The organism is Gracilibacillus alcaliphilus (assembly GCF_016909015.1).
Classification (GTDB): domain Bacteria; phylum Bacillota; class Bacilli; order Bacillales; family Amphibacillaceae; genus Gracilibacillus; species Gracilibacillus alcaliphilus.
The window spans coordinates 115,343-173,013 of sequence record NZ_JAFBFA010000001.1 but is presented as its reverse complement, the minus strand read 5'-3'; the positions used below and the strand labels follow the sequence as shown (position 1 = coordinate 173,013).

General features: G+C 39.1%; 63 protein-coding genes and 2 pseudogenes. 22 read left to right on the top strand and 43 right to left on the bottom strand.

The annotated features are described in order from the left end of the window. Positions 1-12: 12 nt before the first annotated feature. The 8 genes from resB to JOD18_RS00900 all read right to left on the bottom strand — a co-directional run bounded on the left by resB (position 13) and on the right by JOD18_RS00900 (position 7,403). Complete coding sequence (gene resB, locus JOD18_RS00935) at positions 13-1,632, bottom strand: cytochrome c biogenesis protein ResB (protein ID WP_204667000.1); 1,620 nt, start codon at positions 1,630-1,632, stop codon at positions 13-15. A gap of 10 nt (positions 1,633-1,642) precedes the next feature. Further along, on the bottom strand, positions 1,643-2,227 hold the full coding sequence (gene resA, locus JOD18_RS00930) for a thiol-disulfide oxidoreductase ResA (protein ID WP_204666999.1): 585 nt from the start codon (positions 2,225-2,227) through the stop codon (positions 1,643-1,645). A 67-nt stretch (positions 2,228-2,294) separates the two neighbouring features. Then, complete coding sequence (locus JOD18_RS00925; RefSeq protein WP_204666998.1) at positions 2,295-3,011, bottom strand: pseudouridine synthase; 717 nt, start codon at positions 3,009-3,011, stop codon at positions 2,295-2,297. A gap of 72 nt (positions 3,012-3,083) precedes the next feature. After that, the gene (locus JOD18_RS00920) at positions 3,084-3,566 is read right to left on the bottom strand and encodes a spore maturation protein (protein ID WP_204667189.1); all 483 of its coding nucleotides are present in this window, start codon (positions 3,564-3,566) and stop codon (positions 3,084-3,086) included. Between the two features lie 67 nt (positions 3,567-3,633). Beyond that, the gene (locus JOD18_RS00915) at positions 3,634-4,209 is read right to left on the bottom strand and encodes a nucleoside recognition domain-containing protein (protein WP_204666997.1); all 576 of its coding nucleotides are present in this window, start codon (positions 4,207-4,209) and stop codon (positions 3,634-3,636) included. Next, positions 4,202-5,341: a D-alanyl-D-alanine carboxypeptidase family protein gene (locus JOD18_RS00910; RefSeq protein ID WP_239587838.1), complete on the bottom strand. Its 1,140-nt coding sequence runs from the start codon at positions 5,339-5,341 to the stop codon at positions 4,202-4,204. Before JOD18_RS00910 ends, JOD18_RS00915 begins: the two co-directional genes overlap by 8 nt. 722 nt (positions 5,342-6,063) lie before the next feature. Then, positions 6,064-6,645, bottom strand: coding sequence for an SMC-Scp complex subunit ScpB (scpB, locus tag JOD18_RS00905; protein ID WP_204666996.1), 582 nt, complete (start codon positions 6,643-6,645; stop codon positions 6,064-6,066). Positions 6,646-6,671: 26 nt separating this feature from the next. After that, the gene (locus tag JOD18_RS00900; protein WP_204666995.1) at positions 6,672-7,403 is read right to left on the bottom strand and encodes a segregation/condensation protein A; all 732 of its coding nucleotides are present in this window, start codon (positions 7,401-7,403) and stop codon (positions 6,672-6,674) included. A 208-nt stretch (positions 7,404-7,611) separates the two neighbouring features. Between JOD18_RS00900 and JOD18_RS00895 the strand changes: the two genes are divergently transcribed. Then, positions 7,612-7,695: a YjcZ family sporulation protein gene (locus JOD18_RS00895; RefSeq protein ID WP_204667185.1), complete on the top strand. Its 84-nt coding sequence runs from the start codon at positions 7,612-7,614 to the stop codon at positions 7,693-7,695. Positions 7,696-7,764: 69 nt separating this feature from the next. Here the strand turns inward: JOD18_RS00895 and JOD18_RS00890 are convergent, their stop codons facing one another. The 6 genes from JOD18_RS00890 to JOD18_RS00865 all read right to left on the bottom strand — a co-directional run bounded on the left by JOD18_RS00890 (position 7,765) and on the right by JOD18_RS00865 (position 13,299). Beyond that, on the bottom strand, positions 7,765-8,130 hold the full coding sequence (locus JOD18_RS00890) for a GNAT family N-acetyltransferase (protein ID WP_204666994.1): 366 nt from the start codon (positions 8,128-8,130) through the stop codon (positions 7,765-7,767). Between the two features lie 432 nt (positions 8,131-8,562). Beyond that, the gene (locus tag JOD18_RS00885; RefSeq protein ID WP_204666993.1) at positions 8,563-8,997 is read right to left on the bottom strand and encodes a peptidylprolyl isomerase; all 435 of its coding nucleotides are present in this window, start codon (positions 8,995-8,997) and stop codon (positions 8,563-8,565) included. 13 nt (positions 8,998-9,010) lie between these two features. Further along, a complete protein-coding gene (gene lysA, locus JOD18_RS00880) occupies positions 9,011-10,309 on the bottom strand; it encodes a diaminopimelate decarboxylase (RefSeq protein ID WP_420827773.1) in 1,299 nt (432 codons plus the stop codon). Positions 10,310-10,791: 482 nt separating this feature from the next. Further along, positions 10,792-12,243: a spore germination protein gene (locus JOD18_RS00875; RefSeq protein ID WP_204666991.1), complete on the bottom strand. Its 1,452-nt coding sequence runs from the start codon at positions 12,241-12,243 to the stop codon at positions 10,792-10,794. Positions 12,244-12,257: 14 nt separating this feature from the next. Beyond that, complete coding sequence (locus JOD18_RS00870) at positions 12,258-12,692, bottom strand: stage V sporulation protein AB (protein WP_204667183.1); 435 nt, start codon at positions 12,690-12,692, stop codon at positions 12,258-12,260. Further along, on the bottom strand, positions 12,682-13,299 hold the full coding sequence (locus JOD18_RS00865) for a stage V sporulation protein AA (protein WP_204666990.1): 618 nt from the start codon (positions 13,297-13,299) through the stop codon (positions 12,682-12,684). The genes JOD18_RS00870 and JOD18_RS00865 overlap by 11 nt, the downstream gene beginning before the upstream one ends. A gap of 215 nt (positions 13,300-13,514) precedes the next feature. Here JOD18_RS00865 and JOD18_RS00860 point away from each other — a divergent pair, with 215 nt between their 5' ends. From JOD18_RS00860 to JOD18_RS25100, 4 genes and pseudogenes are all read left to right on the top strand, one after another. After that, a complete protein-coding gene (locus JOD18_RS00860; protein WP_204666989.1) occupies positions 13,515-14,042 on the top strand; it encodes a spore germination protein in 528 nt (175 codons plus the stop codon). Beyond that, entirely contained in the window at positions 14,039-14,431 is a 393-nt protein-coding gene (locus JOD18_RS00855) for a Ger(x)C family spore germination C-terminal domain-containing protein (protein ID WP_204666988.1), read from the top strand. The genes JOD18_RS00860 and JOD18_RS00855 overlap by 4 nt, the downstream gene beginning before the upstream one ends. Positions 14,432-14,448: 17 nt before the next feature. Continuing rightward, positions 14,449-15,594: pseudogene (locus JOD18_RS00850) on the top strand (GerAB/ArcD/ProY family transporter). A 6-nt stretch (positions 15,595-15,600) separates the two neighbouring features. Then, positions 15,601-15,804 carry a YczF family membrane protein gene (locus tag JOD18_RS25100; RefSeq protein ID WP_476702394.1) on the top strand — a complete coding sequence of 68 codons (204 nt, stop codon included), beginning with the start codon at positions 15,601-15,603 and terminating at the stop codon, positions 15,802-15,804. Positions 15,805-16,021: 217 nt separating this feature from the next. Here JOD18_RS25100 and JOD18_RS00845 read toward each other — a convergent pair whose 3' ends face one another. From JOD18_RS00845 to JOD18_RS00830, 4 genes are all read right to left on the bottom strand, one after another. Further along, positions 16,022-17,227 (bottom strand): MFS transporter, encoded by a 1,206-nt coding sequence (locus tag JOD18_RS00845; protein WP_204666987.1) that lies wholly within the window; start codon positions 17,225-17,227, stop codon positions 16,022-16,024. A 783-nt stretch (positions 17,228-18,010) separates the two neighbouring features. Next, the gene (locus JOD18_RS00840; RefSeq protein WP_204666986.1) at positions 18,011-18,742 is read right to left on the bottom strand and encodes an ABC transporter permease; all 732 of its coding nucleotides are present in this window, start codon (positions 18,740-18,742) and stop codon (positions 18,011-18,013) included. Next, a complete protein-coding gene (locus JOD18_RS00835) occupies positions 18,739-19,671 on the bottom strand; it encodes an ABC transporter ATP-binding protein (protein WP_204666985.1) in 933 nt (310 codons plus the stop codon). Before JOD18_RS00835 ends, JOD18_RS00840 begins: the two co-directional genes overlap by 4 nt. Further along, complete coding sequence (locus JOD18_RS00830; protein WP_204666984.1) at positions 19,668-20,405, bottom strand: MerR family transcriptional regulator; 738 nt, start codon at positions 20,403-20,405, stop codon at positions 19,668-19,670. The genes JOD18_RS00835 and JOD18_RS00830 overlap by 4 nt, the downstream gene beginning before the upstream one ends. Positions 20,406-20,909: 504 nt before the next feature. On the opposite strand from JOD18_RS00830, the gene JOD18_RS00825 reads away from it, so the two are divergent. The 5 genes from JOD18_RS00825 to JOD18_RS00805 all read left to right on the top strand — a co-directional run bounded on the left by JOD18_RS00825 (position 20,910) and on the right by JOD18_RS00805 (position 24,671). Then, positions 20,910-21,419 carry a DUF2243 domain-containing protein gene (locus tag JOD18_RS00825; protein WP_204666983.1) on the top strand — a complete coding sequence of 170 codons (510 nt, stop codon included), beginning with the start codon at positions 20,910-20,912 and terminating at the stop codon, positions 21,417-21,419. Beyond that, positions 21,412-22,212, top strand: coding sequence for a cytochrome c oxidase assembly protein (locus JOD18_RS00820; RefSeq protein ID WP_204666982.1), 801 nt, complete (start codon positions 21,412-21,414; stop codon positions 22,210-22,212). The genes JOD18_RS00825 and JOD18_RS00820 overlap by 8 nt, the downstream gene beginning before the upstream one ends. Positions 22,213-22,423: 211 nt before the next feature. After that, positions 22,424-23,887 (top strand): MocR-like pyridoxine biosynthesis transcription factor PdxR, encoded by a 1,464-nt coding sequence (gene pdxR / locus JOD18_RS00815; protein ID WP_204666981.1) that lies wholly within the window; start codon positions 22,424-22,426, stop codon positions 23,885-23,887. Positions 23,888-24,065: 178 nt separating this feature from the next. Next, the gene (locus JOD18_RS00810) at positions 24,066-24,215 is read left to right on the top strand and encodes a hypothetical protein (RefSeq protein ID WP_204666980.1); all 150 of its coding nucleotides are present in this window, start codon (positions 24,066-24,068) and stop codon (positions 24,213-24,215) included. A gap of 225 nt (positions 24,216-24,440) precedes the next feature. Beyond that, a complete protein-coding gene (locus JOD18_RS00805) occupies positions 24,441-24,671 on the top strand; it encodes a hypothetical protein (RefSeq protein WP_204666979.1) in 231 nt (76 codons plus the stop codon). 231 nt (positions 24,672-24,902) lie between these two features. Here JOD18_RS00805 and JOD18_RS00800 read toward each other — a convergent pair whose 3' ends face one another. Further along, a complete protein-coding gene (locus tag JOD18_RS00800) occupies positions 24,903-25,178 on the bottom strand; it encodes a hypothetical protein (protein WP_204666978.1) in 276 nt (91 codons plus the stop codon). 62 nt (positions 25,179-25,240) lie between these two features. Further along, positions 25,241-26,092, bottom strand: a complete 852-nt coding sequence (locus JOD18_RS00795) for an MBL fold metallo-hydrolase (protein ID WP_204666977.1) — start codon at positions 26,090-26,092, stop codon at positions 25,241-25,243. A gap of 263 nt (positions 26,093-26,355) precedes the next feature. Between JOD18_RS00795 and JOD18_RS00790 the strand changes: the two genes are divergently transcribed. Then, positions 26,356-26,982, top strand: a complete 627-nt coding sequence (locus JOD18_RS00790; protein WP_204666976.1) for a spore coat protein — start codon at positions 26,356-26,358, stop codon at positions 26,980-26,982. Positions 26,983-27,106: 124 nt separating this feature from the next. After that, entirely contained in the window at positions 27,107-29,164 is a 2,058-nt protein-coding gene (locus JOD18_RS00785) for a catalase (protein ID WP_204667181.1), read from the top strand. 285 nt (positions 29,165-29,449) lie between these two features. On the opposite strand, the gene JOD18_RS00780 is transcribed toward JOD18_RS00785, so the two are convergent. Next, positions 29,450-31,513 (bottom strand): catalase, encoded by a 2,064-nt coding sequence (locus tag JOD18_RS00780; RefSeq protein WP_204666975.1) that lies wholly within the window; start codon positions 31,511-31,513, stop codon positions 29,450-29,452. Between the two features lie 229 nt (positions 31,514-31,742). Here JOD18_RS00780 and JOD18_RS00775 point away from each other — a divergent pair, with 229 nt between their 5' ends. Both JOD18_RS00775 and JOD18_RS00770 read left to right on the top strand, forming a co-directional pair. Next, the gene (locus JOD18_RS00775; RefSeq protein ID WP_204666974.1) at positions 31,743-31,928 is read left to right on the top strand and encodes a hypothetical protein; all 186 of its coding nucleotides are present in this window, start codon (positions 31,743-31,745) and stop codon (positions 31,926-31,928) included. After that, entirely contained in the window at positions 31,925-33,319 is a 1,395-nt protein-coding gene (locus tag JOD18_RS00770) for an amidase (RefSeq protein WP_204666973.1), read from the top strand. Before JOD18_RS00775 ends, JOD18_RS00770 begins: the two co-directional genes overlap by 4 nt. A gap of 281 nt (positions 33,320-33,600) precedes the next feature. Here JOD18_RS00770 and sigF read toward each other — a convergent pair whose 3' ends face one another. The 14 genes from sigF to JOD18_RS00700 all read right to left on the bottom strand — a co-directional run bounded on the left by sigF (position 33,601) and on the right by JOD18_RS00700 (position 44,730). After that, complete coding sequence (gene sigF / locus JOD18_RS00765; protein WP_204666972.1) at positions 33,601-34,347, bottom strand: RNA polymerase sporulation sigma factor SigF; 747 nt, start codon at positions 34,345-34,347, stop codon at positions 33,601-33,603. 13 nt (positions 34,348-34,360) lie between these two features. Next, the gene (gene spoIIAB, locus JOD18_RS00760) at positions 34,361-34,801 is read right to left on the bottom strand and encodes an anti-sigma F factor (protein ID WP_204666971.1); all 441 of its coding nucleotides are present in this window, start codon (positions 34,799-34,801) and stop codon (positions 34,361-34,363) included. Continuing rightward, on the bottom strand, positions 34,798-35,151 hold the full coding sequence (gene spoIIAA / locus JOD18_RS00755) for an anti-sigma F factor antagonist (protein ID WP_204666970.1): 354 nt from the start codon (positions 35,149-35,151) through the stop codon (positions 34,798-34,800). Before spoIIAA ends, spoIIAB begins: the two co-directional genes overlap by 4 nt. Before the next feature lie 123 nt (positions 35,152-35,274). Next, on the bottom strand, positions 35,275-36,423 hold the full coding sequence (locus JOD18_RS00750) for a D-alanyl-D-alanine carboxypeptidase family protein (protein ID WP_420827776.1): 1,149 nt from the start codon (positions 36,421-36,423) through the stop codon (positions 35,275-35,277). 418 nt (positions 36,424-36,841) lie between these two features. Beyond that, complete coding sequence (locus JOD18_RS00745) at positions 36,842-38,143, bottom strand: pyrimidine-nucleoside phosphorylase (protein ID WP_204666969.1); 1,302 nt, start codon at positions 38,141-38,143, stop codon at positions 36,842-36,844. A 17-nt stretch (positions 38,144-38,160) separates the two neighbouring features. Next, on the bottom strand, positions 38,161-39,336 hold the full coding sequence (gene deoB, locus JOD18_RS00740; protein WP_204666968.1) for a phosphopentomutase: 1,176 nt from the start codon (positions 39,334-39,336) through the stop codon (positions 38,161-38,163). A 90-nt stretch (positions 39,337-39,426) separates the two neighbouring features. Then, on the bottom strand, positions 39,427-39,816 hold the full coding sequence (locus JOD18_RS00735; RefSeq protein WP_204666967.1) for a DUF5367 family protein: 390 nt from the start codon (positions 39,814-39,816) through the stop codon (positions 39,427-39,429). Next, positions 39,813-40,403 carry a TetR/AcrR family transcriptional regulator gene (locus tag JOD18_RS00730; RefSeq protein ID WP_204666966.1) on the bottom strand — a complete coding sequence of 197 codons (591 nt, stop codon included), beginning with the start codon at positions 40,401-40,403 and terminating at the stop codon, positions 39,813-39,815. The genes JOD18_RS00735 and JOD18_RS00730 overlap by 4 nt, the downstream gene beginning before the upstream one ends. 113 nt (positions 40,404-40,516) lie before the next feature. Further along, complete coding sequence (gene xerD / locus JOD18_RS00725; protein ID WP_204667177.1) at positions 40,517-41,404, bottom strand: site-specific tyrosine recombinase XerD; 888 nt, start codon at positions 41,402-41,404, stop codon at positions 40,517-40,519. A gap of 12 nt (positions 41,405-41,416) precedes the next feature. Further along, on the bottom strand, positions 41,417-41,638 hold the full coding sequence (locus tag JOD18_RS00720) for a DUF4227 family protein (protein ID WP_204666965.1): 222 nt from the start codon (positions 41,636-41,638) through the stop codon (positions 41,417-41,419). Positions 41,639-41,705: 67 nt separating this feature from the next. Next, positions 41,706-42,185: a ferric iron uptake transcriptional regulator gene (gene fur, locus JOD18_RS00715; RefSeq protein WP_204666964.1), complete on the bottom strand. Its 480-nt coding sequence runs from the start codon at positions 42,183-42,185 to the stop codon at positions 41,706-41,708. A gap of 105 nt (positions 42,186-42,290) precedes the next feature. After that, positions 42,291-42,944, bottom strand: a complete 654-nt coding sequence (gene spoIIM, locus JOD18_RS00710; RefSeq protein WP_338029469.1) for a stage II sporulation protein M — start codon at positions 42,942-42,944, stop codon at positions 42,291-42,293. 74 nt (positions 42,945-43,018) lie between these two features. Further along, positions 43,019-44,182: an endonuclease Q family protein gene (locus tag JOD18_RS00705; protein WP_204667175.1), complete on the bottom strand. Its 1,164-nt coding sequence runs from the start codon at positions 44,180-44,182 to the stop codon at positions 43,019-43,021. Positions 44,183-44,184: 2 nt separating this feature from the next. Next, positions 44,185-44,730, bottom strand: coding sequence for an NUDIX hydrolase (locus JOD18_RS00700; RefSeq protein WP_204666962.1), 546 nt, complete (start codon positions 44,728-44,730; stop codon positions 44,185-44,187). Positions 44,731-44,865: 135 nt separating this feature from the next. Here JOD18_RS00700 and JOD18_RS00695 point away from each other — a divergent pair, with 135 nt between their 5' ends. Continuing rightward, positions 44,866-45,780 (top strand): aldo/keto reductase, encoded by a 915-nt coding sequence (locus JOD18_RS00695; RefSeq protein WP_204666961.1) that lies wholly within the window; start codon positions 44,866-44,868, stop codon positions 45,778-45,780. Between the two features lie 41 nt (positions 45,781-45,821). Here the strand turns inward: JOD18_RS00695 and JOD18_RS00690 are convergent, their stop codons facing one another. Both JOD18_RS00690 and JOD18_RS00685 read right to left on the bottom strand, forming a co-directional pair. Continuing rightward, positions 45,822-46,151, bottom strand: a complete 330-nt coding sequence (locus tag JOD18_RS00690; protein ID WP_204666960.1) for an iron-sulfur cluster biosynthesis family protein — start codon at positions 46,149-46,151, stop codon at positions 45,822-45,824. 13 nt (positions 46,152-46,164) lie between these two features. Next, positions 46,165-46,950 carry an SDR family NAD(P)-dependent oxidoreductase gene (locus tag JOD18_RS00685; RefSeq protein ID WP_204666959.1) on the bottom strand — a complete coding sequence of 262 codons (786 nt, stop codon included), beginning with the start codon at positions 46,948-46,950 and terminating at the stop codon, positions 46,165-46,167. Positions 46,951-47,174: 224 nt separating this feature from the next. On the opposite strand from JOD18_RS00685, the gene JOD18_RS00680 reads away from it, so the two are divergent. Both JOD18_RS00680 and rnz read left to right on the top strand, forming a co-directional pair. Continuing rightward, positions 47,175-47,909 (top strand): glycerophosphodiester phosphodiesterase, encoded by a 735-nt coding sequence (locus JOD18_RS00680; protein WP_204666958.1) that lies wholly within the window; start codon positions 47,175-47,177, stop codon positions 47,907-47,909. A gap of 28 nt (positions 47,910-47,937) precedes the next feature. Next, positions 47,938-48,852 carry a ribonuclease Z gene (gene rnz / locus JOD18_RS00675; RefSeq protein WP_204666957.1) on the top strand — a complete coding sequence of 305 codons (915 nt, stop codon included), beginning with the start codon at positions 47,938-47,940 and terminating at the stop codon, positions 48,850-48,852. Positions 48,853-49,010: 158 nt separating this feature from the next. On the opposite strand, the gene JOD18_RS00670 is transcribed toward rnz, so the two are convergent. Both JOD18_RS00670 and JOD18_RS00665 read right to left on the bottom strand, forming a co-directional pair. Then, positions 49,011-50,141 carry a DNA polymerase IV gene (locus JOD18_RS00670; RefSeq protein ID WP_204666956.1) on the bottom strand — a complete coding sequence of 377 codons (1,131 nt, stop codon included), beginning with the start codon at positions 50,139-50,141 and terminating at the stop codon, positions 49,011-49,013. Further along, positions 50,138-51,256, bottom strand: a complete 1,119-nt coding sequence (locus tag JOD18_RS00665) for a M20/M25/M40 family metallo-hydrolase (RefSeq protein WP_204666955.1) — start codon at positions 51,254-51,256, stop codon at positions 50,138-50,140. The genes JOD18_RS00670 and JOD18_RS00665 overlap by 4 nt, the downstream gene beginning before the upstream one ends. 174 nt (positions 51,257-51,430) lie before the next feature. On the opposite strand from JOD18_RS00665, the gene prli42 reads away from it, so the two are divergent. Continuing rightward, positions 51,431-51,532 carry a stressosome-associated protein Prli42 gene (gene prli42 / locus JOD18_RS00660; RefSeq protein ID WP_204666954.1) on the top strand — a complete coding sequence of 34 codons (102 nt, stop codon included), beginning with the start codon at positions 51,431-51,433 and terminating at the stop codon, positions 51,530-51,532. Positions 51,533-51,982: 450 nt separating this feature from the next. Here the strand turns inward: prli42 and JOD18_RS00655 are convergent, their stop codons facing one another. Further along, the gene (locus JOD18_RS00655; RefSeq protein WP_204666953.1) at positions 51,983-52,414 is read right to left on the bottom strand and encodes a BrxA/BrxB family bacilliredoxin; all 432 of its coding nucleotides are present in this window, start codon (positions 52,412-52,414) and stop codon (positions 51,983-51,985) included. A gap of 316 nt (positions 52,415-52,730) precedes the next feature. On the opposite strand from JOD18_RS00655, the gene JOD18_RS00650 reads away from it, so the two are divergent. After that, complete coding sequence (locus tag JOD18_RS00650) at positions 52,731-53,399, top strand: YjbE family putative metal transport protein (protein ID WP_204666952.1); 669 nt, start codon at positions 52,731-52,733, stop codon at positions 53,397-53,399. Position 53,400: 1 nt separating this feature from the next. Here the strand turns inward: JOD18_RS00650 and JOD18_RS00645 are convergent, their stop codons facing one another. From JOD18_RS00645 to JOD18_RS00635, 3 genes are all read right to left on the bottom strand, one after another. After that, positions 53,401-54,018 (bottom strand): trimeric intracellular cation channel family protein, encoded by a 618-nt coding sequence (locus JOD18_RS00645; RefSeq protein WP_204666951.1) that lies wholly within the window; start codon positions 54,016-54,018, stop codon positions 53,401-53,403. An 81-nt stretch (positions 54,019-54,099) separates the two neighbouring features. Beyond that, positions 54,100-54,705, bottom strand: a complete 606-nt coding sequence (locus JOD18_RS00640; RefSeq protein WP_338029468.1) for a transporter — start codon at positions 54,703-54,705, stop codon at positions 54,100-54,102. A 149-nt stretch (positions 54,706-54,854) separates the two neighbouring features. Then, positions 54,855-56,075 (bottom strand): CNNM domain-containing protein, encoded by a 1,221-nt coding sequence (locus JOD18_RS00635; RefSeq protein WP_204666949.1) that lies wholly within the window; start codon positions 56,073-56,075, stop codon positions 54,855-54,857. A gap of 250 nt (positions 56,076-56,325) precedes the next feature. On the opposite strand from JOD18_RS00635, the pseudogene JOD18_RS00630 reads away from it, so the two are divergent. From JOD18_RS00630 to JOD18_RS00620, 3 genes and pseudogenes are all read left to right on the top strand, one after another. Then, a pseudogene (locus JOD18_RS00630) lies at positions 56,326-56,733 on the top strand (DeoR/GlpR family DNA-binding transcription regulator); the annotation flags it as partial. Beyond that, positions 56,696-57,040 (top strand): NIPSNAP family protein, encoded by a 345-nt coding sequence (locus JOD18_RS00625; protein ID WP_204666948.1) that lies wholly within the window; start codon positions 56,696-56,698, stop codon positions 57,038-57,040. The pseudogene JOD18_RS00630 and the gene JOD18_RS00625, both read left to right, overlap by 38 nt. A 210-nt stretch (positions 57,041-57,250) precedes the next feature. Then, on the top strand, positions 57,251-57,571 hold the full coding sequence (locus tag JOD18_RS00620) for a hypothetical protein (RefSeq protein WP_420827772.1): 321 nt from the start codon (positions 57,251-57,253) through the stop codon (positions 57,569-57,571). Positions 57,572-57,671: the final 100 nt, after the last annotated feature.

Here is a 57,671-nt window from a genome sequence, read left to right as displayed (position 1 = left end):
AATGAATCAATATCATTCATTTTTATTCTCTTGATCTACAATTTCTGTAAATGGTGTACCTTCCGTTATTTTCTCATATTCAGACTTCATTCCAAACCAGTTTTTGTTGGTGTGACAGGCAATATATATACGATCTGCAGTTGGGTGTATCCATACCCGGCGATGCTGCCAATACATTCCCTGAATAAGTCCTATCATAAAGATAAAAGCACCAAGTCCCAGGAATGGCAAGGTTAGATCCTTCCTAACGGTAAGACCACTTACGTTTCGAACATCAAAATCAGTTAAACTGAGTTTATATTGGTTTTCACCGGCTGCCAAATTTTGACCGATTGCCAGAAAGCTTACTTCAGCTTCTTCTGTATCAGGGCCATAGACAAAGAACACAAATCCTGGATTTCTTGGGTAATTGGTCGTTGTCCTCGGTCTCCCATCACTAAGTTCATAATCTGGAAAATAATCATTCAACTCAATGCGATAACCATTATCAAATTCATAAACACGTTCTGGATCAACTAAATCAACAGTAAATTCCAAAATTGCTTCTTCATCGGCATCTTCTGTTTCATGCAACTTAAAGGACATGCTCTGAAACTCATTGAGCTGATAACTATCCTGATAGATATGGAAATGATCAAACTTAATCGGCTGGTTGACAATAATTTCACCACGTTTTATTTCTTCTAACTCCGGCTCAGAGATTACTTCCTTATCAGAAGTATCTTGATAGATAGCCGCCTTCGTTTCATAGTGTCTTGGCACAATGGCACCATTATTCTCTAGTGCCGTTTCAAAAATCTCATCTTCCTCCCTGTCCCCATACACTTCAAAAATAAATTGCTGATTCTCTATGTAATATTCTTGATTTGTACCAGGAATAACTTCTGTTTCCCCTTCACGCACCCACATTGATTCATCGACATACATGGAAGGTATAAAACGCAGCAAAGTTGCAGCTAAGAAAATAATAAGTCCTAAGTGATTCACATATGGCCCCCATCTGGAGAACCTATTCTTCTCAGCCAAGTAGTGACCATCTTTCTCTGTTATTTTATAACGGCGCTGTTTCAGATGTTGCAGCAACTGCTGCTTGTCCTCCTCCGTGTAATCACTGTATTCCCCGTATAACTTCTGCCCTTTAAGGAACTTCGGATGTCGTTTAATCGCTTGATGTTTTAAAGCTCGATACAAAGGCACGCCTCGATCAATACTTACGATAAAAATAGAAATACCGATTAAAGCGATTAAGATCATATACCACAAGGAACCATATAGATTATGAAAACCCAGCTGATAATAAATTTGCCCAGGTATCCCATATTGATCTCGATAGTGCTCACTTGGATCAACAGTTTGGGGTATATACGTTTCTTGCGGGTAAATGGTCCCAATCGCTGAAGCAATTAAGGCAAGCGCAATTAAAGTCACCCCTACTTTAATCGATGAAAAGAAGTTCCATGTCTTATCAATGATGGAACGATTTCTCGTCTTAGATCGTATGGCTGTTCCATCATACCGCATGTTTAATAATGTCTTCTGTGTATCCTGATTCAACGGCTTTCCGCATTTTTCGCAAATTGTCGTTCCTTCTTTATTGTGATGGCCGCATGTATCACATATAATTGTGTTCATTCTATACCCCTCACGATCCCTCTGGTACTATTTGGTCCAAGTAGCCTTCCAAACGCTCTAATGATAATTCACCTAAAACACGTTCTTCTACCTTGCCATGCTCATCAATAAAATAAGTAGTAGGTAATGGCCGAATTCCGTATGCATCCAATACTTGACTGTTTTTATCATGCAAAATCGGGAAGGTTAATGCATGCTTATTTACAAAATTATTAATAACCAGTTCGGTTGCATCCACACTGACAGCAATTATCTCCACACCTTTTTCTTGATAAACAGGATATAATTGTTCCATATAAGGCATTTCACGCTCACAAGGCTCACAATAGGTAGCCCAGAAATTAAGCATAACCCCTTTTCCCTCATAATCAGACAGCTGTAAATCACCCAAGTCTTCTACTGTTGCAACTTGCTTTAAGGCAAAATCCGGGGCTTTATCTCCTACATCTACTGTGGCTCCGTCATCTGCTGTCAAGTTAGAGAAGACAGCAAAGGCTAGTGCGCCAAATAATACAACTAAAATCGCCGAACGAAAAATAATCCGGTTGCGTTTTTTATTCTTCTTGTTAGCTTTTGCCTGCTCTAGTTTACTCATAACAAGTCACTCCCTTACCACATTGTATCATTTCATGATGGAGATAATTGTGACAGTTCTTCAACAATTATTTGGCTAACTTTTTTAATTCCGCTACTTCCTGAGGCGTTAGTTCTCGGTAATCTCCAGGTGTCAGTCCTTCTGTCGTTAAAAAACCGAACCGTTCACGTCTTAACTTTTGAACAGGGGTGCCAATAGCTTCAAACATTCTGCGAATCTGGCGATTTTTTCCTTGATGAAGTACGATTTTAATCAAAGCCGTCTGTTTCTTTGGATCAATTGACATTATCTTTACGTGTTTTGCCTTTAGCAGATCTCCATCCGATCGAATCCCCTTCTTAAACAGCTGAAGCTTCTCCTTTGGAGGAATTCCCTTCGTCTTAACCACATATTCTTTATTGATTTGATGGCTCGGATGTAACAACAAGTTAGTGAATTCGCCATCATTTGTCATAATCAGTAAACCAGATGTATCATAGTCCAGTCTGCCTACTGGATACAATCGCTCACTATACCCTTCAAAAAAATCAGTAACCGTTTTACGTTTTTTATCATCAAAGGCACTGGTGATAACACCTCGAGGTTTATACAGGAGAAAATAACGCAGTTTTTCCTTTTCGATCGGGATTCCTTCTACTTTGACCTCATCCTTATCTGAAACTTTTATTCCTAACTCTGTTACTACTTCTCCATTAACTTCTACTCGTCCTTGTTCAATCAGCTTCTCTGCCTTGCGTCGAGAGGCTATTCCACTATGGGCGATCACTTTTTGCAGTCGTTCCATTATTATTCCACGCTTCCTTTATATAAAATTCTGATCACAAAACGAAAAGAGTAGCGCTGTCTGAAGGCGCTACTACGAAAATAACCAAGTAACAATGATTACCGACACTATTATACCAATAAAATCTGCAATCAGTCCAATTTTTAATGCGTTCCCCATTTTTTTAATACCGACTGCTCCAAAGTAGACCGTTAAAATATAGAGGGTTGTATCTGTACTGCCCTGCATAGTGGACGCCAGTCTGCCCAAAAAAGAATCTGGTCCATATACTTGAATGATATCAGCCGTCACTCCCAAGGCCGCCGTACCAGATATAGGCCGAAGTATTGCTAATGGTGCAAGCTCAGCGGGTATCCCTAGTAGGTCCAATAATGGCTGTAAAAGCTGTACTAATGCGTCCAATGCCCCTGAACTCCTCAATATTGCAATAGCAACCAGCATGCCTAATAAAAAAGGGAGCAAAGAGACAGCCATCTGCAATCCTTCTTTGCCCCCTTCTACAAATACTTCATAGGCTGGTACACGTTTAATTAGTGCAGTGATTAGTATAAGCATAATTAGGAGCGGAACCAGCCAAATGCTAATAATCGTAAGACTTTCAACCACTTATATCAACCCCTTCCTACTCTCGGCGCTTTCTCCACAGCCTGTCAATTATAATAGCAGCAACAGTTGTAATCACAGAAGCGATAATCGTGCTGGAAACAATTTCTGTTGGAGCTTGCGATCCATATTCCATTCGGATAGCGATTACCGTAGTAGGTACTAGTGTAATACTAGTAGTATTAATCACAAGAAAGGTAATCATCGATGAGCTAGCTGTATCTGATTTGCTCAACTTCTTCATCTCTTCCATCGCCTTGATTCCCATCGGCGTTGCTGCATTACCTAAACCGAATAAATTAGCAGAGATATTGGCCAGAATATATCCCATCGCCGGATGATCAGGCGGAATTTCAGGAAACAATCGTCTCACAACAGGCCTGGCCAATTTGGCGAAGCCTGACAACAAGCCTGCCTTTTCTGCAATACGTAATATTCCCAGCCAGAAGATGAGCACACTGGAAAGTCCAATGATCAAAGTCACAGCCTCCCCCGCACTAGCAAACAATTCCTGATTAACCTGATCCATCGTGCCATTAAACATGGCGTACACAATACCAATAATCGCCATCAGTGCCCAAATTATATTAATCATGGCGCTCACCAAACACCTTCTGCCAAAAGGTGGGCTCTTCCTGCTCGGATTTTTGATAAAAAGCCGTTGAGGCGATTGCCTGCTGATCTAGATAGAATACCCTCATTCCAAGCCGCTGAAAGGATTGCGGACTAGAACTAACAAGATTTTTATAAGAGATTTTATCCATTTCCGTTTCTGTCAGCGGATAATAAAGCGGTGTAGTGATGGTTGCTGATAGGAGTTGATCTGATTGTTTCAATGTGATTTCTTCCTTTTCTTGCAGCAGTTGAAGAGGATAATGATCAAATCCCCATTCAAATAATTGCATATGGTCTTGCCAATCATTCGGTGCATTTAATGTAACAGCAATTAAGGTTTGATTCTCTTTTTCTGCCGTTGAGATTAAGGTTCGGCCGGCAGCCTTTGTGTAGCCTGTCTTCCCGCCGGTACTTTGCCCATATAACTTGGTTAATAACTTATTCTTATTAATCCAGGCATAGTCTCTTGCTTTCGGTTGATAAGAAGATGTGGCAGAAATGGTTTGAAAAGTTTCATTTTCAACTGCATATTTCATTAATAATGCCATATCATAAGCTGTGGAATAATGGGTATCTGAATCAAGTCCGTGCGGGTTATCAAAATGGGTATTGGTCATGCCTAACCATGCTGCCTTTTCATTCATTAAATAGGTGAACCCCTGCTCACTGCCAGCTATATGTTCACTTATGGCGATCGCAGCGTCATTTCCTGATCTTAACATCAAGCCGTAAAGGAGCTCTTCTAAGGTAAACTTGTCCTTTTTCTCTAAGTAAATAGAGGACCCTTCTGCCTTGATAGCATGATCAGAAATGTTTACAGAATCGTTAAGATTGCCTTGTTCTATAGCAATAATTGCCGTCATCACCTTTGTAATACTGGCTATTAATGCCGGATCATCTGCTCCCTTTTGATAGAGTACCCTGCCTGAGGTTTGATCCATCAAAACGGCATGTTCTGCAGATACGGAAACCGTTGCCTTTACCGATAGGGGATCCAACAAAAAAAGAATCGTTAACAGCATGACGAGTTTACACTTAATTTTCACTTGTAAAAATGCTCTAAAGGGCTGAATTACCCATTTGCCCATCATTTGTAGCCGACAAGGTCTCATTATATCACTCCACTCACTTCACAAAGAGGTTTGTACCATTGTATGCAGAGCTGGACAAGATATGTCTACTCTGGCTGTAATGACTTTTTCATCTCTTTAGTGAGTTGGGCAGAAACATCAATTTTATACGAAAACGTTGATTTAGTGTTGCTCTTGGTTTATTTGCACAGATTTGTTGGGAACAAGCTCTCAAACAGAGGAGTGTATTTCTGGAGTGGCTGTCAATAGCCTTCTCTTTATTTTTAAAAATGGAGGCTTATCACTATAAACTCTATTTCATATCTTGAAAAACTGCATATCATCTATAGAAATAAGTATTTGTAGTTGCTTGAATCGACTTTTTGACAAAGAAAGCAGCAAATTGTTTTCACGTATGGCAGGTATCGTGAGCGTGGTAACCACTGCGGCTGACCGTTTCGCTTTTCGACTACAGGACGTACTAGTGCAGACGTGGCGATTGTCGTCGTGATGTTAGTCTGCCGAGGGCATGCTCTTCAGCTAACTTTTGCCAAGAAGATCACCTGACTAAAGTGGTTTTCTTTTTTAGTTAGCTGAGGCCGTCTCCATGGCAAGCGAAGGACTTGGCTGAAGCGAATCTTCACACCTTTATTCAGTCAAATAAGGACAAGGCAAAGGCAATAAGGGGGAACTGATTACGCAAATAATAAGGGTAATTTGTTTCTCACGATAGCACTTTTTGTTTTGTCCAAGCCTCATTGGTCCTACGATTCTATATCTTTTAATCGGTCAAAAAATAGATCAGCTTCTTGTTCTACATCCAGTTCATGAATATCCTCAGGTAAAGGAGGTAAGTCTTCCAGTGAACTTAAGCCGAAATAGGTTAAAAATTCTAAGGTAGTACCAAACAAAATCGGACGGCCGATGCCTTCTTTTCTGCCCACTTCTTCAATCAACGCACGCGAAATCAGTGTTTGAAGCGGGCGCTCACTCTTCACTCCTCTTATTTCTTCAATCTCTGTCCGAGTGATCGGCTGAAGGTATGCAATAATAGCAAGTGTTTCTAAGGCTGCTTGCGATAGCTTGGTATGCACTTTTGTCTCTTTAAACTTAGCATAATACTCACTATGTTCTGGCTTTGTTGTCAGGAACAACATATGTTGTGATTCCATTAACATAATTCCTCTTACAGCATGTTCATACTCAAACTTCATTTCTGTTAAGAGGTGATCGACTATATCTTTATCTAAATCAAGCACTTTTCGCAATTCACTCTTTCGAATTCCTTCATCACCAGCAGCAAATATCAAGCCTTCTATCACTGCCTTCATATCATTCATGTCCAATTCGATTACCTCCATGTCTTCTGGTTCTACTCTTGTTGATAAGGATAAATAATTAAATCATCTAAATTGTTTTCCTGTTTACAGCTGACTTTCTTCTGTTTCATTAATTCTAGAATCGCTATAAAGGTCACCACCACATAGGTTCGGGTCTTTGTAGGGAACAACTCAGTAAACAAAAGAGGCTGCTTCACTCGGATGACTGTTTCCATGATTTCATCCATCCGTTGTTCAATTGGTATCTCTTGTCTTTGTACAGATGTTTCCATTGGCTGCTGCCATTTGCGCCTTTCTAATATTTTTCCAATCGCTTCCAGCATATCATACATATTTGCTCCACCTTCAGGTAAAGCTGGCTGGTCAGTAGACTGGAAGCTAAGCGGAGGCCTTGTATGGACCTGACTCTGCTCTGCCTCACGTTCTTTTAAATGAATGGCTGCTTCCTTATATTTACGATACTCAATTAATCGTCTCATCAACTCTTCTCGAGGATCTTCTTCATATTCTTCTTCTAATTCCAGTGACGGAGCTGGTAATAATAATTTGCTTTTAATTTCTAATAAAGCTGCTGCCATGACTAAATATTCACTAGCAATATTCAGTTCCAATTCCTGCATCGTATGAATATAGGTTAAGTATTGAGCGGTAATCTCTGATACCGGAATATCATAAATATCAATTTCGTATTTATTAATGAGATGCAGCAATAAATCTAACGGCCCTTCAAAGCTGTCTAATTTGACTTGATAATGAATGGACATGACATACCTCCAAGTGTAAGTTTATCTTACTAGAAATGCTGCTGAAACCAGGCGCCGAAAAGTAACTATGTTTTTAAGATCGGCGCATAACCTGCTGCTAAACTTTTCGTTTCTTTTTTTAATCAGGGCATTCACCCATACAAGATTTAAGTCTTTGCATACCTTACATATGAACAAACAAAATTCAGATTATTTAGGAGGTTACCTTATGTCACACGCATATAGCGGCGGGTTCGCTCTTATTGTTGTATTATTTATTCTTTTGATTATTGTTGGAGCAGCTTGGTGTTAAGCTGTCACAACTGCACCGTTCTTTTGACAAACAAGAACCTTTGCCAAGGCAAAGGTTCTTGTTTGTTACTTATTCTTCAGCTTCTTCCTGACATTTCTCAAAAAATTTACCTGTCAAGTCGTTCCCCACCACTTGATAACGATCGGCATAAAGTTTTTTCACTTCTTGTACCATCTTTTTTCCGATACCTTGGCTTCGATGTGACGGTGTAACGGTTAGATGCTGAATAATAGCTCTTCCATTGCCTTGATCCAGACAAACACCGATAGCACCTAGGACATCATCAGCTTCTTTCCAAAGAAACAACTGCCAATTATCATTCACTTCATATTCATGGATTGTATCTTGCAGCCGTTTAACCTCTTTTTCCTCTGGCATAAAAGAAAGTAAACCCATTGCAATCTTTTCCGTTCGCTTTTTGAAACGAATTAACATATTGAATCCCTCATTATTTATAACACTACATTTATATTTATCAGTACCCATCGACCGTTTCCACCATAACATGTTTCAAAAAGATTAATACATCTTGTTAAGGTGTAACAGACAGCAGTCCCTGATAAGTTTGACTAAAACACAGCAGGAAACACCCAACAGATAGAAGTCTCCCTTTATGCTATGTTATTATCTTAAAAGTCGTTACTATTATAACCAATTGTTAGGGTGACAATACTATACCGAACCAATAGTAACTTCCCCACACTAAACCCACTAATAAGAGAATAATAAAAAGTAGTATATTTTTTTTACGCATGTAAAATAGCTTCCTTACATTTCATGGAATTATAGTTCTTCTCTTGCTAATAACCAATAATGGTATCTATCACCTAACAATAGTATATTGTTTTATAGTTGTCAATACCAATCTTATACTTCTGATACACGTACGGATTTCATGGCATCCCCTTGACGAATGCGTAATACTGTATCCATTCCTTCTAACACTTGACCAAACACAGTATGAACACCGTCTAAATGTGGTTGTGGCTCATGAACGATAAAGAATTGACTTCCGCCAGTATCTTTGCCGGCATGTGCCATCGATAGTGAACCGGCAACATGTTTATGCGGATTTCCTTCTGTTTCACATTTAATAGTATAGCCTGGGCCACCCATTCCGGTACCAGTTGGATCTCCTCCTTGTGCTACAAAACCAGGGATAACGCGATGGAATATAACTCCATCATAAAATTGATCATTGGCTAATTTTTCAAAATTAGCTACCGTATTTGGAGCTGCTTCCTCATATAATTCAATAACAATCTTTTCACCATTTTCAAATTCAATTACTGCTTGTTTCATTACCTATTTCCCCCTATTCATATGATAAATCATTAACAATCATATCTTCGTATGATTCTCGTTTAATCACCAGTTTATCTTGACCATCTTCAACAAAAACGACGGCGGCTTTTGGAAAACGATTGTAGTGATTGGACATGGAATAGCCATAAGCACCTGTAGAAAATACAACCAATACATCATCAGCTTGCACTTTGGGCAATTCTATATCCCATATTAACATGTCTCCTGATTCACAGCATTTTCCTGCAATAGAAACTAATTCTTGCTCTGCATTATCCATTTTATTAGCAATCACTGCCTCATATTTTGCCTGATAGAGCGCTGGCCTTAAATTATCTGTCATTCCTCCGTCAACTGCGACATACTTTCGTACATTAGGAATTTCTTTGACAGATCCTATTGAATACAAAGTTACCGCCGTATCACCAACAATCGAACGGCCTGGCTCAATCCAAATTTCAGGAAGTTCTAACTGATAGACATCTGCTTGCTCATTGACCTTCGTCACTAAAGCCTGCACATACTCTTCTAAAGGTAATGGGGCATCTTCTTTCGTATAATAAATACCAAATCCGCCTCCAAGATTAATCACCTCTGCTGTGAAATCAAAGCGCTGGTTCCACTCAGACAAGGTTTGGAATAATCGCTCAATTGCCATCCTAAAACCATCTGTTTCGAAAATTTGAGAACCAATGTGGCAGTGCAATCCTTTTAGATGAATGGCTTTGCTTTCCATTAACTTCCGCATGGCTTCCTCTGCTTGGCCATTGGTCAGGTCAAAACCGAACTTCGAATCTTCATTTCCTGTAAGAATGTAATCATGGGTATGGGCCTCAATACCTGGTGTCACCCTAATCAAGACATCCATTGTCTTCTGCTGATCAGCTAACACTTGCTCTAATAAGTCGATTTCATAGAAGTTGTCTACCACGATACATCCGATATTATGTGTTACTGCCATCTCAATTTCTTGATAGCTCTTATTATTGCCATGCATATGTATTTTTTCTACAGGAAATTCTGCCTGTAACGCGGTATATAATTCCCCTTGTGAGACTACATCAAGACTTAAATTCTCTTGTTTCGCCACTTGCACCATCGCAATGGAGGAAAATGCCTTGCTCGCATACGCCACTTGTGCCCGTACACCTGACTTTTCAAAGCTTTCAACAAAAGCCCGGGCATTTTTACGTATTTTGTTGACGTCATAAACAAATAACGGTGTACCATATTTATTGGCCAGTTCCATACTATCCAATCCAGCGATCATTAAATGCCCTTTATCGTTTACTTTATAATGTTGCTGCATATTCATACCCCTTCTCGTACTCTATACTGATATTGAAAATCCCTTACTTCTATCTTTGGTTCTATCCAAGAAAGGAAGACAAGGGATGATCTAATCCTGATTCTACACAAACTCCCAAAGCATAGAATAAATTTATCACAGGCTTCGACTCAGTTCAAGTTTTACTTACAGCGCGTGTTCAAAAAGTTCGATAAAAAGGACCAAGAAGTTTCAGGCGGTGCAGCCTTTGAGCAAATGGGCTTACACGTAGAAAAAGTGATTTTCTTTTTCAAGGAGACGATCTTGCACACAGAAAAAGCGATCTTCTTTTTCAAGGAACGGATCGTATGCTTTTAATACGTGAGTAGCGGACTTGCACAGGATGTGTTGACTTCTGCGTTACCCACACGAAGTGGGTGATCTTAGTAGAAGTACCCCTACCGCCAACTCTGACATTCGATGCGTCATTTTTATCGTGTTTTTTGAACACCTTCTTACTAAAGTTATGATTGTTTTTGGTTATTCGTCGGCTTAACTATACTTGGTCTAGTTTTAGATAAAGGCATGGCCAGACGGAACATAATCTGCCACAGAGCCTTGTCATTAAAAGGTATAAACGGCCACAAATAAGGTGTTTGTAATGATCTTGTCGAGGCAAGAAACAGTATAAATAAGGTGGTTCCAATCAGAAATCCTGCTGTATGGAAAGCGAATGTAAGTAATATCAATATAATTCGAGCGATTTTATTGGCAACACTCAGTTCATAGCTTGGCGTTGCAAAAGAGCCAATTGCGCTAATGGAAACATATAAAATTACTTCCGAACTAAACAATCCCACTTCAATAGCAATTTCACCAATCAGAACTGCTGCGATCAAACCCATTGCTGTAGATAATGCCGTTGGGGTATGGATGGCAGCCATTCGCAGAAATTCAATACCAATGTCAGCTAGTAGTATTTGTACAACAATCGGAACATTTCCCACCTCATTCGGCCCGATAAATTGTAATGTATCTGGGAGCAATTCCGGCTCCTGCACAACTAATAACCAAAGCGGCAGCAAAAACAAGGAAGCAAAGATTCCCATAAAGCGAATCCAGCGTACAAAAGTCCCTACAGACGGAGATTCACGATATTCTTCGGCATGCTGTACATGGTGAAAAAAGGTGGTCGGTACGATAATCATACTTGGTGATGTATCAACCATAATCAGGACATGCCCCTCAAACAGATGGGCAGCGGCCACATCTGGTCGTTCGGTATAGCGCACCATTGGGTAAGGATTCATCCCTTGACTAACCAAGTATTCTTCAATCGTCTTATCGGCCATCGATAAGCCATCGATTTTTATCTGACCAAGCTCATTTTTGATTAAGTCTACCAGTCCCACATCAGCAACATCTTGCAGGTAACAGATACACACATCTGTCTTTGATCGTTCACCAACTTGTATCATCTGGTTGCGGAGCCTCTCATCACGTATCCGTCTTCTTGTTAGAGCCGTATTTTCAATAATATTTTCGGTATAGCCATCTCTTGATCCACGAACCACTTTCTCTGTATCTGGTTCTTCCGGTGTACGCCCTGGGTAATGTCTAGTATCAACAACAAAACATTCCTCTTCCCCATCGGCAAATATAATTGCTAAACCAGATAATAATTGATCGACTGCTTCATCCATGGTTTTCACTGACTTTACTTGCTCATGAACGATGCGATTGTTCAATTCTTGAAAAATATCGCTTTTGGCATTCTCGTCATCATTAATTGAGACTAGTTTTTTGATAATTTCAGTAAGGGCATCACCGTCAACTAAACCTGTTACAAAATAGAGCTGTACTTTCTTTTTTAAAATAATTAATTCGCGGAAATCAACATCAAAGGATAAGCCTATCCCCAAGCGATTGGTTAAATATTCCTTGTTTTTGATAATCGAATGATCAATTTTCTGCATATACAACTTCCTTTTTAAATAATTTCGACAAAAATAAGCCACTGAAAAAGAGATCCGACGATTTTTCCAATTACAATCGCCATTAACAGCCAGAGCAGCTCCTTATCGATTCCGAGCCGCTTCAACAAGATAGGAAATACATTCAATACTTCGGTCAACGCAGCAGCCAGCATACCGATAAATACACCGTGAAGCAGTCCCCAAAAGCTAACCAATATCAACGGCAGCTGGATCGTTACATCGGTAAAGGTGAAATACGTTCCCAGTAACGCCCCGGCAATTACGCTAAATTGATAAGAAGGCAAACTTCGATAGGATTTACTCAACTGAATCAGTCTGGGAATAATACCTAAAACGGTCAAAAAGGCAACAAACCCGGAACCAACTACTAAGCCTGATCCAAGCCCAATAAATACTTGCAAAAAGACTGTGATCGCTTCAGCTGTCATCATGTTTATTTAACGCATTCTCATGCTGTATGACATATTGATCAAGATCCTGTTGATAGTTAAATACTTCAATTTCTAATGGGCTGGGCTCTTCATTAAAACGTTTCTTAAACAAATGATTAAAAAATAAGATCATCCCTAGTCCTAATCCTATCGAGTATGGAATTTGTAACCACAGAGGTTTATTTACGCGTTCACCAGTTAATAAATAATAGATCCCTTGCTGCACTTCCTGCATACTGACATCATAGTGAAAGTTCATAATTGCCATCGCTGACCCGACACACATCAACAGCCAAATTAAGAAAATGATTGGAACTGATACCTTTTTTGCTTGCTTTGGTATTTCAACGATAACCTGATTGGTGCCTAACAGTTCAATCGACAGCAATGGATATGCCTGTACCATAACTTCTAATAGCTGAAAACCGTCAATTACCGATATATTCTTATCAGCCTCCGTAATTTGGTAAATAGGGACAGCTCCTAACTCATCTAAATATTCAATATTCCCTGTGATAAAGGCTATATCTTTTAATGTAATATATTGATTTTGTTTGGCAGTTATTTTCTTTTTGAGGCGAATATACACCTTATCTTCAGACATCTCATATCACCTCACCATTCCATGATTGAGTTTAGTATGGTAAGAAAAAAGAGAATTCATGCATGTAAGATAAGCGCGCAGTCCATCATTAGGGTCGTCACTTATTGATCACCTAAATGCTTTAGTCACCCTCTTTATTTAGTTTATTCCCTTGCATAAAATACTAACTTTTTGAACAAATTACGGATATTCCCTACAATGAGGTGTTCTGTTTGATGTACAATCGTAAACTTCGTAAAAACAAGAATCATAGGAATTCCATTAAAGATTCCAAAATCGGTGCACAACAAAATATTGGCACCTCTATCGAAGAAAATATAAACACTATACACAAAAAAACCGGTAACAGCTCAGATATTATTAACCGAACCATATCGATCGGTCATGATGCTAAAATGAACCTTTTTATTATCTATGTCAGTGGTCTGGTGGATCATCTAACTATTAATCAATTTTTAGCAGAATTAATGGAGATAGACACACAAGAAAAACTTCATGCCAAAGACCCCTTTACATTCTTTTCTGAAGAGGTAGTAACGATCGGCAGTGTAAAAGCCGTTAAAGGCTGGGATTCATTATTTCAATCCTTGTTATCCGGTGACACCATCATTCTTGCTGAAGGAAAAAACACAGCATTAGTTTGCAGTACGAAAGGCGGAGAAAAACGTGCTGTTGAAGAACCTGCTTCCGAATTATCTGTATTGACTGGGAGAATAAAAAAGCAGCTCTCGCCTATCGAGTGATCCGCCAAAAGACAAAGGTATCCACACAAATGAAAGACGACAAGCCGATGATTTCGATTAACATCCGAGCAGAAGGAGATCTTCGTACCGTAGGGGTGGCTTTGGATGTAACCAATTCACATATATTGCTAGATATTGAGAAGGCACTGGAACAAAAAATTAAAGGAGAGGTCGAGGCGGCGGTTCAAGAAGCCCAGAAAAACAAATGCGATGTATTTGGTTTTGGAGAAAAGCTGCATCAATCCGAACCCGATGTGTGGAAGTGGCTTAAACAAGAGTGGCACGATGTTTCCTTTCCAGAATTACACATCGACGTAAAGGCTTTTATTCGTCGCACAGGTACGAGAAATAATCCCTACCTTTTCGACATGGAAAAGAACGAAGAGTGAGAAGAGAAGATTTATTCATGGAAAAGGCGAAAATTAATGCATCCCAACTGTTTATCATTATGGTTTTATTCCAACTGAGCAATTCTTTACTGATTCCCCTCGCAATGGGAGCAGAACAGGATAGCTGGTTAGTGATCCTCCTTGCGATGATCATAAGCATTTTCTTATTTTTCGTCTATCATAGCCTTTACCATTATTATCCTCACTTATTGTTAACGGACTATATAGAGAAAGTCATCGGTAAGATCTTTGGACGAATACTGGCTTTTCTCTATATTCTTTTCTTTCTGTTTTCCGCTGCGAGAGTACTGCGAGAATCCGGAGAAATGTTATTGTCTTTTGCCTTTCCTGAAACTCCTTTGATCGTGTCAAGTACTTTGTTGATCCTTGTGGTTGTTTATGCTGTGTATAAAAGCATTGAGGTGATTACCAGGACAGGAGAACTTCTTTTTGTCATCATGTGTCTGCTGGCGCTCTCTTTATTTCTTCTCATTGCTATTTCAGGCTTAATTCATCTTTCCAATCTAAAACCGATACTTGAATCCCCATCTAAAGTGATCAAAACCGTTTTTACGGAAACATTGTATGTTCCTTTTGGTGAAATTGTCATATTTACGATGGTTTTCCCTTACTTGAATCAAGCCAAAAAGTAAAAAACAGGGCTTTTCGCCATCGTAACTACGGGGGTTATCCTTGCACTGACCATGATTCTAAATATCAGTGTTCTCGGCGTACGGCTTGTGGAACGTTCTCACTTTCCTTTGTTAACGACGATACAATCGATTGAAGTAGGAGATTTCTTGGAACGCCTGGATGTTATCTTTATCCTTATCTTGGTGATTGGCGGGTTCTTTAAGGTAAGTCTGTATACATACGGGGCTGTAATCGGAGCTGCAAGCTTGTTTGATATAAAAGAACCTTCCAAATTAGCCTATCCTTTTGGAATCGTTATTCTGCTTTTATCGATGATTATTGCAAGCAATTACTCAGAACATCTTTACGAAGGATTACATGTGTTCCCCCTCTATGCCCAGCTCCCGTTTCAGGTCATTATACCTGTCCTTTTGTTGATCATAGCTTTGTTCCAGCATAGAAAAAAACGGCAAGATAAAGAGGACAAAATGGATCGAAGGACGGATATTTACAAATCTCAGGGAGAGTGACAAAAAGTGAAAATTCTTGGTATTACTCTATTAATGTTCATTCTTTTAGCAAGTGTTTCTTTAGGAATAGATTTGTCTCAAGATTTTGAAGTACATGTATCTATCAAAAGAGCATTTAACCCTTTATATGTGATGGAACTGCCCGAATTAGTCATCCTGTTCCTGCTTATACTAATCTTATTTTCCTCCCCTGTATTTACTTTTTTTTAAAAAAGACAAGCGAAAAAAAATAAGGAGTGAACATTTTTCTTTATTGCAACATAGAACAGAGAAAACGGACGAAAGAACTTATATTAAATGAAGTTTATCGGGGACTAGTTGTCCGTTATCCCCGCTTAGGCTTATTTAAAAATTCTCCAAGTCTAAAAATATGGGGGACTTACGGACAATAGCACTAGGATATGCAATGTAACATCCTTTAAGAATATTATTTCCCAGAGGCTGCTTCATTCTCACTCAGTTTCAGCCTTGGCTCTTTCCAGAATAACATAGCAATAATGAAGCCAATTACAATAACAAGCGCACTAAAATAATATGGATAATTGATATCTATATCGAACAAACTGCCGCCTATAATTGGGCCAAACACATTAGCCAGTGAAGTAAAGAAGGAGTTCATCCCTCCCACAAAACCTTGATTATCACCAGCATGACGCGATAAGAATGTCGTTACTGCTGGCCGAATAAGGTCAAAGCCTACAAAAACAGTGAATGTGACAATCATAATAACCCAATATGAACTAACTAAAGTCATCGCGTATACCAAAATTGCGGACAACGCTAACGAAATACGGACGATATTAATTTCACCCATGGATTTCGTTAAAGGAGCAAACAATAGAATCTGGCATATGGTACCGACAATCGCTCCACCTGTGATTGCAATCGCTATATCGGATGGACTAAATGCAAATTTATGATCGACGTATAAACTAAAGAAGGACTCAAACGCAGCTAACCCAAACGAGGCTACAAAGATGACGCCAAATGCAATGAGAAACGCAGGTGCCAACATGCTTTTAGAACTCGTTTTCGCTTCATTAGCAGATTCATTTTCCTGATCCTGGTCTTGATTACTTGGCTCCTTCAATAAAAGAAGCGATGAAATAGCCACCAAAATACCGATAACTGCCGCTGTAAAGAACGGTACACGTGTCCCTATCTCAGCCAAGAAACCGCCAATACCCGGTCCAATAATAAAACCGGTATTAATAGCTGCTGACATATAGCCCAATGCCTTCGGACGAGTATCTACAGTTGTAATATCTGCAATAAATGCCGTTACTGCAGGCATAATAAACGCCCCACTAATTCCGCCTAAAATACGTGAGGCAAATAATACTTCAATCGTTTTCCCTAATCCAAATAATAGCTCGGAGAAACCAAAAATAAATAACCCAACAACAATTAATTTTTTACGTCCAAATTTATCAGCTGCTTTTCCCGCAAATGGGGAAACAATTAACTGCGTTAGCGCAAATGCTGCTGTTAAATAACCGACTACTGTACCACTTACATGTAACTCATTCATGATTGTTGGTAACACGGGAATGACCAAGCTTATCCCTAAAAAAACAACGAATATATTGACATATACAAGGGATAACATTATTCTTTTTTTCTGTCCGTTCATCTTTCTATCTCCTTATAATCGATAACTATTAGAGGTTGTTCAAAAAAACCAAGAAAAATAACACAGCGAATTTCTGCGTTGGCTTGAACTTTCGACGTATAGGATGTACTAGTATCGGTGTTGCAACACGATGTTGCGAACTTAACCGATGATGGTCCTTTTCACAGAATTTTTTGAACACGCACTATTATTTTCTATCAAAAAAACCCCTGCTAAGGGCTTTCTGAACTTCCATTTCTTCCGGTGCAGCCATCTGATAAGTCTTACTTCATTAGTTTCTTCACAACGAACTTTAGAAAAACCAAGAAGAGCATTTGGTCCTTTACCTTTTAGCCAAGATAGATGTCCGCTGCGGAAAGCGAAACGGTCAGCCGCAGCGATTGCCTTGCTCTCCATATCTTCTACGAAGGTTATTTCTGAAATAACTAATAATAGCTGGTATTGGATATACTTTCTTAAAATAAACAAAAAACAACGGGTTTTTGTCTTACAGATTGCCTAACCTCGCCCCACCTTTCACAATGGAGTCCTCATAATTTAAATCACGATAGCTTATAATAGCATGAAGTATAGTGTTAGTCTATAGTCAAAGCGATTTTTTATAAAAAAGAAAAAGTAAAATGATGACGTTCATCTTCTGAACGCACGAAAACCTGTTAGTAAGCAATTATTTCTGTTATTGATAAAAAGACTGTTGCACAAAATGAAGCTGTTGAAAAATGTATCATTGGAATTTTACAACAGCTTCTTCTTCTTGAAGTTGACTGAACCTGTTTACTATACTCACTTTTTATTTAAAATAAAGATAGCTCCTCCATATCCTAATATACACCAAATAAATAAGTTAATATAGTTTCCGGCAGTTGCCTCAAAGGTAGAGGCAGCAAGTGATGCTCGCATCACTTCTGCCATTGAATAAATGGGCAGTATTTCATGCAATGTTTGAAGCCACTCTGGAAGACGGTCCATCGGAAAATTTACCGGTGAAAACATTAGTGCGCCAAACACAATTACTTGAGAAAAGGCAAGAGACGTTGTCGGTGACAAGAGATAGGAAAAGCCATATCCAACACCAATGGAAGTTAATGCAATCATCAATAAAGCGGGAATTACCGTCCAAGAGATATCATAACCAGGACTAAACATAAGATGCGCTACAAAGGATGAAACCACAATCCCAGGGATCGTGATGATTAACCAGATAGTGGTATCTGCTCCAAGAATAAGTGCACGGTTCACAGGCCAAGTACGCATAAATTCCATATATCCTTCAGTTTTTGCGGTGCCAACCTGTTGCGGCAAAATAACTAATCCAGTGAAGATTAGAATAATGGTCGGGGCCCCTGTTGCTAGAAATAGAATAGTCGCTGTATCCGGAGATGGGATGAGATAGGTAAAACCAATAACAATTCCGATCGATATCAAGATTTGAATAAGGGTCATAAATACTAAAAAACCTGCGTTTCTTAGAAATTGCAGCTGAAAAACGTACTTGTAATGGCTTAATGGATTCATTCCTGCCCCACCTTTCTAGATGTGATTTCAATATAAGCATCTTCAATGGTAGCCGGAGATAGGGCATAGTCCATAATAAGACCATTATTCACTTGCCGCTTTGCCCAATCAATTGCGGCTGATACTTCTTGAGGATCCATTGCGAAAATGCAGCGAGATCCATTTTTATGGGAGGAAAGTGCCCAGTTGGGAATCTCCATATTTGACTCACTAGCTAAACTAAGCTCCATACGCATTTGGTTACTTACAGAGCTTTTTACTTCTGAGGGCGTCCCCTGTGTGAGAATTTTCCCCTTGTGAATGATCGCTAGTCGGTCAACTGCTTTTTCTGCTTCCAGCACATTATGTGTAACTAAAATAACCGACGTACCATCCTTGGTTAGACTACGTATTACTTGCCAAAGATATCGCCTGCGAACAGGATCAACATCATTTGTTGGTTCATCAAGTATCACTAGTTTGCCAGGGGCAATCACTGCCATGCAAAAAGCTGCTAATCTTCTGGCACCACCTGATAATTTTTCCCCTTCCTTATTTACCCATTCTCCCATATCCAATGCTTCAAACAGCATCTCCATTCGCTTTGGATCAAATTTTTTTCCCGCACGCATTTTTCCAATGAGTGAAACTGCCTGTTTAGGAGTAAGAAATCCCAGTGGTACTTGGGACTGCGGCTGTACAGAACAAAGAGAACGAGCACGAGCAGGCGATCGGCAAACCGATTCTCCTAACAGATGAATATCACCCTGATCAGGAGTAATTAACCCCAATATTTGGTTCACCAAAGTCGTTTTTCCAGCGCCATTTTGTCCGAGAAGTCCAAATATCTCTCCTTCGTTAATACGGAGGGAGAGATGATCATTAGCAATCATCTTATTTTTTCCTTTACCAGTGAACACTTTAGTTACACCATTTACTTCAAGAATCATTGTTTTGTCACCCCTTTTGCAATAAAAACACGTTCGATAAAATTAATCACATTTTTATCCATTGGATAAAAAGCAATACCTTCCTTTAAGTTTTGCAGAGCTTGCCACAAATCCCCTAATAATTCTTCATCACCGCCAAACATTTTTTCTGCTTGGCTTACCCAGATTTTCACAAGTCGCTCAGCTTTTTCTGAGTGTGGATCAAGATGAAGGTTATTTCTTATATCACTGATGGCCTTTAACCATTCCTTAATGTCTTCTTCGCTTGTCTGTTCAAAATTCACATCTAGAATCTTCTTCCTTTCCTCTTCATTTAGGTATTCTCTATATTGCTCTAAAGCTGCTTCGGGGTCTTGCTGGTACAGCTGAATAATACTGAAAATGATCGGCCAATTAATTTCCCCCTCAAATTCAATCGAGTATGATACGCCAACAAGAGCTTGTTCTAACATTTTTAGACGTCCCTGTTCCCGTTTAACCAACTCTAGCTGTTGCTTGATCGACTCCTGCCAGTTCGGCTTGGAATTTGCCAATATATCTTTAATTTGCTCCAGTGAGAAGCCCATATATTTTAATGCCAAAACGCGTTCTAACTGCATTACATCATCTTCGCTATATAAACGATGTCCCCCACTTGTTTTTGATGAAGGTTTAATCAAACCAATTTCATCATAATAGTCTAATGTTCTCACTGTTACCCCTGTGTTCTTTGACAGTTCCCCAATCGTATACATTTCTTCACTCCTTCTTCATTTTCTTTAGTATAAAACAACACGTTACGTGTGGTTCAATGGTTAAATGAGAAAAATTTAATTTCTTGCAGTAATTCCAATAAAGCGAAACTTCGTTCAGTGTTTTTTCTCCATCCCCCCACTTAACGCCAGTTGAACCAATCAGCCAGTTACACTGATAAAAAAGAATAATCATAGCCCATAAGGAAGGAATACGATTACTCTTGTTAAAAGATAGAGTGATTTCAATTTTAGTGATTTTTCTACTGATTGTTAAATATACGATCAAGAAATCCATTTCATTATGGAGAGCGGTGAACTATTTTTCTTCTCTCTGGAATAAAGCATCTATCTTGTCTTTATTAAAAATTGGATTCATCAATGATTTTTTTACGAGAATAATTTAACATTAATTTAAAATAATAATAGTGTGCGTAAAGTATTATTTATGACTGAAAATACTATCGATTGAAAAATTTGAAATCAATTCTAATGAAGGAGAAAGATATGTTTACTAAAAATAAAAATCCAGATATTAAACTTAAGTACCCAAACCGCTATGCCTACTCAAATCGTAATCTATGGTCAGGTTTTCTGTTCGGACTTGGTTTGGTAGCCTTTATCGATGAAACTGTTTTTCATCAACTATTACATTGGCATCATTTCTACGATAGATCAACGACTAGCATCGGTTTAATATCTGATGGAATTTTTCACGCCTTTAGTTGGCTGGCAACGGTTGGATCTTTATTTATGGTTGCTGACCTTAAGCGGAGAAACGCTTGGTGGTACATGAGATGGCAAGCAGGTGTACTCATTGGGGCGGGAGGGTTTAATTTATACGATGGTATTATTCAGCATAAACTAATGAGAATACATCAAATTCGCTACAATGTGGATATTTTGCCTTACGATTTGGTGTGGAACATAACTGCTGCTATTATACTAATCATAGATTTTAGCATCTTCATGCAGACACAAAATAAATTAAAGAGCGAGCGTTATGCACATGAATAATCATATGTCCCATAAGACTGAACATTCTATTCAGCACATAGTTGAATTACTCTTATCCATACCTTTTATACTGGTTCTTATTATATATTTAGTATCCGTGCTTATTTCAAGTTACCGTGGGAGATCATGGTCATTATATAGGTCTGTTTTTTGGATGATTGGAGTTTGCTGTTGTATTGTTGCTGTTGCTGGCCCTTTAGCAGACCTTGCTCACACAGACTTCACAGTACATATGGTTGCTCATCTTTTGCTTGGTATGTTAGGTCCACTTCTTATGGTTCTTGGAGCACCGATGACGCTCCTTTTACGTACTTTAAGTGTGCGACAAGCTCGGAAACTTACACGGATTTTGCGAAGTAAAGCTTTAGGTGTTATAAGTAACCCTATTATTACTTCTATTCTTAATGTTGGAGGATTATGGATTCTTTATACTACTAACTTATATGCTATGATGCATGAAAATATCTTTTTACATGTAGTGGTACACCTACATGTTTTCTTAGCTGGTTACTTTTTTACGGTATCGTTGATTTATATTGATCCAGTCCCCCATCGAACTAGCTATTTTTTCCGTGCCATTGTTTTAGGATTAGCTTTGGCTGGCCACGGCATCCTTTCCAAATACATTTATGCTTACCCGCCAAATGGTGTTCCCGAATCTCAAGCACGAAATGGCGGGATGTTAATGTACTATGGAGGTGACATGATTGATCTTGTATTGATTATTATCCTTTGCTTTCAATGGTTTAAAGCAACAAAACCTAGAGTTATCATTAGCCAGAGTTCCGCTTAATTCTATTTAGACGTTCTAAATTGTTATTCCGCTACCCTTGAAATGGCCATGTTTGATTCAATACTTTGCTTATTCTTTCACAAAGTATCTCATTAACTGTATTAATTGTTATATGATAGCCTTCTTCCTTTACTGTTATAATAAAACGGTAGAATGTAACAGTCAAAACAGAAATATTTGTCATCTATACTATGTACTGGAGGAATGTGCTTTGAAGATTGAATTGTCACGTGACAATAGCAATATGTCCCTTGTTGATCAAATTTTTTTTGGAATCTCGGAAAGGATTGATTCTAGTCTTTTACAAAGAGGAACAATACTACCTTCTGTACGAAAGTTAGCAGCAGATCTTGGGGTAAGTATCGTAACGGTTCATAAAGCTTATAAACGGCTGGCCAAAGAAGGATATATACATATTTATAAAGGAAAAGGAGCATTTATCAGCGATCGGCATAAGAACACCCTCTCCAAGTATGAGAAAAAAACTGAATTATCACCTTTCCATTGGCAGCAAACCATCGATGATTACATTCATCGTGCACAGCTCGTACAGTATTTGCAATTTTCAAATCCTATTCAATTTGCCACTTCTGTCATTTATCCGAAATTACTTCCTACCAGTTTATTGGCAGAAACGATGAAATCGCTTGTTGACAAAGACCCCTCGATCTTAGTCAGATATTGTGAAACACAAGGAGACCCAGAACTGAGAAATGAAATGAAAAAGTTTTTAAATAAGGTATATCAATTACAGATCCCTATAGAAAACATTATGATCACCAGCGGCGTACAGCAAGGAATTGATCTTGTGGCACGCAGCTTTATCGGTCCTGGAGATGTTGTTATCATGGAACAGCCATGTTTTACTGGGGCAATCGATGTCATGCGTAGCAGAGGCGCCACTATTCTTACCGCCCCTGTAAAACAAGATGGGATATGCCTCCAGACGATTGAAGAATTATGTGATCGCATAAAACCAAAAATCATCTATACAAACCCAACATTTCAAAACCCAACAGGGACAGTGATGAGTGAACAAAACAGACAGATATTGATCGAAATTGCTGAGAAGTATGACATTCTTATTATTGAGGATGACGCCGTAGGAGATCTGTATTTTAATAATACAACTCCGCCCAAGCCAATCAAATATTGGGATCGAAATGGACATGTTGTTTACTTGAAAGGATTCAGCAAGCCCCTTTCTCCCGGCTGTCGTATCGCAGCATTGGCAGCTTCGGGTATTGTATTTGAACGATTAGTTGCTGCAAAAGCTACAACTGATATTTGCAGTCCGCTGCTGACACAAAAAGCAGTACTTTCATTTTTACAATCCGATAAAATGTCCCCCCATCTAGAAAAGCTTCGTATCGCCTTAGAAGTAAGAAGGGACAGACTGCATACTTATTTTTCAACACATTTGGAACAGTTGATTACTTACCGTCAACCGATGGGAGGATTGAATTTTTGGATAGAACTTCCTTGCAAATATAATGCTGAACAATTACTTTATCAAGCGGTTGAACATAATATTCTATTTCTGCCAGGATCGGCCTGTTTTGCAAAGAATCCGCGTAGGAACTTTATACGTTTAAGCTTTTCATCTGTAAGTGATAAGGATCTGGATGAGGGGGCAGAAAGATTCGCTAATTTACTCAGAAACTCAATAAAATGAATCGAATTTTTAATCCATGTGTATATAGGGGACTTTTTCCATATAATCACACTTCCGTGATAGATAATCTATTCATTGATGACATCATTAATCATATGGAACTGTTATATAGAGAACTTTACTGTTATAGATTTTATTTATTATGATCACACCAAACAAAGTAAAGGAAGTGTGATTATTGAGAAAGAATCGATGTATTATCATTTTGGGTGCTTTCATTTTAATTGTTTTTCTTGTTGTCATGATGGTTATACAATCACCAGTAGCAAATAATGAAAAAAATGAAATGAAGGCACCACCAGGCATAAATGACATTTTGGCACCTTAACAGCTTGTTCCAGAAGCAAAACGTTTATTTTCTCATATATATTCCAAAAGAAAGCTTTACCGCAATTCTCGCTGATTTTTGACCAAGCTGTGAATAGGAAACTGCTTCGAGATTCTCAAACACAAAATCAAATATTGGATTAATACGACGTTTTTGCATAAAGCTGCATAAAAAGAAAGCGAAATGGCATAATATGATCGAACCTTAATAAAAAGGAGAGTTTTTATGTCACAACAACAGGTACAACAAGCACTGAATCAAATTGCACAAATTGCCCAACAATTGGAGCAGCTGGAGCAGCAAACTACTCAGCAATTACAGCAAGCACAGGAACAAATCGGGACGCAAGGGGATACACAGCAGCAACAACCTGCCCAAGGCGACCAAAACACAGCACAGCAATTACAGCAAATTCAGCAACTTGCTCAACAATGTCAACAACAGCTAAATCAATAATTTTAACGTATTTTCCTAAAAAAGGATGTTCGTAAATTATAACGGAGATGGCTTCGCTAGGATATAAAACAGGTGATTATTCTTATACAAGGAAAACACCTGTTTTATCTATGTTGATTAGCAGTATAATGGAATACCATGTCACATAGGGCACTAATTCAATTTCAGATCATGCGCATGTAAAACAGATGGACAAGCTGGAGGTCGCTTGTCCATCCGATATTAGGCAGACTAATCTGCGTCTTCCCCTTTACCTTCAGAATGGGTCTTGTGTGCTCCTGGGTATTTTCGTTCATTTCCTGCATGTAATTTTCGATTTTCATACGTGAAATTGCTTATTACGTGCTGTCCTTCTTCCCATTTATCACTCTTTTCAAGTGAAGCTTCTATAGCCGATCCGTAAGCCCCTTCTGGCAGCTCCTCTGAAATCAGCTCTTCCTTCTGCGATTGCACCGTTTGAAAATCTTCATATTCATCTTTTTTTGAATTTACTTTTCTATCCTGCATGTTTAACCCTACCCTTTACAAATTATTATTTAACTTTATTTCATGTTACTTTTCACATAAAATTAGTGTTTACGATTTACATACCGGCCATAATCTGGTACAGCGACACGGTCAAACTCACTCGCTAGTTTTTCCAGTCCATTGAAAAGCTCCTCATTATAGATTGGCTCTCCATGACCAGTCACTGCAACAGCAGGTTTTAAAGCTGCCAGTTTTTGAACAGACTCTTTGGCCGCCTCCCAATCTGTAGTGAAATATCGTGGCGGGCCATGTATTTCCTTGTCCTGTACCATCACTTTATACAAGGATTCTTGTTTTACTGTAACAAAAGCATCACCAGCAATCAGTGAACGATCCGCCTCTCTGAATAGAGATACATGTCCAGGTGCATGCCCTGGTGTGTGCAGCCACCGCCAGCCAAACATTCCTGGCAAACTTCCATCATCGGGAAGCGCCTTTATCCTGTTTCCTAAATCAACCGGTTCATTTGGAAACATCGAGGACATCTTGGCAATCAATCCTCCTTCTACACTTGGATCAGATTCTGGATAACTCATCTTTCCCGTCAGAAAAGGTAATTCTAAGCGGTGAGCATATACAGGTACTTCCCAATAATCAATTAATTCAACAATCGCTCCTACATGATCGAAATGACCATGTGTTAATATAATGGCTTTTGGACGGCTATTGGCACCGAACCGGTCTTCTGTAACCGTAATAATTTTATCGGCTGATTTAGGCATACCTGCATCAACTAAAACAAAATCCGTTTCTGGCTTTCCAACTAAGCAAATATTAACAATTTGGATGGTGTGACAGTATAAATCTGGTAAAACCTCGACACCTACACCACTATTTATGGATACGGCAGGAATATATTTATAATCGTCACCATATGAAATATGCTGATCCATTCTTTACCTCCTATATGTTATATCGATATATTGATATCTTTCCTTTTCATTGCATTTTTATACCTGATGATGACCATAGCCCATCAACAATACCCCTGCGAAATTCTCTGTTTACTTGCACTTGCTTCATGTACACAACGTTTTCATGATAATGTCTATTCATATTGCTTTTGAACACAAGCTTTAAATAAAAAATAATGTATAAATACCTTTTATTTTAGTCAACATATATGGAAAGATACTACTTAATTAGGAGGATTCTCATGGAAAATAACCAAAGACAAAGCGAACCAATGAAAAAGAACACGGTTCCCCCACAAATGAATCATGGTGGACATGAAATGTTTGATGTCCATGAAGTATTATCAGGAGCAATTAATACGATAAACACCTATACACTCCTAAGTGAACATATAAGGGATCCGGAGCTTCGCGATATTTTAGAACGTCAGAAGGCATTTATGCAAGATGAATATAATATTACGTTAGAATGTTTTAAATCTGGTCAAGATCCTTCCAAGCCTACTCAAAGTTATCAAATGAAACAAGATAACCAGTTTACTTACGGGTTGAAAACATCCCAACCAAAAAAGCCCATGCAGGCACCAGCAGAAATAAATGATGAGACAATTGCTCTTGGGATGTTAAGTGCCGTTAAATCAAGTGTACCGGCTAAGGCTAGAGCAGCACTAGAAGTTACAAATCCTGTTGTACGCAGAGTGCTTGCAGATTCACTTCCAAATTGTATTGAAATGGCATATGAAATTTCTCTGTACCAAAACAAACATGGATATTATCAAGTACCACAACTTACGACACAAGATATGATACAGATGCAGGATGGATATGCACTTACTCCCGTTCAGTCGCAAAATCCTCCATTACATTAAGGAATACGCCCGTTACTTTCCACTTAGACTCTTTTGAAATCTCACCGTCATAAAGCGGAGTATTACAAACGGTTGTACCAGAATAAAATGTTACTACATTTTAGAAAGGAAGTTCGTCGATATGATGAATGAAGATAAGAAGATAAATGGCAACAGTAAAAATGAACAATTAGAATATTTTCGGAGTGCAGACAGCGAGGATAAAGAGCTGACCACGAACCAAGGCCTTAAATTAACAGAGGATGAATTATCGTTAACAGCTGGGGAAAGAGGCCCCACCTTAATAGAAGATTTCCACTTCCGTGAAAAAATGACTCACTTTGATCACGAACGTATCCCAGAACGTGTTGTTCATGCACGTGGCTTTGCTGCTCATGGTGAATTCCAGGTATATGAATCGATGAAGAACTATACAAAAGCAAAATTCCTGCAAGATCCTCATGTAAAGACACCTGTCTTTGTTCGTTTTTCTACCGTTGTCGGTTCACGCGGTTCTATGGATACACCTAGAGATGTTAGAGGGTTTGCAACGAAATTCTATACAGAAGAGGGTAACTTCGATTTAGTGGCAAATAACTTTCCCGTCTTTTTTATTCAAGATGGTATGAAATTTCCAGATGTTGTCCATGCCATCAAACCTGAGCCGCATAATGAAATGCCTCAAGCAAGCGGTGCCCACGATACATTCTGGGATTGGGTTTCACAGAATCAAGAAAGTGCTCATATGGTTATGTGGCTTATGAGCGATAGAGCGATTCCTCGCAGCTATCGAATGATGGAAGGATTTGGTGTTCATACCTTTCGATTTATAAATGATGAAGGTAACGTTCACTTTGTTAAGTTTCATTGGAAACCAGTATTAGGCACGCATTCTCTGGTATGGGATGAGGCACAAAAATTAGGTGGAAAGGATCCTGATTATAATCGGCGTGACCTCTGGGAATCCATTAATATGGGTAACTATGCTGAATATGAGCTTGGTGTTCAAATTTTAGAAGAAAAAGATGAATTTGCATTTGATTTTGATATTCTCGATTCAACCAAAATTTGGCCGGAAGAGGATGTTCCTGTACGTATTATTGGAAAAATGACTTTAAATCGAAATGTAGATAATGTCTTTGCAGAAACCGAACAAGTTGCTTTTCATGTTGGAAATGTAGTAGCTGGAGTCGATTTTACAAATGACCCCTTGCTTCAAACACGGTTATTTTCCTATACGGACACACAATTACTCCGGCTCGGGGGACCGAACTTTCATGAGATACCAATCAACCGTCCAGTTTGTCCGTTCCATAATAATCAACGTGACGGGTTTCATCGACAAACGATAAATAAGGGACAAGTCTCTTATCGAAATAATTCGCTAGCCAACAATTCGCCACATACAGTAGATGAGAAGAACGGCGGATTTGCCCATTATCAAGAGAAAATTGACGGACGTAAAATTCGAGCTCGAAGTAAAAGTTTTGAAGATCACTTTAGCCAAGCGAAACTATTTTGGAATAGCATGAGCCATGCTGAAAAACAGCATATTATTGATGCCTTTTGTTTTGAAGTAGGAAAAGTACAATATAAGCCTATCCAACAAAGAGTGGTCGATATGTTTGGTCATGTTGACCACGAATTAGCTGCTGCAATTGCGCAAAAACTGGATGTAAGTATCCCGCCTGCACATGTGCAAAGCAAGGTAACAAAAGCGTCACCTGCATTAAGTCAAGAGAACACTCCAAAATTAGCTAAAACCCGTAAAGTAGCTGTTATTATTTCAAATGGATTTAATAGCAGTGACGTAAAAACAACCATCGAAATCTTGCAAGCATCTGGAGTTCAAGTTGCTATACTAAGTGATAAATTAGGACCGATAGTAGCAGATGACAACAGTAAACTTTCGGCTAAACATACGTTTGATACAGATTCATCGGTTATTTTTGATGGATTGTATATTGCTGGCGGAGCAAAAGCGGACAAAATGTTTGAGAAGAAAGCAAAAATGTTTATGCAGGAGGCATTTGATCATTACAAACCAATTGGGGTTTCTGGCGAAGGAGAACAATGGCTGAATGATATCCAATTGCCAAGTCAAACAGGTGTTATCATAAATCGGCATCAGCCAGACCATTTTTCTAAGCAACTCATAGAGGCACTTGCTGCACATCGATTTTGGGATCGAACGATATCATAAGTTCCCATCCAATTCCTTCTTCCACTTTATCATGAACGAAAAGCACAAAGCGCCCTTTTAAAAACGTATAGATTGGAGCGTCACAACGGAGATAAAGGAAACGCGACGACGGAAGAAGTTGATGTTGACTTATCGTAGGACATGACGTGCAATCTATAAAGTGTGGCGTTTGAAGCTGTGTCTATTCTTGAATAAGAATGTCATGAAAAATTATATACTTGCTAGCATTAAAAAATGATGGGAAAGAGCCTTTTTTTGACACTCTTTCCATCACTCTTTTTGAGGCTATGTTCTATTCCAAAAACGCTGTTCTGCAATGGCCGAAATAAATTCTTCTCCGAAATTAGGATTATTCGCACTAAAAATGACACCAGCTAAATTATTTTGGGGGGATGACTGAATATAAGACTCGCCTGTATAGGCAATACCGATTGGTTTATAATGTTTATAAGCTACATGCACGTATTCTGTAATGTCAGCATTGAATTTTGCTTGATTCTTGGAGCTCCCACCCACGACATAGAGGGAATCAACAAGATAAGGACTTGTAGTAAGAAAAGTTTCATCAACTTGGAGTGTTGTGCCATCATCACCAGTGACCGTTCCGAGATTTTCACTTACAATGACAACAAAAACGCCAGCTTGTTTTAAATCATTAAGTACATTGGTTACTTCATTACCGTTAAAATCATCGCCAATGAGTACACCTACTTTTTGCGTATAGGCATAACGAGGTGTGTTGGCTTGACTGAGCGAAGGGTAACTTGTAGAAACAGGAACATTAGATCCGCTTGGACGGTTCACACCGATGTTATCAGCCACAATAGACGCCATTTTCTTATCCACATGAACAAGCTGCTTATCAACAACTTGTTGTCGAACAGATTCGCTTTTTACCTTTCCAATCTGATAACTTAACCCTTCGATCGTGTGTTGTTTTTCCAAAGATGTCAAACTATTCCAAAAAATCCTAGGCTGTGAATAATAATCTTTGAACGATTCGCTCCTGGCTCTAATTTTGTAGCCATCTACTTTCCCTGGATAATCCTTATAACCGCCTTCTTCTGGGGGCACTGTATACGGCGTGTTATTTGCGAGTGAATTTTGATGATAATTTACTTTATCGACATCGATTCTATACCTCATATAGCCTCTTCTCTGGTTATTATGAAATGGACAAAGCGGTCTGTTAATTGGCAAATCAGTGTAATTGGAGCTACCAAGTCTGTGTTGTTGTGTATCTCTATACGCTACTAGCCTTCCCTGTAAAACAGGGTCATTAGAAAAATCGATTCCCGGAACGACATTGGCAGGGTTAAATGCGACTTGTTCCGACTCTGTAAAGTAATTATCAATATTTCTATTTAAGGTCAGCTTACCAATAATTTGAACAGGGACAAGCTCTTCCGGCCAAAATTTTGCTGGGTCAAGCACATCAAAGTCAAATTTAAACTCATCCTCCATTGAAATCAACTGGACGCCTAATTCGTATTCAGGATAAGCACCTTTGTCAATGGCCTCCCTGAGATCTTTTCTGTGAAAGTCAGGGTCAAGTCCACCTATTTTTAACGCTTCATCTTGTAGCAAGGAGTGGACACCAAGGACAGGTTTCCAAACATACCTTACAAAGGTTGCTTCATCTTGTTCGTTAACAAACAAGTACGTATTAATAGACCATGATTCCATCATTCGATAGCTTCTTAAAATGCCTCGATCAGACATAATCCACAGCACCATATGAAGAGCTTCATCGTTATTGGCCACATAATCCCAGAAACGGTCGTGAGCACCGGAAGCTGTTGGTATATCATCAGCTTGCTTAGATTGGTACGCATGCATGGCATCAGGGAACTTCATTGCATCTTGATTAATTAATACAGGCATTGAAATCGTTGTTAAATCCACATTCCCTTCTTCTGTATAAAGCTTAACACCTTTGCAGCGTAAATCTCTTGCTGTATCGTAAGATCCTTTAGCCCCCTGTACAGTAGAGAAACGAACAGTTAATGGCGTTTTTTTACCTGCTTCCTGTAAAAAACCAGCTTTTGTCACATGTTTCATGGACTGATAGCATTCAAATTCACCATGTGCACTGTAACCTCTCGCATGGACGACTCTTTCCGGTATTTCTTCATGGACAAAATGCGACATTTTTTCAAAAAAATCATAATCTTGACGTAATGAAGGACCTCGTACTCCCGCTTTTAATTGATCTTGATCTTGTGATCTTTTCTTCCCTTCCTGTGTCGTCATTGGTTTTCCCGAGTCTTTTATCCGGTACTGATTTAGTTGTTCTTGTTTGCTGTTTGTATCAGTAGGTTTTTGGTTTCTTGAAGACTTCTCACTCATGTAATCACCCTCCGCTTAACGCCTGAAATATAAATACCATTTCTATACTTACGCCCTTTTTCTTAAATTAGAACATTTTTAATATAGTTTATATAGGAATATTTATTATCTTGAAATACTTTAGTCCCTTGTATCATTGAAAAAAGTTAATGCAATAATATCAATTTCTCAGCATATTCTTTCAGCCTTTTCATATAGTATAAAAACTTATAAAGGAAGGGGAAATTAAATGGATGATGCAAACGTTGTAAAGCAGAGTTTACATGTACAAGGATTACCGATATTTGAAACAGACATTCCATACATACAAAATATATGCTACACCATAAACCAGGCACAACTCTCAATTCATGCCTTGCCGCATTTAAATATGGAAACACCTATAACGGTCCTTGATAAGGGTTTGATTTTATGACTGATATCTCCTTCTTAACTGCTACAGAACTGGGGCCATTCATTAAATCACGACAACTATCCCCCATTGAATTGACAACACATACATTAAACCGAATGGATAATTTTGACTCGCTGCTAAGAACGTATATCTCTCCTCTTCATGATTTAGCCTTAAAACAAGCCAAAGAAGCGGAAGATGATATCATGCGAGGTGAATATAAAGGACCGTTACACGGGATTCCAATCGGCATTAAAGATAATTACTACTCAAAAGGTATACGCACTACAGTAGGTTCCAAACTTTTTGCCAATTTCGTTCCTGCTAAAAATGCAACAACAGTGGAAAAATTGCTAAGAGCAGGGGGAATTATGTTAGGAAAACAAAATATGCATGAACTTGCCGCTGGATCAACTGGTACCAATCCGTTCTTTGGTAATACCCGTAATCCATGGAACATTCAGTATATGCCAGGCGGTTCAAGTGGTGGCGGTACTGCTTCCTTAGCAGCCGGACTAGCAACACTTGCAACCGGAACAGATACATTTGGCTCCATTCGTCTACCCGCTGCTATGTGCGGTGTTTATGGACTTAAACCAACCTATGGCTTAGTCAGCACATATGGGGTTTTCCCTTCAGCTATGTCTTTGGACACTGCTGGGCCAATGGCACGATCGGTTTCTGACTTGGCTTTGATGCTTCAATATATGGCAGGTTATGATAGTAATGACCCTATAAGCCTAAACTTACCTGTTCCTAATTATATGGAAAATTTAACAAAAGGAATTAAAGGAATAAAAATCGGTATCCCTACTTATTATCTCCAAGGGCTTGCCCCCGATGTTGAACGACTTTTTAATCGCGCAGTTGAAACACTGGAATATTTAGGTGCGGAAATAAAAGAAGTAGTGATCGCTGAACTGTCTATGTCCACATTTTCTGGTTATGTAACTGCGACAGGAGAAGCTTCTGCTTTACATCATAATTGGCTGCAAACTCACGCAGAAGATTATTCGGCAGATATTCGAACTTTCTTTCTGGCTAGCGCTTTGACACATACACCACAATATATTCAAGCCCAACAAGCGCGAAGAAAAATGGTGAAGGGTTTCCATGAAGCTTTTAAATATGTCGATATATTGCTTGGTCCAACAATCCCTATCACAACACCAGCATACAGAAAACAGTGGTTAGATCAAAATTTGGCTGTTATAAAACGGTGTTTGCCGTTTACTTCTCCTGTGAATTTAACAGGTACACCGAGTCTATCCGTACCAATGGGATTAGACCAAAGAGGTCTCCCAGTTGGTATGCAATTCATTGGAAATCACCTATCCGAAAAGCAATTGTTACAGGTTGGTCATACATGGGAAAATACAGAACCGTTAACAAGACATGTAATAATGGCATAACATTCAGGAAATTATGCCGTTATTTTAGTTTCTTAGAAATGACTGCAGCATGCAAGAAATTCACGTAGCAAAATTGTATATTTGTGATATAATTATCTATCATTTTCTACAGTTTCTTCTGCTAACAAGCTGTCGCTTCTTCCTCCACTCTCTTTTTGTCATACCATACGCTTTGTCGCATTATCAATTGAAAGAACTTTCTTTTATGTTTCTAGCTGTAGAAAGCAAACGAAATAAAAAAGCAAAACCCTGCCCCACACCAAGGTTTTGCTCGCTATTTCTTATGTTAACATCTCTGTTTTTATCTTATCCAGAATCTTTTTCTCAATCCGGGATACCTGCACTTGGGAGATTCCTAACCGATCAGCTACCTCTGTTTGCGTCTGATCTTTGTAATAGCGCAAATAAACAATCAAGCGCTCTCTTTGGTCTAGATCATTAATAATTTGTTCCATTGTCAGTTTATCAAACCAGTTATCATTCACATCAGCGATTTGATCTAACAAAGTAATGGGATCACCATCATTTTCATAGACAGTTTCATGGATGGATTGAGGTTTTTTTACCGCCTCTTGTGCATGGATGATCTCTTCAGGAGATAATTCTAATTCATCTGCAATCTCTTGAATGGTTGGCGCCCTCGATAATTTCTTGGTCAGATCATCTTGTGCACGTCTGATCTTATTGCCGATTTCCTTCAATGAACGGCTTACCTTTAAGGTGCCGTCATCACGGATAAAACGTTGAATTTCGCCAATAATCATTGGCACGGCATAGGTAGAGAATTTCACCTCATATCCCAAATCGAATTTATCAATCGATTTCAACAGGCCGATACAACCTATTTGAAATAAATCATCTTGGTCATAACCTCGATTTAAAAATCGTTGAACAACCGACCAAACTAAGCGAATATTCTTTTCCACGAGAATGGCCTTTGCTTCCTCGTCCCCTTGTTGGCTGAGGATAATATATTGCTTTACCTCGTGATCGCTAAGTGGTGATGTATTAGACATGCCTGTTTTCATAGAGGTCACCTGCCTAATTACACATCGTCTTGATTGTCTGAAATTGCTTAGTCATGTTTATTTTTGTTCCTTCACCAGGATGAGATGTGATCGTAATTTTATCCATAAAATTCTCCATAATTGTAAAACCCATACCGGAACGTTCTAATTCTGGTTTCGAAGTATATAAAGGCTCCTTGGCCAAATCAATATTGTCAATGCCAATTCCCTCGTCTTCAATTGTGATGGACAATAAATGATCGGTTAGTGAACAGGTAATATAAATATACTGTGTAGGATCCTCTTCATACCCATGAATAATTGCATTGGTTACAGCCTCTGATACTACCGTCTTTATCTCTGTTAATTCATCCATTGTCGGATCAATTTGAGAAACAAAGGCAGCCACTGTTACTCGCGCAAAGGCCTCATTGGCACTAATACTGGTAAACTTCAGTTCCATTATATTGTTCATGAGGCCACCCCCAGGCTAGACAACGCAAAGCGCTCGTCGGATTCTAACCGGACAATTTTGAATAATCCTGACATATTGAATAATCGCTTAACCGCAGAATTGATGGAGCAAACAATCATTTCTCCACCTAATTGTTTAATTTCCTTATATCGCCCCAATACAACTCCTAATCCCGAGCTATCCATAAAATGGAGCTCACTTAGATTCAATACGACGTGTTTAATGTTGTCGCTTGTCATCCTTTGCTGCCATTCTAATTTCAACTGTGCAGCTGAGTGATGATCTAATTCACCAGATAATCGAACAATTAAGACATTCTCAACGACTGTAAATTCTGATTGCAATTGCATGATAGTTCCCTCCAATATTCTTTGGTTAAATTCTTATTTTCTACCTTTGTCCTTCATTATCCTCCCACCTGACAAAACTAGAAGCAAATCGTCCAAACATGCAATTATTCGACCATCAACAATCTACAATGAGAAGAAAGAAGCAAAGGTTCGTTTAAATAATTGAAACAGGTTTGCTTTATCAAGATCTTCAGCCACGACTAAATCCGTTTCACTAATGGTCTCTTCCCCATCTGTTACAATGACCTGACCTACTTTTGTCCCCTTAGTTAACGGCAATTCTATATCTTGATCAATCGAAATTTTGGTATCTAGTTGATCCAGATCCATTCCTTTCGGATATAGAATCGAGACATTGTCATCCGTAATGATATCTATTGGCTGCTTATTTGCTTTGAACCATTCAAAGGATGTGACTGGTTGATTCTTTTCGTACAATTTCTTTGTCTCGAACTGGGAATAGGCATAGTCTAGTAATTGAGAAACATCACTATTTCGATTTTTAGTATTATCGGCCCCCATCACTACCGCAATGGTACGCATGCCATTCTTTTCTGCCGTAGCAGTTAAACAAAATTTTGCTTCACTTGTATAGCCAGTTTTTAAACCATCTACACCATCATAGAATTTCACTAATTTATTGGTATTAACTAACCAAAATTCATCCTCTGTTCCTTGGCGCAGATAATCTTCATAGATCCCAGTATACTCAGTAATTTCCTCGTGCTTCAGCAGTTCTTTTGCCATAACAGCCATATCATATGCTGTGCTGTAGTGATTTTCTGCTGGCAGACCAGTTGGATTCTGAAATTGAGTAGACGTCAGTCCCAGCTCTTTCACCTTATCATTCATCATCTTCACAAATGATTCTTCACTTCCAGCAATTCGTTCCGCCATTGCCATACTTGCATCATTTCCAGAGGCTACCGCTATCCCTTTTAGCAAGTCTTGAACAGTCATTTCTTCCCCAGCTTCTAAGAAAATTTGTGAACCGCCCATTGAAGCTGCATATTCACTAACTGTAACTTGTTCCGTTAAAGAAAGTTTCCCTTCATCCAAAGCTTCCATAATTAATAGCATGGTCATAACCTTCGTCATACTGGCAGGGGGAAGTTTTTCCTCTGCATTTTTATCATAGAGAATCGTACCGGTATCTCGCTCCATCAAAATAGCCGACTTGGAATGTTTGGCTAGTTCTAATCCATTGTCCTCCGCCGTCTCAGCCGTCTCTTTTTCTTGTGACTGTGCCCAAGTGATAGATGGATAAGATATAAAAATAGATAGTATACAAACTAAGCTAATGATTGATTTATTCAATCGCTTCACCTCCAGAATAGTAACAGTTCTATTTTCTCCAAATAAACCTATAAATATAACAAATAGAGGTATTTTATTTAGGAAAGTGACAAGTAAGTTAAAAATAGATAGGTGATAGAGACTAATGAAGATAAATGGCAATCATAAAGCACAAAAATGGCAACAAATGTTTTAACGTATGGTAGGTATCGTGAGCAAGGCAACCGCTGCTGCTGATCGTTTCGCTATGGTTTGATTCTACAACGCTTGGGAGTCTTAACATCTTAGAACATCTTCTGCTAAACAACAAAAAATGTCGCAAAATGCAATATTTACATTTTGCGACATTCATTTTTCTATTATCGGTTATTAACTTAGAGATAACATCACTTGCTTATTTCACTACTTCATAAATCATTTGTCGCGGCTTTGTCTTGTCCGGTTGAATTGTATACGCACTTCGAACGATATCAATGACTTGATCTGCTTGATCTTTCTCACTATGAAGGATAGCCAAGGTATCACCTTTTTCTACTTGATCACCGATCTTCTTCTTCAAGGTGATACCGACAGCATGATTAATCTGATCATCTTTTGTAGCCCGGCCAGCCCCTAAATGCATAGCAGCCAGACCGATTTTTTCAGCGGCCATTTCATGGATATATCCTGTTGCTGTTGCCTTGACTGCTATTTTATAAGCAGATTGTGGCAATAAATCAAAATTATCGATAAACGACGCCTCACCGCCTTGCGCCTCAATAAAGTCTCTAAAACATGCAAGTGCTTCGCCATTATCTAGTTTTTCTTCCAATGCTTGAACCGCTGTCTCATAATCTTCATAGATCCCAGCCAACACGGTCATATGTGCAGCCAATTCGATTGCTAACTCGCGCAGGTCATCAATCTTCTCACCTTGGAGTACCTGAACAGCTTCTTTTACCTCATTTGCATTACCTATTTCAAACCCTAACGGCTGGTTCATATCACTTATAACAGCAACCGTTTGTTTATTCAATTGATTACCTATCGTAACCATTGCCTCAGCCAAACGCTTGGAGTCTTCTAGTGACTTCATAAACGCTCCTGAACCCGTCTTGACATCTAAAACGATACTATCTGCGCCGGAAGCAATCTTCTTACTCATAATTGAACTGGCAATCAAAGGAATAGAATCGACAGTTGCTGTGACATCACGTAAAGCATATAATTTCTTATCAGCTGGAGCAAGATTGCCTGTCTGACCAACAACAGCTAACTTATGCTTGTTCACCGTATCAACGAATTCTTGATTGGTCAATTCCACTCGAAAGCCGGAAATGGATTCCAATTTATCAATTGTTCCTCCAGTATGCCCCAATCCTCTTCCTGACATTTTGGCTACAGGTACACCCGCCGCCCCTACCAGTGGTCCGACAATAAAGGTTGTTTTATCACCAACTCCACCAGTAGAATGCTTGTCCACCTTATGACCCTTAATCGAGCTTAAATCAATCGTATCACCTGAAGCCACCATATGCTTCGTTAGATTAGCAATTTCTTCCTGAGACATGCCCTTGTAATATATCGCCATCAGTAAGGCTGACACCTGATAATCAGGGATTTGATCATCTAGATAGCCCCCAATAAAGTAAGCAATTTCCTGATCGGTCAGTATTCCGCCATTTCGTTTCTGTTCAATAATATCAACCATTCTCATGTTACAAGCACCTCTTTCTATTCGATATCTTTTAAAAAGCTTGTGCCATATTTCGGCATTTGTACATTGAAATTAGCAGCAATGGTTGCCCCGATATCAGCAAAGGTTTCACGAATAGGCAGAGATTTGCCCTTTGTGATTTGTTTATGATACACAAGCAAAGGAACATATTCCCTTGTATGGTCGGTTCCGTGATGGGTTGGATCATTTCCATGATCAGCTGTAATAATCAGCAGATCATCATCCTTTAGCTTCTCCAGGACTTCAGGCAGACGTTTATCAAAAGTTTCTAGGGCAATCGCATAGCCATCAGGATCACGACGATGCCCATATTTCGCATCAAAATCAACCAAGTTTAAAAAATTCAAGCCGGTAAATGACTTGTCAATTGATTGTATGAATTTCTCCATTCCATCATCATTATCTGTTGTTCGGATTGCCTCTGTTACACCTTCTCCATCATAAATATCGGAAATTTTACCTAAAGCGATCACATCATACCCACCGTCTTCCAGTGCATTCATTACCGTATAGTCAAACGGCTTAAGGGCATAATCATGACGGTTAGCCGTTCTTTCAAAACGGCCAGGTTCACCGATAAACGGCCTTGCAATTACACGGCCAATCATATATTTTTCATCCAGTGTTAATTCACGGCAAATTTCGCAGATACGATACAGCTCTTCGATAGGGATGATTTCCTCATGAGCAGCAATTTGTAATACCGAATCGGCCGAAGTATAAACAATCAGTGCCCCGGTTTCCATATGTTCTGGACCGAGTTCTTTAATAATTTCCGTTCCAGAAGCAGGCTTATTGCCAATTACTTTCCGATTGGTACGCTGTTCAATTTCATCAATTAGCTCTTTGGGAAATTGTTCAAATGTACGAAAAGGGGTTTCAATCCGCAACCCCATGATTTCCCAATGGCCAGTCATGGTATCTTTTCCATTAGAAGCCTCTTGCATCTTTGTATAGTGTGCTTTGGGCTGGACTGATTTATCTATACCTTTAATTTCTCGTATATTACTTAAGCCTAATTGCCCCATATAAGGCATCTTTAAGCCATTGCGATGTTCAGCAATATGACCAAGCGTATCTGCTCCCACATCATTAAACTGGGCAGCATCCGGTGCTTCGCCTATTCCTACAGAGTCTAGTACAATTAAAAATACTCGTTTAAACCTTGTCATTTTTTTCCCTCCTACTGTTGTTTACCCGTTATTTACGTTAGTATACCATATGGAGCTATTTTCTAACCTTATTCATTATGCTGCTTTAGATCATTTATTTTGTTGGATGATTAGCGGAATACACAAGAATAAGGCATAGGCAAAAGTAAGCCAAGCGGTAAAGGCAATCAGCTGTGGCGCTTCTAATGAAGGAAATACTTGCTGATGATAAGATAACGTAATGGTATCCAGGATAAGGCCTGTGATTGTACCAATAATGCCAAACTTAGCTGCTGCATATTGCGTTACATCGAATCGCAGGTAGAGACTGGTAACCCCATATAACAAAACAGCGGTGCCAGCTAATAATAAGAACAGACGCAATAGATACCCCTCCTCACCTGGTACAGCTAACACCCTATCGCCAAATAATCTAAAAAATAACGTAGCAGCAAACCAGATTATCACTCCCCAAACAGCCGTAAAAACATAACGTCTCATCGGGATCCCCCCTGATTGTTGGGCAAGGCGTGAAGTCCTTTGATCAAATGTTCCAACTCTTGATATACAGTGTCGACTGGAAAATCCTTTTGCAGCAGTGTCTGTATGGCTAAGCCATCCACGACAGCATTTAGCAGTATACCCCATCCCTCTGATGAGACACCTTCTATAGGTGATTTTGCCCATAGATAAGGAAGATTGTCTGTTAATGCCTGATTCTCTATAGCAATAATTTCTCCCAGCTGGTCTCTTATATGCGGATTCGTAAAACTGGAGGCTACTAAGGAAAAAAACAATTTATGAAAAGGGGAATCATAGGTACAGCGGCTTTTGGCTGAGGCAATGGCTTGCTCCAGAATGAATTCATTAGGCTCCGATATATCTCGCAAGCTCGAAACAGAAATATCCTGTACCATTTCTAGTAATAGTTGTTCTTTCGTCCGAAAATGATAGTAGACAGTACCTTGAGTAACCCCTGCTGCTTCTGCTACACCTCTTAATGTGAATTTCTCAATCCCCTTTTCTGTTAAGGATTGTTTGGCATGGCGAATTAAATCTTCTTTACTGATTACATTTGGTTTAGCCATTTTATCACCTCTTATTAGTTAGTCGAATAACTAACTATATATTACCATGTTTCCCCACTCATCGCAATCTCGGCATACAAAAACACCACGACTGCTTGTATGTACGTGGTGTTTTATGCTCTGGGATGATGCGCCTTGTAAATATCCTTTAACCTTGACTTAGAGACATGTGTATAGATCTGTGTCGTCGAGATATCAGCATGACCAAGCATCTCTTGAACCGAACGCAAATCGGCACCATTTTCTAATAAATGAGTGGCAAAAGAATGGCGTAAGGTGTGTGGTGATAATTCCTTTTCAATCCCTTGCTCTGCAGCAATAGCCTTGATTATTTTCCAAAAACCCTGCCTGGAAATGGGATTGCCATGATGATTTACAAATACTGCTTCTGTCTGTTTTTGCTTCATTAATTCCGGACGGGCTGACTGGATATATAGCTCCAGAGCATCTCGTGCCACATCACCTAATGGAACAATCCGTTCTTTAGATCCTTTTCCAAAACAACGTACAAATCCCATAGTTAAATGTAAGTCATTCATGGTAAGGGATATCAGCTCCGTTACTCGCAGCCCGGTCGCATATAATGTCTCCAGCATGGCCTTATTTCTAATCGAGAACTTATCTGCTGCTGGAATATTCAATAGTTTATCGACATCATTAGGCGACAATACCTTAGGTAGCTTGCGGTTAGCCTTTGGTGTTTCAATGTGTAAACTAGGATCATCTTTCAACTGATATTCCCGAATCAGAAATTGGTGAAACAATCGTAAGGTGGACAACATCCGTGCAATGGTTGCAGAAGATTTGCCCTGATCATTCAGCTGATATAGGAATTGCATGATATCATGGCGTGTTACTTGATGCCAGTCCGTTCTCTGCTGCTGCTCACGTACAAACTGGTAATAATTGCTTAAATCCCTCTTATACGCTTGTAACGTATTATCCGATAATCCACGTTCAATTTGTAAATAGTGAAAAAATTCTTCTACTGGGTACTGCATTTCATCCATAATTTATTCTCCCAATCGAAAAAAAATACTAAGACGCTCCCACCAATCAGTTTCTTTGTTTTCCCCCATCACCTTAATGGCGTTACCTTGCGGGTATTCGTAACGATCTAATTTCTCATACTCGCTGTGAAGCCCCTTAATAACGTAATAAAATAACAGCGTACAAACTACAAAGATTACAAAAATCTTCATTACATCTAAACACAGTTTAACAAAACTTGGCATAATTATTCTCTCCTAATAGATAGCTTTATTCTATTAGAATTTATGCCATTAAATATACAAAATATACCTAGTTTGCAGCTAATTTTTTCGCTTCACAGTTTTGGCAAATTCGTTCCTGGCACGTCTGGCAAATGCCATGAAAGGTTAAGCGATGGTCTTTTACGATAAAGCCCCAGTCCGATTGGACAATACCTTCTACTTCTCCAAGCAGATCATCCATTATTTCCTCCACTGATCCACATTCTGTACAAACCAAATGATGATGAAAATGTTTCGCACCTTCTTTACGTAAGTCATAGCGTGAAACACCGTCACCGAAATTTATTTTATCGACGATTTCCAATTCCGTTAATAACTCTAATGTTCTATATACAGTTGCCAAACCAATTTCCGGCGACTTTTCCTTGACTAATAAATAAACATCTTCTGCACTTAAATGATCCTCTTCACGTTCTAACAGCACACGAACTGTCGCTTCACGCTGAGGTGTTAACTTATAACTTTGTGCATGCAATTCTTTTTTTATACGGTCTATACGATATTCCATTATGAAGACCTCCCTACATAAACAATTATAAATATTCTAATGTAGAGTGTCAATTAAGTTAATCATAAAAAGTTGGTAAGAATAATTATTTTTTTATAATTTTTATTAATTAATGAATCGATTGGATACCCACTTCAGGGATTCAAATGATACGAAGGACTCCATGAAAGCAGCTAAGCTTATGATGACCATAAAGCAAATAAAGGCCGTAGAATATCGGAAAAAACTTTGAACAATTGGCTGCTTATACCGCCTCGAAAAGATGCTTTGCAGAATCGAAATTGAGAATATCATTGCCAAACTGCAGGCAATAATATATACCGGAATGATAATCAGGTTCTGTGTCGCAATACTGGCGAAGGAAAACAGCAAACCTTGCCAGCCCAATTGATTGACAAAGAAACCAACGGTAAAACCAATTGCAACGCCCTTAACAAACAGAAGTACCCAAATAATCGGCACGCCAATAACCGCGATCCCTAAAAAGAAAATAAGCGCTAAAAATTGAATATGATAAAACAAAGCATTTTTAAATAACTCTAGTTGAGAAATGCTGTCTTCCTGTAAGTAGCCTAAGAAGAATCGTTCTAAATAAAAGAATAGATCTTCTTTTTGAATGAATGTCATACTGTTGACGATAATGGCACCAAATACGATGCCAGTAATGAACAGAATAACCGTAAATAAATAGATGGTATGGTATTTAACAATATGCTGAAGTATGGTATTTTGTTTTCTGGATAATTGCAATGGGTTCACATCCTCTGCTTTAGTTCTATTTCTACTCTATGATCATATCGATTAAAATAGAACCAAAGTAAGAACTGCCCCTTCTATTCCATCATTATCCTACCATAGCGCCCGCCTCCACCTTCTTGAATGGAGAGTTTTCCGTGACGCAAGGCGACAATCATTTTTGCTAGTTTAAGGGGAACCACAGTTTGCAGCTGTTCTTCTGGTACATGATGAATAATATTCATTTCCGTACCGAAGTGCTGTAATAATTTCTCCATTGTCTTCGGGCCTAAAGAAGGCAAATATTCTAATGGGACTTGGTATCGATACAATGGACAATCCGGCCGCTCCGAATGATTATCTGTTAATTCATTAATACGATCGCGCACACCTCTTATTGATTTACTTGAACCGCAGTTCTGGCATACATCCCCTTGTAAAGATGTCAGACAGTTGGCACAAACCGTCAGATAATACTTTCCTAATCGAGGGTTCATGCCAAAATTGGTAACCACCTTGCGGCCATTTTGTTGATACAAGGCTTGTTTTAATTCCGCAAAACTAGGCTCTTCTAACTGCAATAATTGATATTCCCGGGCAATTTTAGCAATTGAATGGGCATCAGAGTTGGTTAAAAAGGTATAGTGATGCAACTCACTAATTTGGTTTGCCATATGTGTGTCTGCACTTAACCCCACTTCTATCGCATCTATTCGTTCTGGATCTAAGACCTCAGTAAGTGAGGCTTTAACTCCTTTTCCATATAAACTTTTAAATGGTGTGAAGATATGAGCTGGGATAAATAATCCGTCCAATTGCTTGACCTTCTCTTGTAAAGACCGAGCAGTTCCGTAAAAACGCTGCGAACTTAACTCAATATTCTTCATGTGCTGTCTCAGCCATTGTGAAAATTCCCTCATTGTATCCAGAAACGGAAAATAACAAAGTACATGAATCGGCCCTTGGCAAGAAGCATCATAAATCTCTATCTCACTGCCTAAGATCAAGGTCGTATCTTTAAACTTAATCCCACCCTGACGTTTCTCATAAGCCAGTCCGTTGGCAATCAGTTCATCTATTTCTTTCAGTACTAAAGGGGCTTGACAGTCAATTACACCAATCAGATCAATCCCTTTTCGTTTACTTGCCTCATTTAAAATATTTGTGATCGTTAGATTTTTGGAAGCCGTTATTTTTACTGGCTTACCTGCTATATTTCTTCCCACATGGATATGAAGATCAGCAAAATAGTGTTGTAACATCATTACCTCAATCCTTGTAGTTTTAAATAGAAAATCGCATATACGGTTTTGGCGTCATGGATCTCTTGGTTTTCCATTAGCTTTTCCGCTTCTTCTAAAGTTAATTCCATAATTTCAACAAATTCATCTTCATCTAATAATTTTGGAGTATCTAATCGCTGGAGGTCATTGGTGAAATACAAGTGAACCAGTTCATCTGCAAAACCCGGTGATGTGTAAAAGGACTGAATGAGTTTCAACTGGTTGGTTGTATATCCTGTTTCCTCTTCTAGTTCTCGTATAGCAGTCATTTCCGGCGCTTCTCCCTCTTCCAGCTTACCAGCAGGGATTTCTACTAATGTTTTTTCCAATGGTTTGCGATATTGCTTCACAAATACAATCTTATCATCCCCTGTCACCGGAATAATCGCCACTGCGCCAGGATGTTTTACAATTTCACGGTTGGATGTTTCTCCATTTGGCAGACGAACTTCATCTACCTGTACATCGATAATCCTCCCGTTAAAAATCGGTGTCGTTGCTAGGGTTTTTTCTTCAAATTGACTCATTCGATAACTTCCTTTCTTAACTTAGCTTACTATCATTGTATTTCTTTCCGTCAATTTGTACAATTAATTTACAGTCCTGCTCACATTGTTCTGGGAATAAACAAGGCTGGATCTCACACGAAAGGATGTTTGATGATGAAAAAAAGTAACTTAGGTAACTCCGATTTATCTGTCTCTCCTATCGCATTAGGATGTATGTCGTTAGGAACAGAGAAGAAACAAGCAGCCAGCATTTTAGATGCTGCGATTGATCTAGGTATTAACTATTTAGATACGGCTGATCTCTATGACGCCGGCCGCAACGAGGAATTAGTAGGCGAAACAATCAAACAGAAACGCAATCAGCTTGTACTGGCCACCAAGGTGGGCAACCATTTAAAACAGGATGGAAGCTGGTTTTGGGACCCACGAAAAAGCTATATTAAAGAGCAAGTAAAGACTAGTTTGAAACGGCTGCAAACCGATTATATTGACTTATACCAGCTGCACGGCGGTACTATCGAGGATCCCATCGAAGAAACGATTGAGGCATTTGAAGAACTTGTTCAAGAAGGTGTGGTGCGTTATTATGGGCTCTCCTCCATTCGGCCAAATGTGATTCAAGCCTACCTGCAAAATTCAAATATTGTGAGTAATATGATGCAATTCAGTCTCTTAGACCGGCGTCCGGAAGAATTTCTGCCTGTCCTTGCTGAACATCAAGTTAGTGTAGTAACACGCGGCTCGCTGGCCAAAGGAATGATCAGCACCAAGGGATTAGACATCATTAGCAAAAAAGGTGCTGAGGGGTATTTAGATTACGAGGAGAACGAATTGGCCGAAACTGTTCGTTCCTTAATCCATCTTTTAGCCGATGGACAAACATTAACTGGCTTGTCCCTGCAATATGTCTTACAGCAGCCGGCGGTTACCTCAGCTGTAGTAGGTGCCAGTTCTCCAATACAATTAGAAGAAAACGTCCTTGCCTTAGAACAATCTTTTACAGCAGAACAAATGGAGAAAGTCAAAAAAATTACGAAAGCCTCTACTTATCAGCAGCACCGTGAGTAAATATGAGGCAACAGCCAGCTGGCTGTTGCCTTTGTATAGTCTTATTCCATGGTTTGCTGGACGGCTTGGACAGATATAAATGGATTGAGCATCTCTTCAGGACTTGATAAACGGAAAGTGGCTCCATTGTAATCCAATTTCATGTCCTTATTAAAAAATACCGCTTGTTGATGCTGAACCACTGTTTGTGCCTGTTCACACTCTACTTGATGTTGATTAGCTGTCTGTTCTTTAATAAGGGTAATTGTCGGCATCCCGTTAACACCGCAGCCACAGCCTTCTGTATCATAGGTTAAGGCGAGCAGTAATTGCTCTTCATTATTTATTTCCATCAATTTTTTTAGTGCCTGATCTGTTATCGTTAACTTCATCTTAGCGCTCCTCCTATTTTTGATTAAATAATCGTTTGCCGAATAACTCAACTAAACGGGGAAAGTTCTGATACAATTTGCTGCCTGTATTCATCAAGACAGGCATATTAATTTCACGTTTACCTGTAAAAATCGATTCTACGATTTTGTTTGCCACTCTGTCAGGTTTTAGCATAAACCGGGCAATATTACGTTGATAATCACCCGTTGGATCTGCCTGATCAAAAAACTCTGTCGCCACTGGTCCAATATTGACCGATGTGACATATACTTGACCAGCTAATTCCATTCTCAATGCATTAGAAAAACTGATCACACTTGCCTTGGTCGCGCTGTAAACCGCCGATTTCGGTGTTGCAATCTTTCCAGCCTGTGAAGCAATGTTGATAATATGAGCTTGCGGCTGTTTACAAAGTGTCGGTAAAACAGCATAGGTCGTAAAATAAAGAGCCTGGTTGTTCAGAGCGATCATTTTTTCTATTTGATTCCAGTCCATATCTGCAAATGTATTGAAATAACCGATACCGGCATTATTAATTAACACATCTATAGCATACTCCTCTGTCATTTCAGCTAATATATTCCCCCATGTTTCTCGGTCGGTAATATCTGCGGTACGAATAATCGGTTTGATTTGGTATGTTTGTTCGATATGATTGCTAATCTGCTCTAATTTATCGATCCTTCTCGCTATTAAAATTGGGGTGCCTTGCTGTGCAGCGACTTGATAAGCAACAGCTTCCCCTATCCCGCTTGAAGCACCCGTAATCAGTATGTGCTTTCCCTGTAATTGGTTCATTCTATCCACTCCTATTTCGTCCATCATACCATATTAAAGGGCGACTTCCATATAGGAAAGCTTTACTTCTGTAATAGTCTCATCCTGCTAGTTTACAGGAAAGAACAACTTCCCTTTGATAGTGATCCTTCTATAATGATTGCGGCTTTATTTTTTTAGATTGACTTTTCCCTTTATTTTAAGGACAATTTAGAGGAATGCAATCTATTAGGAGGTTAAAAACCTTGAAAACAATTATTTATGCCCATAGAGGGGCAAGTAAACAGGCACCAGAGAATACTATCCCTGCCTTTGACTTGGCCTACCAGCAAGGGGCAGATGGGATTGAGACTGATGTTCATTTAACAAAAGATCAGATTCCGATTCTGATGCATGATGAGCAGCTGCAGCGCACAACTAATGGCACAGGTTTTATTAAAGACTTTACCTATGAAGAGTTAACGAATTTAGACGCTGGCAGTTGGAAAAATCCGCGTTATCAAGGAACGAAAATCCCGACCTTAGAAGACCTTTTGACTTGGAATCAAGACAAACAATTAAAGCTAAATATCGAACTAAAAAACAAAATGATAGACTATCCTAATATAGAAGAGATTGTATACCAGAAGCTGGTTGACTATCAAATGGTAGAGGCTAGCGTGATTTCCAGCTTTAATCACCAGAGTATCGCACGTATCAGCCAATTACAATATCCGATTGACTACTGTTTATTATCCAGTAAACAGGCAAAAGCATTAATTATCTATAGCAAAGAATTAAAAGCAGCAGGCATTCATATCCGCTACCGGTTGTTAAACAATCAAATAATTAAACAAGCACAGGGAAATAATTTATATGTTGCCGTATATACCATTAATCAGCCATTTATGATTAGACGGGCATTCAAACTAGGCTGTCATGCCATTTTCACAGATGTGCCGCGGCTGGCCAACAGGATCAGGAAGGCTACGCAACATTGATTCATTTGTCTTGGAAAGGAGAGGTAACATGAACATACACTTTTTGGGAACGGGGGCAGGGTTGCCTAGCAAACAACGTAATGTCAGCTCCCTCATATTAGATCTATTACAGGAACGAAACAGCTTATGGATGTTCGATTGCGGGGAAGCAACCCAACATCAAATCCTCCATACCTCTCTAAAGCCGAGAAAGGTAGATAAGGTGTTTATCACTCATTTACATGGAGATCATATCTTCGGGTTACCCGGCTTCTTAAGCAGCCGCTCCTTTCAAGGCGGTGAAGACCCAATCACTGTTTACGGACCAAAAGGTATCCGAACGTTTATTGAAACGACACTAACTGTCAGTCAATCCAAACCGACTTATCCTGTGATAATTCAAGAAATAGAAGAAGGACCTGTCTGGGGAGACGAACAATTTCTTATTACAGCAAAGAAATTAGACCATGGGATCGACAGCTTTGGTTATCGCATTACGCAAAAAGATAGTCCAGGTCACTTGATAGTAGAGAAACTGCAGCAAAAAGGAATAAAAGCAGGACCGATTTATCAGCAATTTAAAACGGAAACCCATGTTACCTTACCAACTGGTGAAGTAGTGAAAGCAGCTGACTATATCGGTGAAGCAAAAAAAGGAAAACACATCGCTATTCTGGGGGATACCCGGGCACTGGAGACAACCATTGATTTTGTCGCCGGCGTTGACCTGCTGGTACACGAGGCAACCTTTTCCGAAGAGCAAAAGGCGCTAGCCTATAGTTACTTCCATTCCACAACAGCACAGGCAGCGAATATCGCCAAACAGGCACAGGTTAAACGACTATTATTAAATCACATTTCCTCTCGCTTTCAAGCTGAACAACAGCAACAACTGCTGGACGAAGCACGAAAGCATTTCGCCAACACAGAGATTGCAAATGATTTTAGCTCATATGAAATTTAATCACTACAACCAAGATTTTAAGAGGCGCATCCGCTCATGATGTTAACAGGTGTCACTCGACGTCGCTTTTCGGTAACTCACATGTGGTTTCCAGCCACTAGACGACACTTACTGGTTACTCCACTAGAACGAAAAAAGTCAGGAAAAGTGTATGTACTTTACTCTTCCTGACTTTTTCTTTCCTGTAAATATTGAAATAAATCCAGTTGATAGGTCAAGCCTTCTTTCTTAACAGCGTTTTGAATCGTGACTCCCAGTAATCGTACGGGTTCACTATTCCAATGCTGTTCTAATAACTGTTCAGCATGGTAGGCAATATCCCTGGCCGTTTCAATATAGCGATTTATTTTGGCCTGACGTGTGATTGTTTGGCGGTCGCTAAAGCGAATCATTAACTGGACACGATCGCCTACTGCCCCTTTTCGCTGCAGCCGTTTCTCCACTTTATCTGCCAAAAATCGAATATGGCTGACCAACTCATCAAAATCACTGATATCACTAGGAAACGTCTGTGAGCTGCCAATACTTTTAAAACTCGCAGCATTCTCTGGATCCACTACCCGGGGATCCTCGCCTAACGCTCTCGTTTTTAAACGAACACCATTAACGCCCAGCAATCCTTTTAACAATACCGTATCGGCTTCGACTAAATCTTCAATGGTATGGATATCGTATTTCTTTAATTTCGCGGCTGTTTTCTTACCGATTCCATACATCTCTTCAATTGGCAATGGCCAAAGTTTTGCAGCGATATCTCGCTTCCGCAGAACCGTGATACCGTTTGGTTTTTTCATATCCGAAGCCATTTTTGCCAAAAATTTATTTGGAGCAATGCCAATACTGCACGGCAAAGACAAATCATCAGCAATATGTTGTTGAATCGTTTGAGCGATCTCAATCGGATGTCCCAAATCATGGCTGTCCGTAATATCAAGAAAAGCCTCATCAATCGAAACAGGTTCAACATATGCTGTGTAATCTTCCAAAATCCGAAAAATTTCAAAGGATACTTCCCGATACCTTTCATGATTAGGACGCTTGACGACCAAGTTTGGACACCGTTTCTTTGCTTCCCATAAGGTCATCGTCGTCTTAACCCCTTTTTCCCTCGCCTCATAACTACTAGTAACTATAATTCCTTTCCGTTCATCTGGGTTACCGGCAATGGCCAATGGCTTTCCTTTCAGTGATGGATCATCAGCAATTTCTACAGAAGCATAAAAGCTATTCATATCGACATGTAAAATCACACGTCCGTTCTTCGGGTACCATTGATTGTTCGATTTCATTTTACTGCTTCTTTAACAATGTGATACATCAATAATGGTATTTCTGTTAAGTCTTGGATAGCAATTGACTCATTCTTCGTGTGGATATGCCGGTAACCAACGGCCAAATTCACGGTTGGAATACCTTTGCCTGCGATGTTATTAGCATCACTTCCACCCCCGCTGACTGTTAACTTAGGGGTTTTCTTCATCTGCTTGATAGCATTTACTGCTACTTGCACTACTTCATCACTTTCTTCAAATCGGTAGTTTGGATAGAGATATGCGACATCCACCTCTGCTTCACCACCCATTTGACGGGCAGCTGTTCTTAAAGCTTCTTCCATTTTGGAGACTTGCTGGTTTAATTTATCTGAATCTAACGAACGAGCTTCAGCAACTAACTGTACTTGATCACAAACAATATTCGTCGGTCCTTTTCCTACAAAGCTGCCAATATTAGCGGTTGTTTCTTCATCAATCCGTCCCAATGGCATACGTGTAATAGCCTTTGCTGTGATACTGATAGCTGAGATTCCTTTCTCAGGCTGTACACCAGCATGGGCAGCTTTTCCTTTTATCAATGCTTGAATCTTCGCTTGGGCAGGGGCAGCTACGACAATAGTTCCAATCTCTCCATCACTATCTAAGGCATAACCAAATGCAGCAGGCAATTTCTTGGCATCAAACAGCTTAGATCCTGCCAGACCGGATTCTTCACCACTCATAATTGCAAAATAAATATCTCCATGCGGAATCGGATATTCCTGTAGTAGGTGGATTAATTCTATTATTGCTGTCAGGCCTGCCTTATCATCCGCTCCAAGGATTGTAGTGCCGTCCGAATAGATTACCTGGTCACGAATCACTGGCTTAATATCTGTACCAGGCACTACGGTATCCATATGTGAGGTAAAATAGATCGCTTTTGCGTCTGACATGGTTGCTGGTAACTTCGCAATAATGTTCCCTGCTTGATGGCCTGTTGCATCTGCTGTGTCATCTTCTTCTACTTCTAATCCAAGCTTTGTTAACAAAGCTAATAAATAATCAGCAATCTCTCTTTCTTGTGTTGTTTCGGAATTGATTTGTACGAATTCCAAGAATTGACTGACCACTCGTTCTTGATTGATCATCTATTTCATCTCCTTGATTTCATTTCACAAAATACTTCTGTTTTGTACTTGTCCTCCCCGCTAAATCCATGTAAAATATATGTAGATTAAGATTATACACTGACACGGATTAATCACACTATCAGTATATAACGCCACTTTCAAACCAGCACTACGGTAAAGGAGGATTTTGTCATGGCATCTAGACGTGAAAAACGAGTAAAAGTTGTAATATATATTATGATTATAGCAATGGTTTTATCCACATTAACAGCTGGACTAGCTCTGTTTATTTAACAGCAGCCATAATATGAGAAAAAGGTTCCGTAACCTCAACGAGGAGAAGCTTCTCTTAACAAAAGAAGAAAGCAATCCTTAGAGTAGTCGGAACCTTTTTTATTGGCTAATTATAGAATTATTGCTGGTGGATACCTATTTGTCGAAGGATAGCCACCTCCAGCTCCATGCAACTAGCGAATTTTCTTCAGCTCCGTATGATAAAGAAGACTTGGCGATTGACGAAGTCAGAGGTTTAGTCGCCCTTTCATCCGCTAAAAGCAGGCACGTCCTGTGACCAACGCCGATACTAGAAACCTCTTGTTCGTCGTGCCCTTAGGTGAAAGGCAACATCAATTCTAACGTCACCGTGTTTCCTTTATCTCCTGCTTCCGTTCAGGTCGCTCTGCGCTTTTGTTCATGATTGCAGAAGAATCCAAAAGATACAATTCTTTCTACTGGTAATCCTTTTTACAATTCCTCACAATGCTCTTCAAATAATTGCTGAAGCCGCTGAACTACAGATACAGGACTGTGGCCTTCAATTTCATGACGCTCTACCATATCGATTATTTTACCGTCCTTTAACAAGGCAAAAGATGGTGAGGAAGGAGCGAAACCTTCAAAATATTGACGAGCTGTTTCCGTTGCTTCACGATCCTGACCGGCAAACACTGTTACCAGTTGATCCGGGCGTTTATCATAATGAATCGCACTCGCTGCTGCCGGTCTTGCTACCCCGCCGGCACATCCACATGTTGAGTTAACCATAACAAGTGTTGTACCCTCTTGTTCTAATGATTCCTTCACTTCGTCAGGAGTTTTCAGTTCAGTGAACCCTGCCTCCCTAATTTCGTTTCTCGCTGATTCTGAAATATCACCCATAAATAAATTAAAATCCATGATTCCACATTCCTCTCATCAATAATTATATAAAAATAGTAACAGTGATTACGGAATTTTTCAATTATCTGCTCCCAAATATAGAGTTCACATTAACATGACAGGTTTCTGTCCTATGATGTACAAGTTAGGCATATACTACAATGAAACAAGCATAAGATAGAACAATCGGGGGACTAAAGGTCGCCCAGCTCACTTCTTTGATCTGCTTGAAACTTGAGAGGAGTGATTCATACTGTGGTATATCTGACTATACTTCAATAGGGATAGCAACAGTCCCTGCTGATGAAAGTCTCATTTGATAAGGAGGTATATTGTGGATTGGCTGACATTTGATTGGATTAGTTTATTACATGTCATAGCGATTGATATTGTGCTATCCGGTGATAATGCCTTAATTATTGCCATGGCAACCAAAAATTTACCGAAACAGCACCAAAATAAAGCCATTCTAATTGGCGTAGCTGGTGCGATCATTTTACGAATATTGTTTGCCAGCGGTGTGGTGTTTTTACTTACTTATCCGTTCATTTATCTAATAGGTGGGTTGCTGCTCATCTGGATTGGGTACAAGCTTACCAAGAAAGAAGAAGAAACGCAGACGATTACCTCTTCTTCTTCGGTTATTGGTGCCGTCTCTACCATTATCTTAGCAGATGTTGTCATGAGCCTAGACAACGTGGTGGCTATTGCCGGAGCCTCCAAAGGGCATATTGGATTATTAACCTTTGGTGTTCTTGTCAGTATTCCACTGATGATCTTTGGTGCAAAGTTTATTATGCTGTTGTTACGTCGTTTTCCTCTTTTAATCTATATCGGTGCCGCCATATTGGTATATACAGGTGTCGATATGATGATGCATGAACCATTTGTCCATGACCTGCTCCAATTGCAGACAGGGTTTATAACCATTCTGTTAAGTCTTATTTTAACCATTGGTGTGGTTGCTTCCGGCTATGCAACTAATAAAGAGATCAACACATAGTTTACACGTTCGGTTTTTTATGCACAATAGGCACATTCCATTTCCATTTTAGTGCAAGGATACGAATCGTTAAGGTAACAACTAAACAAATGTAGAGACTAATGACCGGTGACAGGAGGCTATACGTAACAATCAATGCAACCGAACCGGCAATCGAGGCAAGCCCATAAATTTCTTTGCGAAAAACTAACGGAATTTCACGAACGAACACGTCCCTCAGCACACCACCGCCAATACCTGTCACAAGACCCATTGCAACGATTAAGAAGGGTTGCGAATAGTCTAAACTAAGGGCTGCATTAGCACCTACTGCCGTAAATACACCTAAACCAATGGCATCGAAAAAAGCAATGCCATGTTCAAAACGGTCGAATTTCTCATGGAAAAGAATAGTAGCTAAACTGGCTAATAAACTGACCAAAAAGTATTGTGGATCCACTAAATTAGTAGGCGGAATATTTCCAATCATTAAATCACGAATAACACCGCCTGCTAAAGCAGTGGTCAATCCTAATAAAAGAACACCAAACATATCCAAGTCTTTTTTGATAGCCAACAATGAGCCTGAAATGGCAAAAGCAATCGTACCAATATACACAAACGCTTCAATTAAAAACATGCTGACCCCTCACTTTTTATCACGTGTTAAGATAATCCAGGTGTAACGGTTCATAAACTCCCTATTAGTAGAAACCCCATGTTATGAAGACGGATTTTCCGAGCTTCTTTTTTGCCAAAGTGCACCAAGCCGGTCAAAGAGCCATTGCAGGACAAGACCTTGGATTAGAACACCTAGAATGGATGTAACAGTTAATAAGAAAATCGTTGGGAAATGATTGACCGTTTGTAGACTATTGGCAAATACAAATAAGTGCTTTACGGTGACGACCAATGCCTCCCACCAAGTAGTCAAGCTGTTATTCATTAGCCAAATGACACAGCTATTGATCAGGACGAAGATAGGTATAATAGAGGCTAGTAAAATCATTTTTGTATAAGATAAGCGCTTGAGATAAGGCGTTACATAGTATTTTGTAATTGTCTTGATTCTAAACAGGTAGATGATGCGTACAATCCTTGCTACCTGAAAAAATTGATCCAGCGGAATAACCGCCAGCAGTAAGAAAGGATTCTTCTGAATAAACTGCCACCTATTCGGTGCCACAATAATTCTTGCCACATAATCGACGAGGAAGATCAGCCAAACGACAAGATTCACTGTCGTGTTTACTGCATGGTCCACCCAGAGTGTTAATATGGTAAGGATGACTAAACTTATCATCACTATATCATATGTATATTTCACCTTATCCTTCATCTCATCACCATAATTTCTAATTCCCTTTGAAAAACAAAAAAACGAACTATCCTTTCCGTTTGGATATAATAGTTCGGATTATTTTGATTTTACCACATATTCATCGTGATTTGGAAGGAATTTTTCCACTGTTTGATTTACTTGATGATATGTACACGACTAATATACCTTTCTTTCACTTCAAGAATATGAAAGGTTAAGTTCTCTCGTTCTATACTGTCACCTGCTTGTGGAAAGCCTGAAAATTGAGTTAGTAAATAGGCTGCAAGTACATCTTCATCCTCGGGAATTTCTGTGCCAAATACATTATTTAAATGATGAAGTGTTATCTTTCCATCACAAATAATCTCGGTGTCTGTATGTTTCTCGACTAATGCATTTTCTTCTGCATCCGTCTCATCTTCAATTTCGAGGCCAATCATCGTCTCGATAATATCTTCATGCGTCACGATCCCTTCAGTCCCGCCATACTCATCCAGCACTACCGCCATATGTTTCTTTTCTTGCATCATTTTACGAAATACTTCTTCGATTTGATTAAATTCATATACATACAATGGCTCTGTGTCACTAAAGTCAGATAACGATCGGCTCTTGTCATCACTCCACGCAATTAAATATTTAGAGTGAAAGATCGCGATAATGTCATCCATGTCTTCCCCATAAATCGGATATCTCGTATAAGAATTAGCTAAAACAGCCTCTTTTACTTCCTCATATGTAGCAGTATTCTCTAACGCAACCATTTCAACTCTTGGTGTTTTTAATACGTCTTTTACATCAAGGTTATAAAAATCAAATGCACCGCGTATCCGAGAGCTTTCATCTTTGTGAAATGCACCTTCAGAGTCAGCAATGTCAACAATTGCGCGCAATTCCTCTTTAGACACAGCCTCTGTTTGCACCTCTCCGTTAGAAAGTTTTTTGGTGATAAACTCTGTCATCCCATTTAGTAAAAACGTTATTGGCTTTAAAATGGTAACCACCAGACGAATGATAGGATAAACAAGAGACGCAATCCTGTTTGGAAAACTAGCAGCAATGGACTTTGGAATCACTTCCGAACATATAATAATGGTGACAGTCAATATAGCCGAAGCAAGTCCTACGTTAAAACCATATTCCACAGCCATCATGGTGACTAATGTAGGAAGCAGTATGTTTGATATATTATTTCCTATTAGGATTGCTGTGATAAACTCACTAGGTTTAGAAAGCAGTTCCAACATTTTATTTGCTTTCTTATCTCCAGCCTTTGCTTTTGTTTGTAATTTCATTTTATTTGCCGCTGTTAATGCTGTCTCACTTCCTGAAAAGAAAAAAGAAACAAATAATAAAAATATGATCGCCAGGATCACGAGTAAATTCCTCCCCTATGACATATAGCATTTTAATTATATTATAACGTATGAAGAGCATTATATGCTATTATTAGATGGTGAAGATACTTATTTTACCCTAGCTAAATACCATGATAAGGAAAATCATACTGATGATATACCTCATCTTTTTCATTTTATTTATGTTTTGCTCCAATATATACCAACAAAACTTCCATTTACTGTAGTTACTAATTCTGTAGAAATAGCGTACTAATTAAGAAATTTAGATCATATAAAGACATATTTTATAGGAGGAGAGGTTAAGCGTTCTGGGAATATTACAGATGCTTTAGCTAATGAATTCGCCCAACCATTCACACTCGGTCTCTGCTTTGCCACTGCAGGCGGCTTGTCAGCTAAAGGATTAAGTACAGCGAATCCAGAGGTTTCGATTTTTCATAAAACTATCTATAATAATTCAATCCAAAAAATAGCTTTAATAGAACATACGAAAATTGGGATGGATATGTTTGCAGGAAAATACCCCAATAAAGAGCTTGACTTAATCATTACCGATGAAGAGACATCGAAGCAACAAATCAAAACGATCACAGCACAAGGAACAAAGGTAATTGTGGCTAAAAGGAGGAGAGATAATGTTCTACCGGAGAAAATATTATCTAGTGAAAAGTGAGTTTGCAGAAACACTTAATACACATTTTCTTCATACCAATTTACCTAATCAGCTAAAACACGGCTCACGTTTAGTTGGTCGTTGGATGAAAGTGAACAAAGATAATACGACAGAAATATTTGCCATATGGGAATATGACAGTTATGAAGATTACCTAAACATTGAAACCGCTATCCAAAAAGATAAAGCTCATATGAAACGAATAAAAGAGTGGTATGCGCAACATGGTGGAAGAGAATATATCTTCAAAGAATACATAATAGAAGTAAAAAATGAAGCTATAGAGTCTACATTAGAACAAGAATAAGAAAAAAAGGAGCCGATCTAAAAGCACTCCTTTTAAATTAACCACTGCTATTATGCCAACTACGTATTCTAAAAAAGGAAGTGTTAAAAAGGTGAAATACTTATGTTACACTAAAGAAAGATCTACATTAGTTGGTCGTTGTTCCCTATAGATAATTAGTAAACTTGTCTATTCGGTAAAGTCATAACAAAAACGAAGGGTGATTTTAACGTGGATACATTATTGGAAATACTACCTATTATATTGCCTGTTCTCATCGTGGGGGCTATTGTCGTATTTGTAATCAAAAGAATGGAACAGAAATATAAGGAAGGCACACTTGGTAAGAAAAAGTCCAAAAACACTCAGGCTTTATTAGATAGTTTAATTCCGCTTGGCATGCTGTGTGGTTGTGCAATGGGTACTGTGTTTGGTATGTTCTCTCCGTTCTCTCTAGCAGTAACCATTAGTTTAGGGGCAGGAATTGGTTTTCTTGGCGGATATTTGGCTTATGAAGGTTACGGCAAGACAAATGATGTTATGCACGATTAAATAAATTCCATATATGGGATTTTTAAGCACATTGTAGCAACACGGTCTCTTCCATTTCGTTTTTTGATAGCACGACAACCCATATAAAACAAATGAGATT

Bases quoted from the DNA above. Each gene is read 5' to 3' on its own strand.
- resB (WP_204667000.1), bottom strand. From the start codon at position 1,632: ATGAACACAATTATATGTGATACATGCGGCCATCACAATAAAGAAGGA.
- resA (WP_204666999.1), bottom strand. From the start codon at position 2,227: ATGAGTAAACTAGAGCAGGCAAAAGCTAACAAGAAGAATAAAAAACGC.
- JOD18_RS00925 (WP_204666998.1), bottom strand. From the start codon at position 3,011: ATGGAACGACTGCAAAAAGTGATCGCCCATAGTGGAATAGCCTCTCGA.
- JOD18_RS00920 (WP_204667189.1), bottom strand. From the start codon at position 3,566: ATGCTTATACTAATCACTGCACTAATTAAACGTGTACCAGCCTATGAA.
- JOD18_RS00915 (WP_204666997.1), bottom strand. From the start codon at position 4,209: ATGATTAATATAATTTGGGCACTGATGGCGATTATTGGTATTGTGTAC.
- JOD18_RS00910 (WP_239587838.1), bottom strand. From the start codon at position 5,341: ATGAGACCTTGTCGGCTACAAATGATGGGCAAATGGGTAATTCAGCCC.
- JOD18_RS00900 (WP_204666995.1), bottom strand. From the start codon at position 7,403: ATGTCCATTCATTATCAAGTCAAATTAGACAGCTTTGAAGGGCCGTTA.
- JOD18_RS00895 (WP_204667185.1), top strand. From the start codon at position 7,612: ATGTCACACGCATATAGCGGCGGGTTCGCTCTTATTGTTGTATTATTT.
- JOD18_RS00890 (WP_204666994.1), bottom strand. From the start codon at position 8,130: ATGTTAATTCGTTTCAAAAAGCGAACGGAAAAGATTGCAATGGGTTTA.
- JOD18_RS00885 (WP_204666993.1), bottom strand. From the start codon at position 8,997: ATGAAACAAGCAGTAATTGAATTTGAAAATGGTGAAAAGATTGTTATT.
- lysA (WP_420827773.1), bottom strand. From the start codon at position 10,309: ATGCAGCAACATTATAAAGTAAACGATAAAGGGCATTTAATGATCGCT.
- JOD18_RS00875 (WP_204666991.1), bottom strand. From the start codon at position 12,243: ATGCAGAAAATTGATCATTCGATTATCAAAAACAAGGAATATTTAACC.
- JOD18_RS00870 (WP_204667183.1), bottom strand. From the start codon at position 12,692: ATGACAGCTGAAGCGATCACAGTCTTTTTGCAAGTATTTATTGGGCTT.
- JOD18_RS00865 (WP_204666990.1), bottom strand. From the start codon at position 13,299: ATGTCTGAAGATAAGGTGTATATTCGCCTCAAAAAGAAAATAACTGCC.
- JOD18_RS00860 (WP_204666989.1), top strand. From the start codon at position 13,515: ATGTACAATCGTAAACTTCGTAAAAACAAGAATCATAGGAATTCCATT.
- JOD18_RS00845 (WP_204666987.1), bottom strand. From the start codon at position 17,227: ATGAACGGACAGAAAAAAAGAATAATGTTATCCCTTGTATATGTCAAT.
- JOD18_RS00840 (WP_204666986.1), bottom strand. From the start codon at position 18,742: ATGAATCCATTAAGCCATTACAAGTACGTTTTTCAGCTGCAATTTCTA.
- JOD18_RS00835 (WP_204666985.1), bottom strand. From the start codon at position 19,671: ATGATTCTTGAAGTAAATGGTGTAACTAAAGTGTTCACTGGTAAAGGA.
- JOD18_RS00830 (WP_204666984.1), bottom strand. From the start codon at position 20,405: ATGTATACGATTGGGGAACTGTCAAAGAACACAGGGGTAACAGTGAGA.
- JOD18_RS00825 (WP_204666983.1), top strand. From the start codon at position 20,910: ATGTTTACTAAAAATAAAAATCCAGATATTAAACTTAAGTACCCAAAC.
- JOD18_RS00820 (WP_204666982.1), top strand. From the start codon at position 21,412: ATGAATAATCATATGTCCCATAAGACTGAACATTCTATTCAGCACATA.
- JOD18_RS00805 (WP_204666979.1), top strand. From the start codon at position 24,441: ATGTCACAACAACAGGTACAACAAGCACTGAATCAAATTGCACAAATT.
- JOD18_RS00800 (WP_204666978.1), bottom strand. From the start codon at position 25,178: ATGCAGGATAGAAAAGTAAATTCAAAAAAAGATGAATATGAAGATTTT.
- JOD18_RS00795 (WP_204666977.1), bottom strand. From the start codon at position 26,092: ATGGATCAGCATATTTCATATGGTGACGATTATAAATATATTCCTGCC.
- JOD18_RS00790 (WP_204666976.1), top strand. From the start codon at position 26,356: ATGGAAAATAACCAAAGACAAAGCGAACCAATGAAAAAGAACACGGTT.
- JOD18_RS00785 (WP_204667181.1), top strand. From the start codon at position 27,107: ATGAATGAAGATAAGAAGATAAATGGCAACAGTAAAAATGAACAATTA.
- JOD18_RS00780 (WP_204666975.1), bottom strand. From the start codon at position 31,513: ATGAGTGAGAAGTCTTCAAGAAACCAAAAACCTACTGATACAAACAGC.
- JOD18_RS00775 (WP_204666974.1), top strand. From the start codon at position 31,743: ATGGATGATGCAAACGTTGTAAAGCAGAGTTTACATGTACAAGGATTA.
- JOD18_RS00770 (WP_204666973.1), top strand. From the start codon at position 31,925: ATGACTGATATCTCCTTCTTAACTGCTACAGAACTGGGGCCATTCATT.
- sigF (WP_204666972.1), bottom strand. From the start codon at position 34,347: ATGAAAACAGGCATGTCTAATACATCACCACTTAGCGATCACGAGGTA.
- spoIIAB (WP_204666971.1), bottom strand. From the start codon at position 34,801: ATGAACAATATAATGGAACTGAAGTTTACCAGTATTAGTGCCAATGAG.
- spoIIAA (WP_204666970.1), bottom strand. From the start codon at position 35,151: ATGCAATTGCAATCAGAATTTACAGTCGTTGAGAATGTCTTAATTGTT.
- JOD18_RS00745 (WP_204666969.1), bottom strand. From the start codon at position 38,143: ATGAGAATGGTTGATATTATTGAACAGAAACGAAATGGCGGAATACTG.
- deoB (WP_204666968.1), bottom strand. From the start codon at position 39,336: ATGACAAGGTTTAAACGAGTATTTTTAATTGTACTAGACTCTGTAGGA.
- JOD18_RS00735 (WP_204666967.1), bottom strand. From the start codon at position 39,816: ATGAGACGTTATGTTTTTACGGCTGTTTGGGGAGTGATAATCTGGTTT.
- JOD18_RS00730 (WP_204666966.1), bottom strand. From the start codon at position 40,403: ATGGCTAAACCAAATGTAATCAGTAAAGAAGATTTAATTCGCCATGCC.
- xerD (WP_204667177.1), bottom strand. From the start codon at position 41,404: ATGCAGTACCCAGTAGAAGAATTTTTTCACTATTTACAAATTGAACGT.
- JOD18_RS00720 (WP_204666965.1), bottom strand. From the start codon at position 41,638: ATGCCAAGTTTTGTTAAACTGTGTTTAGATGTAATGAAGATTTTTGTA.
- fur (WP_204666964.1), bottom strand. From the start codon at position 42,185: ATGGAATATCGTATAGACCGTATAAAAAAAGAATTGCATGCACAAAGT.
- JOD18_RS00705 (WP_204667175.1), bottom strand. From the start codon at position 44,182: ATGTTACAACACTATTTTGCTGATCTTCATATCCATGTGGGAAGAAAT.
- JOD18_RS00700 (WP_204666962.1), bottom strand. From the start codon at position 44,730: ATGAGTCAATTTGAAGAAAAAACCCTAGCAACGACACCGATTTTTAAC.
- JOD18_RS00695 (WP_204666961.1), top strand. From the start codon at position 44,866: ATGAAAAAAAGTAACTTAGGTAACTCCGATTTATCTGTCTCTCCTATC.
- JOD18_RS00690 (WP_204666960.1), bottom strand. From the start codon at position 46,151: ATGAAGTTAACGATAACAGATCAGGCACTAAAAAAATTGATGGAAATA.
- JOD18_RS00685 (WP_204666959.1), bottom strand. From the start codon at position 46,950: ATGAACCAATTACAGGGAAAGCACATACTGATTACGGGTGCTTCAAGC.
- rnz (WP_204666957.1), top strand. From the start codon at position 47,938: ATGAACATACACTTTTTGGGAACGGGGGCAGGGTTGCCTAGCAAACAA.
- JOD18_RS00670 (WP_204666956.1), bottom strand. From the start codon at position 50,141: ATGAAATCGAACAATCAATGGTACCCGAAGAACGGACGTGTGATTTTA.
- JOD18_RS00665 (WP_204666955.1), bottom strand. From the start codon at position 51,256: ATGATCAATCAAGAACGAGTGGTCAGTCAATTCTTGGAATTCGTACAA.
- prli42 (WP_204666954.1), top strand. From the start codon at position 51,431: ATGGCATCTAGACGTGAAAAACGAGTAAAAGTTGTAATATATATTATG.
- JOD18_RS00655 (WP_204666953.1), bottom strand. From the start codon at position 52,414: ATGGATTTTAATTTATTTATGGGTGATATTTCAGAATCAGCGAGAAAC.
- JOD18_RS00645 (WP_204666951.1), bottom strand. From the start codon at position 54,018: ATGTTTTTAATTGAAGCGTTTGTGTATATTGGTACGATTGCTTTTGCC.
- JOD18_RS00625 (WP_204666948.1), top strand. From the start codon at position 56,696: ATGTTCTACCGGAGAAAATATTATCTAGTGAAAAGTGAGTTTGCAGAA.